Source organism: Lentzea sp. NPDC051213, assembly GCF_044455585.1.
Lineage (GTDB): Bacteria > Actinomycetota > Actinomycetes > Mycobacteriales > Pseudonocardiaceae > Lentzea.
On record NZ_JBITEX010000004.1, the window covers coordinates 773,542 to 831,212 of the forward strand.

Annotated in this window: 50 protein-coding genes, 3 tRNA genes and 1 other RNA gene (1 of these 54 running past the window's edge); 23 read left to right on the plus strand and 31 right to left on the minus strand. The window is 68.5% G+C overall.

What is annotated here, in order from left to right; genetic code table 11:
• The 5 genes from ACIA8G_RS21900 to ACIA8G_RS21920 form a co-directional block, all read left to right on the plus strand.
• A protein-coding gene (locus ACIA8G_RS21900) for a tyrosine-type recombinase/integrase (protein ID WP_396420468.1) crosses the window boundary here: on the plus strand, positions 1-338 show its 3' end. The gene continues 853 nt to the left of window position 1, outside the view; only the last 338 of its 1,191 coding nucleotides appear in the window; its start codon lies off the left edge, out of view; its stop codon occupies positions 336-338.
• 310 nt (positions 339-648) lie between these two features.
• Positions 649-3,234: a DEAD/DEAH box helicase family protein gene (locus ACIA8G_RS21905; RefSeq protein ID WP_396420469.1), complete on the plus strand. Its 2,586-nt coding sequence runs from the start codon at positions 649-651 to the stop codon at positions 3,232-3,234.
• A gap of 201 nt (positions 3,235-3,435) precedes the next feature.
• A complete protein-coding gene (locus ACIA8G_RS21910; RefSeq protein WP_396420470.1) occupies positions 3,436-4,491 on the plus strand; it encodes a hypothetical protein in 1,056 nt (351 codons plus the stop codon).
• On the plus strand, positions 4,488-5,144 hold the full coding sequence (locus ACIA8G_RS21915; RefSeq protein WP_396420471.1) for an ABC-three component system middle component 2: 657 nt from the start codon (positions 4,488-4,490) through the stop codon (positions 5,142-5,144). Before ACIA8G_RS21910 ends, ACIA8G_RS21915 begins: the two co-directional genes overlap by 4 nt.
• Complete coding sequence (locus ACIA8G_RS21920; RefSeq protein WP_396420472.1) at positions 5,141-7,261, plus strand: hypothetical protein; 2,121 nt, start codon at positions 5,141-5,143, stop codon at positions 7,259-7,261. The genes ACIA8G_RS21915 and ACIA8G_RS21920 overlap by 4 nt, the downstream gene beginning before the upstream one ends.
• A 531-nt stretch (positions 7,262-7,792) precedes the next feature.
• Here the strand turns inward: ACIA8G_RS21920 and ACIA8G_RS21925 are convergent.
• Positions 7,793-7,865 (minus strand) — tRNA-Ala (locus ACIA8G_RS21925).
• Positions 7,866-7,988: 123 nt separating this feature from the next.
• Between ACIA8G_RS21925 and ACIA8G_RS21930 the strand changes: the two genes are divergently transcribed.
• Positions 7,989-9,227: a phenylacetate--CoA ligase family protein gene (locus tag ACIA8G_RS21930; RefSeq protein WP_396420473.1), complete on the plus strand. Its 1,239-nt coding sequence runs from the start codon at positions 7,989-7,991 to the stop codon at positions 9,225-9,227.
• Here the strand turns inward: ACIA8G_RS21930 and ACIA8G_RS21935 are convergent.
• The 4 genes from ACIA8G_RS21935 to ACIA8G_RS21950 are packed head-to-tail and all read right to left on the minus strand — an operon-like array spanning position 9,220 to position 13,243.
• Entirely contained in the window at positions 9,220-10,008 is a 789-nt protein-coding gene (locus ACIA8G_RS21935) for a DsbA family protein (protein WP_396420474.1), read from the minus strand. The genes ACIA8G_RS21930 and ACIA8G_RS21935 overlap by 8 nt on opposite strands.
• Before the next feature lie 46 nt (positions 10,009-10,054).
• Positions 10,055-11,341 carry an MFS transporter gene (locus tag ACIA8G_RS21940; protein ID WP_396420475.1) on the minus strand — a complete coding sequence of 429 codons (1,287 nt, stop codon included), beginning with the start codon at positions 11,339-11,341 and terminating at the stop codon, positions 10,055-10,057.
• Between the two features lie 50 nt (positions 11,342-11,391).
• The gene (locus ACIA8G_RS21945; protein WP_396420476.1) at positions 11,392-12,201 is read right to left on the minus strand and encodes a GNAT family N-acetyltransferase; all 810 of its coding nucleotides are present in this window, start codon (positions 12,199-12,201) and stop codon (positions 11,392-11,394) included.
• Positions 12,194-13,243: a glycosyltransferase gene (locus ACIA8G_RS21950; protein WP_396420477.1), complete on the minus strand. Its 1,050-nt coding sequence runs from the start codon at positions 13,241-13,243 to the stop codon at positions 12,194-12,196. The genes ACIA8G_RS21945 and ACIA8G_RS21950 overlap by 8 nt, the downstream gene beginning before the upstream one ends.
• Positions 13,244-13,269: 26 nt before the next feature.
• On the opposite strand from ACIA8G_RS21950, the gene hrpB reads away from it, so the two are divergent.
• Genes hrpB through ACIA8G_RS21970 form a run of 4 tightly spaced genes read left to right on the plus strand, consistent with a single transcriptional unit; the run spans position 13,270 to position 18,824 of the window.
• Positions 13,270-15,549 carry an ATP-dependent helicase HrpB gene (gene hrpB / locus ACIA8G_RS21955; protein ID WP_396420478.1) on the plus strand — a complete coding sequence of 760 codons (2,280 nt, stop codon included), beginning with the start codon at positions 13,270-13,272 and terminating at the stop codon, positions 15,547-15,549.
• Positions 15,550-15,584: 35 nt separating this feature from the next.
• Positions 15,585-17,114 carry a GMC oxidoreductase gene (locus tag ACIA8G_RS21960; RefSeq protein ID WP_396420479.1) on the plus strand — a complete coding sequence of 510 codons (1,530 nt, stop codon included), beginning with the start codon at positions 15,585-15,587 and terminating at the stop codon, positions 17,112-17,114.
• Positions 17,115-17,139: 25 nt separating this feature from the next.
• Positions 17,140-18,222: a macrolide family glycosyltransferase gene (locus ACIA8G_RS21965; RefSeq protein ID WP_396420480.1), complete on the plus strand. Its 1,083-nt coding sequence runs from the start codon at positions 17,140-17,142 to the stop codon at positions 18,220-18,222.
• The gene (locus ACIA8G_RS21970) at positions 18,219-18,824 is read left to right on the plus strand and encodes a hypothetical protein (protein WP_396420481.1); all 606 of its coding nucleotides are present in this window, start codon (positions 18,219-18,221) and stop codon (positions 18,822-18,824) included. Before ACIA8G_RS21965 ends, ACIA8G_RS21970 begins: the two co-directional genes overlap by 4 nt.
• Positions 18,825-18,863: 39 nt before the next feature.
• On the opposite strand, the gene menC is transcribed toward ACIA8G_RS21970, so the two are convergent.
• The 4 genes from menC to ACIA8G_RS21990 are packed head-to-tail and all read right to left on the minus strand — an operon-like array spanning position 18,864 to position 23,031.
• The gene (gene menC / locus ACIA8G_RS21975) at positions 18,864-19,967 is read right to left on the minus strand and encodes an o-succinylbenzoate synthase (RefSeq protein WP_396420482.1); all 1,104 of its coding nucleotides are present in this window, start codon (positions 19,965-19,967) and stop codon (positions 18,864-18,866) included.
• Positions 19,964-20,686, minus strand: coding sequence for a hypothetical protein (locus ACIA8G_RS21980; RefSeq protein ID WP_396420483.1), 723 nt, complete (start codon positions 20,684-20,686; stop codon positions 19,964-19,966). The genes menC and ACIA8G_RS21980 overlap by 4 nt, the downstream gene beginning before the upstream one ends.
• On the minus strand, positions 20,664-22,076 hold the full coding sequence (locus tag ACIA8G_RS21985; protein WP_396420484.1) for an amino acid permease: 1,413 nt from the start codon (positions 22,074-22,076) through the stop codon (positions 20,664-20,666). Before ACIA8G_RS21985 ends, ACIA8G_RS21980 begins: the two co-directional genes overlap by 23 nt.
• Before the next feature lie 28 nt (positions 22,077-22,104).
• Positions 22,105-23,031, minus strand: a complete 927-nt coding sequence (locus ACIA8G_RS21990) for a helix-turn-helix domain-containing protein (RefSeq protein WP_396420485.1) — start codon at positions 23,029-23,031, stop codon at positions 22,105-22,107.
• 71 nt (positions 23,032-23,102) lie between these two features.
• Between ACIA8G_RS21990 and ACIA8G_RS21995 the strand changes: the two genes are divergently transcribed.
• Positions 23,103-24,020 carry a saccharopine dehydrogenase gene (locus ACIA8G_RS21995; RefSeq protein ID WP_396420486.1) on the plus strand — a complete coding sequence of 306 codons (918 nt, stop codon included), beginning with the start codon at positions 23,103-23,105 and terminating at the stop codon, positions 24,018-24,020.
• A gap of 46 nt (positions 24,021-24,066) precedes the next feature.
• Here ACIA8G_RS21995 and ACIA8G_RS22000 read toward each other — a convergent pair whose 3' ends face one another.
• Positions 24,067-24,690 carry a TetR/AcrR family transcriptional regulator gene (locus ACIA8G_RS22000; protein ID WP_396420487.1) on the minus strand — a complete coding sequence of 208 codons (624 nt, stop codon included), beginning with the start codon at positions 24,688-24,690 and terminating at the stop codon, positions 24,067-24,069.
• Positions 24,691-24,772: 82 nt separating this feature from the next.
• On the opposite strand from ACIA8G_RS22000, the gene ACIA8G_RS22005 reads away from it, so the two are divergent.
• A complete protein-coding gene (locus ACIA8G_RS22005) occupies positions 24,773-25,540 on the plus strand; it encodes an SDR family oxidoreductase (RefSeq protein ID WP_396420488.1) in 768 nt (255 codons plus the stop codon).
• A 27-nt stretch (positions 25,541-25,567) separates the two neighbouring features.
• Here ACIA8G_RS22005 and ACIA8G_RS22010 read toward each other — a convergent pair whose 3' ends face one another.
• From ACIA8G_RS22010 to ACIA8G_RS22050, 9 genes are all read right to left on the minus strand, one after another.
• On the minus strand, positions 25,568-26,722 hold the full coding sequence (locus ACIA8G_RS22010) for an MFS transporter (RefSeq protein WP_396420489.1): 1,155 nt from the start codon (positions 26,720-26,722) through the stop codon (positions 25,568-25,570).
• An 83-nt stretch (positions 26,723-26,805) separates the two neighbouring features.
• Positions 26,806-28,032, minus strand: coding sequence for a cytochrome P450 (locus ACIA8G_RS22015; protein WP_396420490.1), 1,227 nt, complete (start codon positions 28,030-28,032; stop codon positions 26,806-26,808).
• Positions 28,029-29,177: an acyltransferase family protein gene (locus ACIA8G_RS22020; protein WP_396420491.1), complete on the minus strand. Its 1,149-nt coding sequence runs from the start codon at positions 29,175-29,177 to the stop codon at positions 28,029-28,031. Before ACIA8G_RS22020 ends, ACIA8G_RS22015 begins: the two co-directional genes overlap by 4 nt.
• Positions 29,178-29,198: 21 nt before the next feature.
• The gene (locus tag ACIA8G_RS22025) at positions 29,199-30,800 is read right to left on the minus strand and encodes an FAD-binding oxidoreductase (protein ID WP_396420492.1); all 1,602 of its coding nucleotides are present in this window, start codon (positions 30,798-30,800) and stop codon (positions 29,199-29,201) included.
• A gap of 28 nt (positions 30,801-30,828) precedes the next feature.
• The gene (locus tag ACIA8G_RS22030) at positions 30,829-31,620 is read right to left on the minus strand and encodes an enoyl-CoA hydratase/isomerase family protein (RefSeq protein ID WP_396420493.1); all 792 of its coding nucleotides are present in this window, start codon (positions 31,618-31,620) and stop codon (positions 30,829-30,831) included.
• On the minus strand, positions 31,617-32,357 hold the full coding sequence (locus ACIA8G_RS22035) for an SDR family NAD(P)-dependent oxidoreductase (RefSeq protein ID WP_396420494.1): 741 nt from the start codon (positions 32,355-32,357) through the stop codon (positions 31,617-31,619). The genes ACIA8G_RS22030 and ACIA8G_RS22035 overlap by 4 nt, the downstream gene beginning before the upstream one ends.
• Positions 32,358-32,371: 14 nt before the next feature.
• Positions 32,372-33,358: a 3-oxoacyl-ACP synthase III family protein gene (locus tag ACIA8G_RS22040; RefSeq protein ID WP_396420495.1), complete on the minus strand. Its 987-nt coding sequence runs from the start codon at positions 33,356-33,358 to the stop codon at positions 32,372-32,374.
• Entirely contained in the window at positions 33,355-34,419 is a 1,065-nt protein-coding gene (locus ACIA8G_RS22045) for a ketoacyl-ACP synthase III family protein (protein ID WP_396420496.1), read from the minus strand. The genes ACIA8G_RS22040 and ACIA8G_RS22045 overlap by 4 nt, the downstream gene beginning before the upstream one ends.
• Positions 34,419-35,354: a VOC family protein gene (locus ACIA8G_RS22050; RefSeq protein WP_396420565.1), complete on the minus strand. Its 936-nt coding sequence runs from the start codon at positions 35,352-35,354 to the stop codon at positions 34,419-34,421. The genes ACIA8G_RS22045 and ACIA8G_RS22050 overlap by 1 nt, the downstream gene beginning before the upstream one ends.
• 622 nt (positions 35,355-35,976) lie before the next feature.
• Here ACIA8G_RS22050 and ACIA8G_RS22055 point away from each other — a divergent pair.
• Together ACIA8G_RS22055 and ACIA8G_RS22060 are read left to right on the plus strand one after the other, a co-directional pair.
• Positions 35,977-37,233 carry a sedoheptulose 7-phosphate cyclase gene (locus ACIA8G_RS22055; protein WP_396420497.1) on the plus strand — a complete coding sequence of 419 codons (1,257 nt, stop codon included), beginning with the start codon at positions 35,977-35,979 and terminating at the stop codon, positions 37,231-37,233.
• Positions 37,230-37,946: a cupin domain-containing protein gene (locus ACIA8G_RS22060; protein WP_396420498.1), complete on the plus strand. Its 717-nt coding sequence runs from the start codon at positions 37,230-37,232 to the stop codon at positions 37,944-37,946. Before ACIA8G_RS22055 ends, ACIA8G_RS22060 begins: the two co-directional genes overlap by 4 nt.
• Before the next feature lie 588 nt (positions 37,947-38,534).
• On the opposite strand, the gene ssrA is transcribed toward ACIA8G_RS22060, so the two are convergent.
• Positions 38,535-38,912: a transfer-messenger RNA gene (gene ssrA / locus ACIA8G_RS22065) on the minus strand.
• Between the two features lie 122 nt (positions 38,913-39,034).
• On the opposite strand from ssrA, the gene ACIA8G_RS22070 reads away from it, so the two are divergent.
• Both ACIA8G_RS22070 and ACIA8G_RS22075 read left to right on the plus strand, forming a co-directional pair.
• Positions 39,035-40,273 (plus strand): sensor histidine kinase, encoded by a 1,239-nt coding sequence (locus ACIA8G_RS22070; protein WP_396420499.1) that lies wholly within the window; start codon positions 39,035-39,037, stop codon positions 40,271-40,273.
• Entirely contained in the window at positions 40,261-40,902 is a 642-nt protein-coding gene (locus ACIA8G_RS22075; protein ID WP_396420500.1) for a response regulator, read from the plus strand. Before ACIA8G_RS22070 ends, ACIA8G_RS22075 begins: the two co-directional genes overlap by 13 nt.
• Here ACIA8G_RS22075 and ACIA8G_RS22080 read toward each other — a convergent pair.
• From ACIA8G_RS22080 to ACIA8G_RS22105, 6 genes are all read right to left on the minus strand, one after another.
• Entirely contained in the window at positions 40,887-41,714 is an 828-nt protein-coding gene (locus ACIA8G_RS22080) for an amidohydrolase family protein (RefSeq protein WP_396420501.1), read from the minus strand. The two genes, ACIA8G_RS22075 and ACIA8G_RS22080, sit on opposite strands and share 16 nt — an antisense overlap.
• The gene (gene smpB, locus ACIA8G_RS22085) at positions 41,714-42,190 is read right to left on the minus strand and encodes an SsrA-binding protein SmpB (protein ID WP_363765804.1); all 477 of its coding nucleotides are present in this window, start codon (positions 42,188-42,190) and stop codon (positions 41,714-41,716) included. The genes ACIA8G_RS22080 and smpB overlap by 1 nt, the downstream gene beginning before the upstream one ends.
• Before the next feature lie 197 nt (positions 42,191-42,387).
• The gene (gene ftsX / locus ACIA8G_RS22090; protein WP_396420502.1) at positions 42,388-43,290 is read right to left on the minus strand and encodes a permease-like cell division protein FtsX; all 903 of its coding nucleotides are present in this window, start codon (positions 43,288-43,290) and stop codon (positions 42,388-42,390) included.
• Positions 43,291-43,329: 39 nt separating this feature from the next.
• Entirely contained in the window at positions 43,330-44,019 is a 690-nt protein-coding gene (gene ftsE / locus ACIA8G_RS22095) for a cell division ATP-binding protein FtsE (RefSeq protein ID WP_086666930.1), read from the minus strand.
• Between the two features lie 179 nt (positions 44,020-44,198).
• Positions 44,199-45,299 carry a peptide chain release factor 2 gene (prfB, locus tag ACIA8G_RS22100; RefSeq protein ID WP_396420503.1) on the minus strand — a complete coding sequence of 367 codons (1,101 nt, stop codon included), beginning with the start codon at positions 45,297-45,299 and terminating at the stop codon, positions 44,199-44,201.
• A gap of 60 nt (positions 45,300-45,359) precedes the next feature.
• Positions 45,360-45,860 carry a PadR family transcriptional regulator gene (locus ACIA8G_RS22105; protein ID WP_086666928.1) on the minus strand — a complete coding sequence of 167 codons (501 nt, stop codon included), beginning with the start codon at positions 45,858-45,860 and terminating at the stop codon, positions 45,360-45,362.
• 388 nt (positions 45,861-46,248) lie between these two features.
• Here ACIA8G_RS22105 and ACIA8G_RS22110 point away from each other — a divergent pair, with 388 nt between their 5' ends.
• Positions 46,249-46,449: a hypothetical protein gene (locus ACIA8G_RS22110; protein WP_396420504.1), complete on the plus strand. Its 201-nt coding sequence runs from the start codon at positions 46,249-46,251 to the stop codon at positions 46,447-46,449.
• A gap of 70 nt (positions 46,450-46,519) precedes the next feature.
• Here ACIA8G_RS22110 and ACIA8G_RS22115 read toward each other — a convergent pair.
• From ACIA8G_RS22115 to ACIA8G_RS22125, 3 genes are all read right to left on the minus strand, one after another.
• Positions 46,520-46,593, minus strand: a tRNA-Met gene (locus ACIA8G_RS22115).
• A gap of 263 nt (positions 46,594-46,856) precedes the next feature.
• Positions 46,857-46,930, minus strand: a tRNA-Met gene (locus ACIA8G_RS22120).
• Between the two features lie 53 nt (positions 46,931-46,983).
• Entirely contained in the window at positions 46,984-49,986 is a 3,003-nt protein-coding gene (locus ACIA8G_RS22125; RefSeq protein ID WP_396420505.1) for a UPF0182 family protein, read from the minus strand.
• Between the two features lie 94 nt (positions 49,987-50,080).
• Here ACIA8G_RS22125 and ACIA8G_RS22130 point away from each other — a divergent pair, with 94 nt between their 5' ends.
• A complete protein-coding gene (locus ACIA8G_RS22130) occupies positions 50,081-50,620 on the plus strand; it encodes a PPA1309 family protein (protein ID WP_396420506.1) in 540 nt (179 codons plus the stop codon).
• A 114-nt stretch (positions 50,621-50,734) separates the two neighbouring features.
• Here the strand turns inward: ACIA8G_RS22130 and ACIA8G_RS22135 are convergent, their stop codons facing one another.
• Positions 50,735-51,814: a PDZ domain-containing protein gene (locus ACIA8G_RS22135; protein WP_396420507.1), complete on the minus strand. Its 1,080-nt coding sequence runs from the start codon at positions 51,812-51,814 to the stop codon at positions 50,735-50,737.
• A 44-nt stretch (positions 51,815-51,858) separates the two neighbouring features.
• Between ACIA8G_RS22135 and ACIA8G_RS22140 the strand changes: the two genes are divergently transcribed.
• Positions 51,859-53,151, plus strand: coding sequence for a zinc-dependent metalloprotease (locus ACIA8G_RS22140; protein ID WP_396420508.1), 1,293 nt, complete (start codon positions 51,859-51,861; stop codon positions 53,149-53,151).
• 643 nt (positions 53,152-53,794) lie between these two features.
• Here ACIA8G_RS22140 and ACIA8G_RS22145 read toward each other — a convergent pair.
• Positions 53,795-54,322, minus strand: a complete 528-nt coding sequence (locus ACIA8G_RS22145; protein ID WP_396420509.1) for a M48 family metallopeptidase — start codon at positions 54,320-54,322, stop codon at positions 53,795-53,797.
• A gap of 194 nt (positions 54,323-54,516) precedes the next feature.
• Here ACIA8G_RS22145 and ACIA8G_RS22150 point away from each other — a divergent pair, with 194 nt between their 5' ends.
• From ACIA8G_RS22150 to ACIA8G_RS22165, 4 genes are all read left to right on the plus strand, one after another.
• The gene (locus tag ACIA8G_RS22150) at positions 54,517-54,672 is read left to right on the plus strand and encodes a DUF5679 domain-containing protein (RefSeq protein ID WP_166056119.1); all 156 of its coding nucleotides are present in this window, start codon (positions 54,517-54,519) and stop codon (positions 54,670-54,672) included.
• 63 nt (positions 54,673-54,735) lie between these two features.
• Positions 54,736-55,521: a hypothetical protein gene (locus ACIA8G_RS22155; RefSeq protein WP_396420510.1), complete on the plus strand. Its 786-nt coding sequence runs from the start codon at positions 54,736-54,738 to the stop codon at positions 55,519-55,521.
• A complete protein-coding gene (locus ACIA8G_RS22160) occupies positions 55,518-56,828 on the plus strand; it encodes an ABC1 kinase family protein (RefSeq protein ID WP_396420511.1) in 1,311 nt (436 codons plus the stop codon). The genes ACIA8G_RS22155 and ACIA8G_RS22160 overlap by 4 nt, the downstream gene beginning before the upstream one ends.
• An 85-nt stretch (positions 56,829-56,913) precedes the next feature.
• Positions 56,914-57,456: a hypothetical protein gene (locus ACIA8G_RS22165; protein ID WP_396420512.1), complete on the plus strand. Its 543-nt coding sequence runs from the start codon at positions 56,914-56,916 to the stop codon at positions 57,454-57,456.
• Positions 57,457-57,671: the final 215 nt, after the last annotated feature.

Consider the following 57,671-nt stretch of genomic DNA (forward strand, 5'->3'; position numbering starts at 1 on the left):
TCCGGCGCAGCAACTTCGCCCGCCGCGCCCAGCGCCCCGCCGCCGACGGCAACCTCCACGTCGACAACCCCAGGATCCGGCTACACCCGGCCAAACCCGGCCTGACCTTCCACGGCACCCGCCACAGCCACAAGACCTGGATGATCGACGACGGCATCCCCGAAATCGCCCAGGCACTCCGCCTCGGACACGTCATGCCCGACAAAGTCCAAGAGACCTACTCCCACGTCGCCGCCGCCGTCGAAGCCCGCCTGCTTCAACACCTGCAGGAACGGTGGGACAAGGCCGTCATCAACGCACCTGTCGACGTCGACAGCAACTGGCGTGACGCCGCCTGACACGCTCCGTACGCCATTGGGGAGACCTCGCCGGAACCCGCCGGGGTGTCGTAGCCAACCCAGCGAGAATCCTCGCCGTGCGGTCGCAACGAGTCGCCGTGACACGCGAGGCAGCTCGCGTCCGGAGATGCATCGTTGGGTTGGTATGGCGTGGTCAACATCGAGATTCCCCTCCACCGACGGCCGTCATGACAGGCTGCATCGGGTCCACCGACTCGTGCCGTTCTCCGCAGTGCGGGAGCAGAAATAGCTCGGCGGGGTCTGCATCACTAACCGTAGAGTTCACACCTCACGGACGGAGGAGCGAACGGTGACACACCCGGCGGTACCCGACTTCGACCACCGCCTCACGGAGTTCCGGTCGGCGACGTTCACCGAGTTGCGGCCGGGGCAGCGCCAGGTCCTCGCCACGTATGCCACGCAGCACCTCGACACCGCAGACCTGGCCATCGAGATGCCGACCGGCGAAGGGAAAACCCTGCTGGCCCTGTTGATCGCCGACTACGCCCTCGACCGGGGTCAGTCGGTGGCCTACTTGACCGGCACGCGTCAGCTTGCTGAACGGGTCGAGAAGGAGGCCGACGCGCTGGGGCTGGATGTCGTCCGCTTCGCCGCAAGGGACTACGGCGGTGCCAAGCTCGACGACTACCACCAAGCTCGGGCCATCGGCGTGATGAACTACTGGGTCTACTTCAACAGCAGGCCCGTACCTCAACCAGCAGACCTGGTCATCTTCGACGACGCCCACCTCGCTGAGCAACCGCTCAGCGGCTTGCAGACCCTGCGCATCCCAGACAAACAAGGTGCCGCCCGCGAGCTCTACCGCGCCATCTGCGAACTCGCGGTCGCGCACACCGACGCCTACCCTGGCTTGCGCGCGATGCTGGACGGCACGGCCCGTCCAGGCACCCCGCCGGAACTGTTGTCGTTCAGCGACTGGGCGACGATTGCGACCCCGGTCCGCGACGCCGTCGAGGCGTCGCGGCTCGTCGCCGAGGACGAGATCCGGTACGTCTGGCCCACCATTCGCGACCACCTCGGCCAATGCGGAGTGCTCATCGGGCCGTCCGGTATCGAGATCCGCCCCTATCACCCGCCGACCGCGCTCAACACCTGGTACAGCCGGGCCAAGCAGCGGATCTACCTGTCCGCCACGCTCGGGTCGATGGACGACCTGCAGCGGCGCGTCGGCGGCGGCCCGGTCACCCGTCTGGTCACCGAACAACCGCTTCCCCTCGGCGCGACGGGCGAGCGGCTGCTGGTGCTCAACCCGAGCGCGGAGCAGCCCTTCGACTCCACCGTGCTCAGCTGGGCGCTGGGCCAGGTCCAGGTCGCAGGCGGACGAGCCGCTTGGTTGTGCGCCAGCCACGCCGAGGCCGACACCCTCCAGGAGATCCTCACCGCCAGCGGGCAGACGGTCTACCGGCTTCGGCCCGGCGACGATGCGATGGTCGACACCTGGAGCCAGGTGACGAACGGGCATCTGGTCACCGCGGGCCGCTACGACGGGCTCGACCTCGCAGGCGATGTCTGCAAGCTGGTCATCATCACCACGGTCCCACAGGCCAGCAGCGAGTTCGAGCGGTTCGTCGTCGCCTACCTCGGCGACGCCAGCTTCATGCGTCACCGCGTCGGACAGCGGGTCACTCAGGCCCTCGGCCGCGCCAACCGCGACGCCACCGACCGATCCCTCTACCTGGGGCTGGATCCCACGTTCGCGCAGATGCTCGCCGACCCGGCGGTCCGCAAGTCCATCCCCGCCGGCACCGAACCCACCATCCGGGCCGCGCTGGAACTTTACGACGAAGGCTGGGGCGGCACACTGCGCGCGTGCGGAGCCTTCTGGCAACAGGCCGAGATCACTCCGGTTTCGGTTGGCGCGGATGGACAAGCAACAACTCGACGCAAGGTGCGCCCCGGCCGCAACACCGGCGGAAGCAGCGACGTGTCCAGCGCCGACGACGAGGTGTCAGCGGCGACCGACCTCTGGATCGGCGACCACGCGGGAGCCGTGAAGAAGGCCCGCGACGCCGCGACCCAGCTCGCCTCCGCCGGAGAGACCGAGCACTCGGCGTTCTGGCGCTACGTAGAGGCCCACGCCCACTTCGACCGGGGACGCCCCCAGGACCTGGCCGCCGCGCGGGAGGCCCTGGAGGACGCCACCAACAACGGCCCGCGCACCACCTGGTTCCGCCGGCTGGCCCGCACCATCGCCGACCTCGAGGGCTACCAACGGACCGCCGACGACATCGACCGATTCTTCCTCGCCTGGGACGAGTGGCGCCGCGAAGCCGGTGCCCGCCTCGACCGCGCGCTCTCCGACGGCCGCACCCTGCTCACCGGCAGCCACGACCAGCAGTGCGAGGGCCTGAAGGTCCTCGCCCGCCTCGTCGGCGCAAGCGGGGAACGCCCACCCAAGTCCGAGCAGAGTGCCACGGACTGCCGCTGGACCTGGTCCACGGCCAAGCGCGCCGAGCGCCGCGTGTGGGAAGTCAAGACGGTGAAGGGCAGCGAGCCCAAGTCGCTCATCCGCGGCGACGTCAACCAACTCCTCGGGCAGATCGAGGTCGAGACCAGGCGCTCGGCAAAGACCCGCGTCTATGGCTGCCTGCTCACCCCGGCAACCACCGCCAAGATCGACGCCGCCGAAGCAGCCCACGACAAGATCGTATTGGTCAACCATGGCGCGGCCGTCCGGCTCTACGACGTGCTGGCCGACCGGCTCCGGCAGTACGACGCGCTGTGCGGCGACGGCAACGCCGAAGCACGCGGCGAAGCACGCACGAAGATCGAGTCCCTCCTGCCCCAGGACGGCTGGCTCGGCAAGCTGCTGGCCCCGACCCAAGGTCAGCTGATCACTGCCGACGACGTGGCCGCCATCTTCCCGTCGACCTGACCGAATCCTCGATGCGGCTCAAGCAGGGCTCCACCGCACTTGTGCGCCTTGAGCACGGTCGGGTCACCTGGCAGCTGCGAAGTGTTCGCTGGGTGTGATCGGCGGTAACGTACTGCATCGATCACTCGATGCGTTTGACGGAACGGCGCGACACCGGTCGAGTCGTCGGACTTCTACCGGACCGGTTGGAGGTGGTCGCCGATGACTCAGGACGCCGCCGTGGCAGCGGGGCTGCCAGCCGGAGTTCCCGTCGGCGAGGCACGCATCAACTTCGCGGCCCATCAGGCACGAGCCAACGCTCAAGGCGCCCGTCAAGACTTCGAGGAGATGATCGGCCAGCTGGTCCACGCGGTTCGCCCTGGGGTTGCCCGGATGGTCGCGGCGAACCCCGGAGACTGGGGTATCGACGTCTTCGTCGGCGACCTCGGCGGCGCGGTGACGGTGTGGCAGTCGAAGTACTTCATGCCGGAAGTCGCCGGCAAGACCCACCAGGCACAGATCCGTGAGTCGTTCGACTCGGTGGTCAAGAACGCCGCCGAGCAGGGCTTCACGGTGACGCAATGGATCCTCTGCGTTCCGTCGAGCATGGACGGCCCCATGTCGAAGTGGTGGGCCACATGGAAACGGAAGAAGGAGCGCGACTCCGGGGTGGTGATCGACCTGTGGGACGAGACCGAACTGCGCAGCCTGCTGATCTCCCCCGACGCGGAGTCGGTGCGTCGGCACTACTACGAGCCAGCCAGGGCGACACAGCCGGAAGCCGCGGTCGTCGGCCTTGCCGACGATGACGCCGACAGGCTGGAGACAGCCCTGTTCGTCCGCCAGTTGAGGGAAGCCGGACATGTCGAGGTCACGGCGTCCAAGCAGCAGTTCTTCAACGCCGAGCTCATGGCGCGGGAGGTCGTGGACAAGGGCGTCCCGGCCGAAGTCGCCGCGCTGTCGTCGGCAGACGCGGTCGTGCACAGCCTGTGGGAAGACCACTTCAACGAGGCGTGCCAAGCGCAAGAAGATGGGCGTCTTCCCGGCCTGCACAAGGCCGTCATGAGCGAGATCCGTGCCCAGTACGCGACTTTGGGTGCGGGTATCCCCGGCGGGCCCGTGCACACCTGCGGCCTGATGCACCGGGTGGTCGACAACCGCCGGGCAGGCTGGGTGCGCCACTGGCGTCAGGTCGCCGACGAGCACGCACAAGCCGACGATCCGCAGCCGCACAACACAACCGGCGAACTCAGCCCTCCCTCATCGAGCGCATCATGACTACCCCTCATGTTCTAGCGACGGGCGAGAACGACTCCTCGCCGGTCGTCGTGCCGGAGGACGACGTCATCTTCCGCCTCGCGCAACTGCTCCTGCTGCTCACGTCATTGCAGCGCCTGCGACAGCCTGGCATCTCGCTGGAGCGATTGGGCTGCTACGACTTTCTGGTCGCCAACCCGTTGCTCGTCGTCACCTACGAGGACGACGCGGACCGCAAGCGCCTGCTGATGGCGGGCTTCGACGGTCGTGCGTTGATCTACGCGAGCCCGGCGCACCGGTTCACCACCCGGCGGGAGCGTCTCCAGCACGACTTGGCCTTGCTGGTCGCCTACGGCTTGGTCGCGCCCACCGTCGACAAGAGCGTCCTGTACGCGGTCACTCCGTCCGGAGTCGACCTCGCCGGACGGTTTACCGCGGTCTACGCGAAGTCCTACCGCTTGTCGGCGGAGATCATCATCCGCCGCTTGGCACGCCTGAGCGACACGCGGCTACGTGAAGCGGTCCGCACATGGACCACCGTGGGGTACGACGCCCCACGGCCCGAGGCGCTCGACCTGCTCGACGCCGTGGACCTGCTGCACGATCACCAGGCGGCAGAGACCTGGACCGAGAACACCGTGGCCTCATCCCCTACTGACGGACAGCCCACATGAACACTCCGCCGGAGCACACAGCCGCTGACCTCCCCGATGCCGCGTCCGCGGGAACCGGAACCGGCTCACCCGCCGACGGCCAGCAGGAGCAGGGCTCGTGGCAGGGCGTCCGCGTGCTCCGACTCCGGCTGAAGGGCGTCGACCGGGACTACGAAGTCGACTTCCGGGACGGCGAGGATGACGGTCCCCGGTCGCTGTCGGTGGTGGCCGGGGCGTTCAGCACGGGCAAGTCCTCCGTGCTGGAGTTCATCGCCTACTGCCTGGGCGCGAGCAGCCACCCACAGCACCCAGAGATCATGCGCAAGGTCAGGTCGGCGCTGCTCGAAGTAGAGCTCGGCGGGCAGCCGCACGTGATCGAGCGGGCAGTCGGCGAGCCCTCGACCGCGGCGTTCGTCCGCCCAGGGCGTCTCGGCGAGATCGAAACCCCGCCGATGGAACGGCGCGTGATCAAGCCCGCGGGCGACCCTGCGAGCCTGTCCAGCCTGCTGCTGTCCTACTGCGGCCTGGAAGGGGTGGAGCTGCGGGAAGCACCGACACAAGCGGAGTCGGGCACCGACCCGCTCAGCATCCGCGACCTGCTGTGGCTGTGCTTCATGCCCAACGAACGCCTCGACGACAAGAACCTGTTGTTCGACGGCTCTCCGATGAAACGACTCAAGCTGCGCCAGGTCGTGGACGTCGTCTTCGGCGTCCACGACGACAAGGCAGTCGAACTCGGCCGGCGAGTCAAGGAGCTGGAGACCAGGCTCGGCCGCGCACGCACCGAGTACGCCACGACCCAGGCATTCCTCGACGAACAGGAACTCGGGTCCCGCATCCAGGTCGAACTCGCCCGCGACGAAGCCGACAGGGCATCGACGGAGGCGGATCGCGCACTGACCGACCTGGACAGCCAGATTCGCGCCGCGTCGACGTTCGCCACCGAACTGCGCAGCCGGCACCGCGACGCCGCGCGCCGCGCCCGACAAGCCGCTGCCGTGCTTCGTGACCGGGAGACACACCTGCGCAGGCTCATCCCCCTGCGCGCCCAGTACGCCGACGACATCACCAAGCTCACCATGCTCGCCGAAGCGCGGATGCTGTTCGACCCGCTTCAGGTGAAGGTGTGCCCGGCGTGCCTGACCACGCTCCGCGAAGCACCGCACATCGCCGACGGCCACTGCACCCTCTGCACCTCCGAGATATCCGAACACCACACCGGGCAGGCTGAAACCGACACCGCCCGGAACGGCTCCACCCCGGCGACCCATGCGGGCACCGACGGGCTCATGACCGAGCCGAAGTTCGACGTCTCCTCCGAGTTGAGGGCGACGAAGACCCGCCTGGCCGAAATCACCCAGTACGTCGAGGAACTCGATGGCGACCTGGGCCAGCTGCGAGCAGCCTCCGACGAAGCCGACACCCAGGAAGCCGAACTCGCGAATGCGGTCGACGCCGCCACCAACGAGGCCGTCAGTCCGTTCCTCAGCCAGCGCGACGACCTGATGCGCAGCAGGCAAACCGCTGCCGCGAACCTGGAACGGGCCCGCACCGCTATCAAGATGTTGGACAGCCTCGACCGACGCGCCACGACGGTCGGACGACTCGACACCGCGTTGAAGGCACTGCGCGGTGAGCTGGAACACGCCACCACACAGCCCGACCGCAACGACGTCATCCACCGCGTCAGCGAGCGGTACGCGGCGATCCTCACGGCGTGGCGATATCCAAAGCTCGAACAAGCGTTCGTCGACAACAACCTCGTCCCACACATGCGAGGCTCCACCTACACCCACGCCTCATCAGGCGGACGCACCCTGATCTCCCTGGCCTGGATCCTGGCCATCTTCGAGATCGCCTGGGAGACCGGCAGCGCCCACCCCGGCTTCCTCATGATCGACAGCCCGCAGAAGAACCTCGGCCAAGGCGGCGACCGCGACGCCGAGTTCGCCGACAGCATCGCCGTCGCAGACTTCTACAAACACCTGCACGACTGGCTGGCAGGTCCAGGTCACGGCGCACAGATCCTCGTCGTGGACAACGCCCCACCCGCCACAGTCGACGACGACGTCGTCGTCCGCTTCTCCCGACGAGCAGACCAGCCCCCGTACGGCTTGATCGAGGATGAGGTGTCCTGAATCCCAAGGACACACATCAAGAGCGCGATGCAGGGATATGAAGACTCGCCCGCTTCTCCTTCAGTGCGAGGGGGAGGTCTCCCGCAGCCACATGTCCGTCGAGCGTCCAGCGATGCCAAAGCCGAGCTAACCCATCCGCGCCGCACTCCGTCGTACTACTGCGACGTGTCCACTTGCCGCCCCGCTCCGGCCCGACATCGCACGTCCAGTTGGCCCCATCGTGACCGGACAACGCCCGGATTTGCCGCCCCGCGCGCCCGCTGCGCCAAGAACCAGGGCACCGTGGGCGCGTGGCACCGCCCGCCACCCCAGACGTGATCTGCGACGATCCCAAAGGTCCCGAGCAAACATCACCCAGACGGGCGGCATGCTCCTGGAGCAGATCCGTGACCCTATTTCGCGAGGTTCAGGGCCGTGCTCCAGTTTTGCTCCAGTTAGGGGTGCGACTGTCCACTTGGGACAGAAACACAAGATCGCCCGCCGACCCCATACTTGCAGGTCAACGGGCGATTCGCACAATCAATTCAATTGTGGAGCTGAGGGGACTCGAACCCCTGACCCTCACACTGCCAGTGTGATGCGCTACCAGCTGCGCCACAGCCCCTTGAAGGTCCACGTTCCCAGTAGGTTTCCCCGCCGTTCTCGTGTGGCAATACCGTACATCAACCACGCCACAGGATAAAAATCGGGGGTATCCAAACCCCATTCGGCCTGGTAGGACCGGGTGATGACCGCCCCAACACCGTTCGACCCGAAGATCGAGTGCATGGACCGCGAGGCCCGTCGCGAGCTGCAGGAACAACGCCTCCAAAGCCTCGTCGACCGGCTCCTCAGCACCGACAACTTCCAGGGCGCGCGACTCAGGGAAGCGGGCGTGACGCGCGGCACAGACGTCAGCCTCGACGAGATCCACCTGCTGCCGACGATCAGCAAGCAGGACCTGTGGGACCACTACCCGTTCGGGCTGCGGATCGCGCCGGAGGAAGACATCGTGTGCGTGCACGGGTCGTCCGGCACGGGTGGTCGGCCGACGCTCATCCCCTACACGGCGCACGACATCGGCATCTGGGCCGAGGTCATGGCCAGGGCGCTCAAAGGTGCCGGGGCGACGAAGAGCTCGATCGTCCACAACGCTTACGGCTACGGGCTTTTCACCGGCGGGCTCGGGGTTCATCACGGTGGGATGAGGCTCGGCGCCACGGTCATCCCCATGTCGGGTGGCATGACGGAGCGCCAGACGAGGCTCATCAAGGACCTGAAGCCGGACGTGCTGTGTTGCACTCCGTCGTACGCGCTGAGGCTGGCGGAGGAGTTGCAGGAGAACTCCATCCGGGTCGGTGTCTTCGGGGCTGAGCCGTGGACCGAGGAGATGCGGCAGCAGATCGAGCGGCAGCTCGGCATCAGGGCGCTGGACATCTACGGGCTGTCCGAGGTCATCGGGCCGGGCGTGGCGTGCGAATCCCTTGACTCCGAAGGGCTTCTCAACGTCGCTGAGGACCACTTCTACCCCGAAACCCAGGACGGCGAACTCATCTTCACCACGCTCACCAAGACAGGCATGCCGCTGTTGCGTTACCGCACGGGCGATGTGGCCACGCTGGAAGAACCAGCAGGCAGCAGAACGCTGAGGAGAATGAGCAAGCTCAAGGGGCGCAAGGACGACATGCTCATCATCCGCGGGGTGAACGTGTTCCCGACGGAGATCGAGGCGGTCGTGCTGAACCACGCGAGCCCGCACTACCTCATCGTCGAGGACCGGCGGACCACCACGGCACAGCTGCACGTCGCGGTCGAGTCCACAGAGGACGTCAAGAGCGCGCTGACCGCACAGCTCAAGGAACGGCTCGGCATCACGTGTCAGGTGCTCGTGCTGGAGCCGGGCAAGTTGCCGCGCACCGAGCAGGGGAAAGCACAACGCCTGGCCCGGTGGACCCAGGGCCAGGCGCCGATCGAGGGCCTTACTTAGTCAGGTCGGAGAGCCAGTTCTTGTTGTCCAGGTCGACGAGCTTGCCGCCGGAGGCCACGCTCGGCGTGCCGCGGAAGCGGCCCGTTTCGGCGTCGCGCAGGACAGGGTCGTTGCTGGTCTTGGACATCAGCTCGTCCAGCTGCGTCTTGTAGGTGTTGTTCTGCACGCAGGTCTCGAACGTCGCCGAGGTGACGCCGACGTCCTTGCCCAGCCTGGTCAGCTGGGCCTTGGTGTAGCCGGCCTCGCCTTCCTCGGGCTGGACGTTGAACAGCGCCGCGTGGAACGCGTTGAACTTGCCGTCGTCGGCCGCGCAGAGGGCGGCGTTGGCCGAGTCGGTCGAATAGCCCTCGGGATCCGACTTGCTGTTCAGCATCGGCAGGATGCTGTAGCGGATCTTGACCTTGCCGTCGTCCACGGCCTGCTTGATCGTGGTGCCGTAGGTCTTCTCGAAGGTGCCGCAGATCGGGCAGAGGAAGTCCTCGTACACGTCGACGGTCACGGTGGCGGTGTCCTTGCCCACCAGCACGGTGCTGCCATCGCGGACCGCGGGCGCCGAGATCACGTGGTCGGCGGGGGCCTGGGAGATGGCGGCGTCGGGGCCTGGGGCCGGGGACTGCCTCGACTGGAAGATGACGTAGCCGATGACGGCGATGGCGAGCACCGCCACGACGGCGATGCCGGCGATCACCTTGGTCCGGTCGGAGCCGCCTGAGCTCCTGGCCTGTGCCACCGCACGCGCGGCCTGCTTCTTCTTCCGCGCACTGCGCTCTGCTCCACCCACGGCGCCGAGGGTAGCGAGCCAAGCTAAAAGAATCCTGAGTACGCAATCACGCTTCCGGGTGGCGTGGCTTGCCGCCTACCCGCTCACCCGTCGGGATCTCGGCGCTCTCGTCGAGGCAGCCGCACTCCGGGGCGACGGCGGCCGCGTTGTGCTCCTCCTCGTGCGTGGGCAGGGTCTCGGGCGCGACGAACCAGAAGCCCACGGACAGCAGCAGCGCGGCTCCGGTGATGGCGAACGACGCTTCGAAACCGAACGAGTCGGCCAGCAGGCCCGCGCACATCGGGCCGATGATCGCGCCCAGGTCGGTGACCATCTGGAAGCCCGCGAGCACGGGGCCGCCCTTGCCGCGCGCGCCGATGATGTCCGCGACGACGGCGTTCTGCGGCGGGTTCAGCAGGCCGGCGCCCATGCCGGCGACCAGCGACGCGGCCATGAACGTCCACACGTCGCCGGTGAAGCCCATGCCGATCGTGGCGAGGCCGCTGACCAGCAGGCCGACGATGGCGACCGGCTTGCGGCCGCGGGTGTCCGCGATCCGGCCGGACAGGAACAGCATCGCGGCGTTGCCCGCGGCGAACACCGACATCGAAACGCCGGCCACGGCGGCGCTGTGGTGCAGGGCCTCGATGACGAACACCGGCACCAGCGAGATCCGCACGCCGAACACGGCCCAGCCGTTGGCGAACCCGGACGCCAGCGCGGCCCGGTACGCGCGGTGCCGCACCGCCTCACGCACCGACATGGGGATGTCGGTGTTGGTCCGGTCGAGCGCCGCCAACGTCGAACGCCGCAGGAAGAACCAGACGACGAACGCCGCGAGGCACAGCAGCAGGCCGTACGACACGAACGGCACCCACAACCCGAACGGCACGAGTCCGGCGCCGACGATCGGGCCCGCGATGTTGCCGACCAGGAAGCCCGCCGCCCACAGCCCGGACGCACGGCCGCGCATCGGCGCCGGCGTGATCCGGATGAGCAGGCCCAGCGCGGCCACCGTGAACATCGTCGAGCCGACGCCCGCCAGCGCGCGCCACGTCAGCATCTCGGCGTAGCTCGTCGAGAACCCGGACATCGCGGTGCCGAACGCCACGATGAGGATGCCCACGATGTAGACGCGGGGTTCGCCGAACCGGTTGACGAGCTTGCCGCTCATCGGCGCGAACGCCAGCCGGACGAACGCGAAAGCGCTGATCAGGGCCGCGACAGCGGTGTGGCCGACGCCGAACGACGACGCGAACACCGGCAGCACGGGCGCCACGATCCCGAACCCGATGGCGATGATGAAGCTCGCCGCGACCAGAACCCAGACCTCGACCGGTAACCGCTCGCGCACAAAGCCTCCCTTAGCCCTGCTAAGGATATGTCACGCGGCAACTAAATAACTCATTCGAGCAGCTCATCCACTCTGCGTACATATGCCGTCACGGGATAGGCCGCCACGAACCCGCACGACTCGGCGAACCGCTCCCCCGGACCCTCGTCCACCTGCGAAGCGATCAGCGTCGCCCCGCCGGAACGCATGGCCGCAGCAGCAGACACCACCAACGACCGCCCAACGCCACGACGCCGCCGCGCCGGACGCACGACGCACTGCTCGACCAGGCCGACACCGCGTTCGGCGAACCCCGACACGAACCCGCCGATCCGATCGCCGTCGTCCACCACCATCACCACACAGCGCGGGTCGTCGAGCCGATGCCCGAGCCACCGCGACAGCCGCGCCCGATTGCCGACCAGCTCGTCGGACAGCAGCTCGACGATGCCCGGCAGATCAAGATCACCGGCCAGGCGTACCTCCGGGGACACCGAAGCAGGCCCGCGATGAACCACGGTCAAGAGCTCCTCGACCGCGTACCAGCCGGAGTCGTCGGCGATGCCCTCGATCTCGTCCACGGTCGTCGGCGACGCGTACACCACCGCCTCCGCCCGCCCAGCGGCGGCGAACGTCTGCTCCAGCTCCAGCAAGCTCGACGCGACCTCGACCGACGACCCGTCCAGCGCGCAGCCGAAGTTGCCGGACGGCAGCGGGTTCTCCCGGTTGATCACCACCGCGGCGCAGCCGACCCGGCCGACCTTGCCGTACCTGACCGCGCCGGACGCGAGCCGCGCGCCCTCGACCAGGATCGCCAGTGAGCGCGCCTGGTAGGGATCGAGCAGCTCCGGGTCGTCCGGGTCGCGCAACGGGTCAACCAACGCGGCGGTCCTTCCACTCGGCACCTGGCCGCAGTGCGCAGTCCAGCAGGAACACCCCGATCGTCGCCCACGACAGCGGCGCCAGCACGGCCGAGACCTCCGGCCCACCGACGCGCCGCACGAACTCGCGATGCGCCACGGCCTGCGAGAACCACGCCAGCCACGACCACGGCGAACGCCACCGCAAGATCGGCACCAGCCCGTACGCCAGGTGCAACAGCCCGGCGACCACCAGCAACACGCGGCCCCACGGCCCGAACATCTCCCGCATCGACGGCTGGATGCTCTTGCGCAACGACCGCCAGCAGTCCCCGAACGTGTCGATCCCCGACGTCGTCAGCAGCGCGGTCGCGTCGAGGAACCGCACCACCCCACCGGCGTCCCTGATCAACGTCGCCAGCCCGACGTCGTCCGCGTGCGTCCCGGCGAGCGCCTCCCACCCTCCGGCGGCGACAAACGCGGAACGCCGCACCAGGATGCAGTGCCCGACCCCGAGCGCCGTGGTCCCGCGGCCGTCCGGCGGCGATCCCTCGAACACCAGCGTGTTGAACGCGGGCAGCAGGAACCACCAGCCCGGCCCGGTCCCCCGCGCCGACGACGACACCAGATCCGCTCCGAGCTCGGCGGCGGAGGCCACCAGCCGCCCCACCAGATCAGGTGTGCAGGTCACGTCCGCGTCCACGAACAGGAACCACTCTTCGTCCCGAGCGGACGAAACCCCGAGGTGCATCGCGTGCGTCTTGCCGGCCCATCCGGCAGCCGGACCGGCCGACTCGATCACCTCGGCCCCACAAGAACGAGCGACAGCAGCCGTCGCATCCCCGGAAGCGTCGTCCACCACCACAACGCGCACGCCCGGCTGACCGACCAGATCGGGCAACAGCCTGGCCAGGGTGGCCTCTTCATCACGAGCCGGCACGACAGCCAGCACCGACGCGGTCTTCGACGAGGCGGACACCTCGGCGACGTGCTGCCACTGCGTCATGGTTCGTGCAGACCGCAGTGTGGACAGCACGCCAGACACCACAGCAATCATCCCCATACCTCCACCCTGACACACTCAACGACGTGCACCTGCCTGATCTCCCGGTGAAGTCCGTTCTGGCCGAACTCCTGGACACGCTCCAGGAACACGGCTCTGCCGTACTGGTCGCACCACCGGGCACCGGCAAGACGACGCTCGTCCCCCTCGCCCTCCACGAGAGGTTCGAAGGCAAGGTCGTCGTCGCCGAACCACGCAGGATCGCCGCCCGAGCCGCCGCCGCACGCATGGCGAGCCTCCTCAACGAACCCGTGGGCCACACCGTCGGCTATTCGGTCCGCGGCGACCGCAAGACGAGCAAGCACACCCGCATCGAGGTCGTGACCAGCGGTCTTCTCGTCCGCAGGCTCCAGCACGACCAGGAACTCCGCGGCGTCGGCACCGTGCTGCTCGACGAGTGCCACGAACGGCACCTCGACGCCGACCTCCTCCTCGCGCTCCTCCTGGACGCCAAGGCGACCCTGCGCCCGGACCTCAAACTCCTGGCCACAAGTGCAACCGTTGCCGCACAACGACTCTCCGAACTCCTCCAAGCCCCGGTCCTGAACACCGAGGTCCGCACGTTCCCGTCAGAGATCACCTACGTCCCGCCCGCACGCAAAGAACACATCGAGCAGACCGTCGCCAGAGCCATCACCAAGGCACTGTCCGAAGTAGACGGCGACGTGCTCGCGTTCCTGCCGGGTGTCAAGGAGATCAACCGCACGGCGAGCCTGCTCAACGCGGAAACCGTGATCCTGCACGGCCAGCTCAAGGCCCAGACCCAGGACGCTGCGCTCCAGCCAGGCAAGAACCAGCGGGTGGTGCTCGCGACCAGCATCGCCGAGTCCAGCCTCACCGTCCCCGGCGTCCGGGCGGTCGTGGACGCCGGACTGGCCCGCGTTCCCAGGGTCGACCACCGCCGGGGTCTGGCGGGCCTCACCACGATCCGCGTCTCCCAGGCCGTCGCCGACCAGCGAGCGGGCCGCGCCGGACGTGAAGCGCCTGGCCGCGTCTACCGCTGCTGGCCGGAGCACGAGCACTCGACGCTCCCCCGCTACCCGGAGCCGGAGATCCGCACGGCCGACCTGACCAGGCTCGCCCTGGAGCTGGCGGTCTGGGGCACCCCGGACGGCAGCAGCCTGAACTGGTGGGACGCCCCGCCGGAGGGCGCCCTCAAAGCCGCCCAGGAAACCCTCAACGCCATCGGCGCGGACGACCCCGAACGCCGCGACCGCATCGCCAAAGTAGGCCTGCACCCACGCCTCGGCCGCGCCCTCATCGACGGCAGCGCGATAGCCGGCAACCGGACCGCCGCCGAAGTCGTGGCACTGCTCGACGACAGCTCGCACCCGAGCACGACCGACCTGGCCGACGCGCTGAAGGCCCCCGGCAAGTGGCGCCAGGAAGCCAAGAAACTCGAGAAGCTCGGCACCAACCCGGCGGGCAACGGCGACCCGGCGCTCGTCGTCGCGCTCGCCTACCCGGAACGACTGGCGAAACGCCGGTCCAAGAACAGCAACATCTACCTGATGGCCAACGGCACAGCCGTCGAGCACACCAACTCGCACGCCCAGTGGCTGGCGGTCGCGATCGCCGACCGCGAACCGGGCAGCAAGCACGGCCGCATCCGCCTCGCCGCCCCGGCCGACGAAGAACTCGCCGTCACCGCCGCGGAAGCCCTCGTGCACACCGTCGACGACATCCGGTGGAACGGCGACGTCATCGCGAACGAGGTCCGCAGGCTGGGCGCGATCACCCTCGACGAGCGCCCGCTCAACGACCTCGCCAAGTCACAGCAGGCGCTCCGCCTCGGCCTCGAAGCCGAAGGCCTGGGCCTGCTCAAGTGGACCGACGCTGCCAAACGCTTGCGCGAGCGCATGGCCTTCCTGCACCGCACCCGCGACTGGCCGAGCGTCAACGACGAGAACCTGATCCGCGCCATCGACCTGGGCAAGGCGAAGAAGCGCTCCGACCTGGCCAAGATCGACACGACGACCCTGCTGCGGAGCCTGCTGCCGTGGCCGGAGGGGGCGGAGTTCGACAAGCTCGCCCCGGAACGCATCGGCCAGGGCAAGGTCGACTACACGCAGGACCAGCCTGCCCTCCACGTCCGCATCCAGGACGCCATGAAGTGGGCAGACACGCCGCAGATCGCGGGAGTTCCGGTGGTCGTGCACCTGCTCTCCCCCGCGGGCCGTCCCACCGCCGTGACCAGCGATCTCAGGTCCTTCTGGCGCAACGGCTACCTGCGGGTGCGCAGTGAGCTGAAGGGCAGGTACCCCAAGCATCACTGGCCCGAACGGCCCTACAGTAAGGGCACATGAGGGGTTTTCAGGTATCGAGGCGCCGCTTTCTGGGGATGACGGCGCTGGCCATGACCGCGGCGGGCACCGCCAGGGCCGACACCGACCACGCCGAAGCCGTCGTCATCGGCACCGGCTACGGCGCGGCGGTCGCGGCACTCAGGCTGGGCCGGCAGGGCATCAAGACGACGATGCTCGAGATGGGCCAGCTCTGGGACCGGCCGGGACCCGACGGCAAGATCTTCTGCCCGATGCTCGACCCGGACCGCCGCGCGATGTGGTTCAAGGACTGCACCGAGGCACCGCTCGAAACCCTGCTCGGCCTGCCGATCGTGAACCGCCCGATCCAGCGCTACGCGGGCGTGCTCGACAAGGTGCACTTCGAGGAGATGGCGGTCTACCTCGGCCGCGGCGTCGGCGGCGGCTCGCTCGTCAACGGCGGCATGGCCGTCACCCCGAGGCGCGAGTACTTCGAGGAAGTCCTGCCGGACGTCGACGCCGACGAGATGTACGGGACGTTCTTCCCACTGGCCAACAAGACGCTCCGGGTCAACACGATCCGCAGCGCCTTCCTCGAGTCGACGAGCTGGTACCAGTACGCCCGCACGGCACGACGGCAGGCCGCCCGCGCCGGCTACGGCACGCAGGTCATCCCGAGCGTCTACGACTTCGCCCACATGGAAGGCGAAGCCCGTGGCACCGAACCGAAGTCCGCGCTGGCCGGCGAGGTCATCTACGGCAACAACCACGGCAAGATGAGCCTGGACAAGACCTATCTCGCCGACGCACTGGCCACCGGCAACGTCACGATCAAGCCGTTGCACCACGTCAAACGCATCCGGCAGCAACCGGACGGCACCTACCTGCTGACCGTCGAGCAGCGCGACGCGTTCGGAAAGCTCCTGCGCGCCAAGGAGATCGGCTGCCGCCACCTGTTCCTCGGCGCCGGCAGCCTCGGCACCACCGAACTGCTGCTGCGCGCCCGCGAGAACGGCGACCTGCCGGAACTCAGCGAGGAGATCGGCCGCGGCTGGGGTCCCAACGGCAACGTGATGACCGCCCGCACGATGATCGGCGGCTTCCAGCAGTCCGGCATGCCGGTGCTCGCCATCGACGCCTGGCAGGACCGGAAGGTGTTCGCCGAGATCGCCCCGATCCCGGCCGGCATCGAGACGCTCGCCTCGCTGTACCTGGCGATCACCCGCAACCCCGAGCGCGGCACGTTCCGCTACGACCGAGCGACCGACGGGATCACCCTCGACTGGCGGCGTGAACAGATGAAACCGTCGATCGGAGCGGTCAAGGGCGTGTTCGACGAGATCAACCGAACAAACCTCAGTACATATCGTCCCGACCTGTTCGGCATTGGGAAAGTCTTCTCGGATGACTTCACCTATCACCCGCTCGGCGGCTGCCTGCTCGGCCGCGCCACCGACGAGTATGGCCGGGTCAGGGGCCATCGCAACCTCTACGTCACGGACGGGTCGCTCATCGGGGGTTCGATCGGCGCGAACCCGTTCGTCACCATCACCGCACTCGCCGAACGTAACTTGAGCCGAATCATCGCCACCGATTTGAACCATTAGGAATCGAACAACGTTATTCTGGTCTATGGCGCACATCGCGATCTTCCTGATGCCCGAGCGCGGCCACGTTCTTCCGGCGCTCGGGATGATCGCTGAGCTCGTGCGCCGCGGCCACCGCGTGACCTGCCCGATCACCGACTCGTTCGCCGAGGCCGTGACGGGGTGCGGCGCGACCGTGATCCCTTACGAGACAACGCTTCCCGCCACGCTGCCGGAGTCGCTCTTCGTCGCGGCGCAGCTCGCGCTCACCGAAGCCGAGTCGGCCCTGCCGCAGCTGGCGGACGCGGTCCGCGACGACCCGCCCGACATCATCGTGTGGGACATCGCGGCGTGGACGGGCGGCCTCCTCGCCCGCCGGCTCGGCGTCCCGAACCTGGTCGTGGAGAGCCTGCTGACCAGCAACTCGCACTGGTCGCTCGGCACCTCCGTGGTGCCGGCGCGGACGTTCAACCCCGAAGCGATCCGGTTCTTCACCAAGGTGCACGAGTTCGTCGGCAGCTCGCTGCCGGAGTTCATCGCGGGCGCCCGCCGGCGGATCGCACTGTTCCCCCGGGAGTTCCAGCCGGAGGGCGACACGTTCGACGAGCGGTTCGCCTTCACGGGGCCGTGCCTGACCGAACGCGCGTTCCAGGGCGCGTGGGAGCCGCCCGGCGACAAGCCGGTGGTGCTCGCGACGACCGGCGCGCAGGTGTGCGCGAACGCGGCGCGCGGGATGCCGTGGCACCTCGTCACCAAAGGCGCCGTGCGGAACCCGGCACCGAACGTCGAGGCGCGCGCCGAGGTGCCTCAGCTCGCCGTGATGGCGCACGCGAGTGTGTTCATCACGCACGGCGGCATGGGCGGCGTGATGGAGGCGCTGCACCACGGCGTTCCCATGATCGTCGTGCCGCACATGACCGACCAGCGCGTCAACGGTCAGCGCGTCGAGGAGCTCGGGCTCGGGGTGCTGCTCGACAGCGTGACCGAGGAGGGCGTGCGGTCGTTGGTGGATCAGCTGATGTCGGATTCCGCGATTTCCGCGCGAACCAAGGACATGCAGCGGATGATTCACCGGGCGGGCGGCAGCGCGTTCGCCGCGGACGTCGTCGAGGAGGAGCTGGCGCGGTGAGACGGATCTGGGACGACGCGGTCCGCGCACTCGGGGGCGCACCCGACTCCGGCGATCTGATGGAGCGTTACGCCGAGCCTCATCGCAGCTACCACAACACCTTCCACGTCGCGGCCGTCGTCCGCGACTCGCTGGTGCTCGCGGACGCGTTCGCGTTCACCTCAGCCGAACGCGCGGTCCTCACGCTGGCCGCCTGCGCGCACGACGTGATCTACGACGGCAAGCCGGGCGAGGACGAACGGGCCAGCGCGGCGTGGGCCAGGGAGCGCCTGGCCGGCCTGGAGGAAGAGCACGTCGCGCGCGTGGAGTCGTTGGTGCTGGCCACGATCACGCACTCGTCCGACGACCCGCTCGCGCACGTGATGCTCGACGCCGACCTCGCCATCCTCGGCTCGGAACCGGCGCTCTACGAGCGCTACAGCGTCGCCGTCCGCCAGGAGTACTCGCGCTACGACGACGAGATCTGGCGCGCCGGCCGTGCCAAGGTGCTGAAGACCCTGCTCGACCGGCCGGACCTCTACGTGACCGAACCCGCGCGGGAGCTGTGGGACGCCGCCGCGCGGGCCAACCTCGCCCGCGAGCTTCAGTCGCTAATGCCATGAGGGTGACCTTCATGGACCTCAGGTCCATGAAGGTCACCCTCATGGCATTTCGTAGAGCACCCGCGTCGCGGTGGTGAAGCGCCGCACCGTCTCCTGGATCGGGTCGACGCCGATACCGGGCCCGGTGGGGACGTGCATGAACCCGTCCTTCAGCTCGAACGGTTCGGTGAGGTCCTCCGCGAAGTACCGGCGCGACGCCGAGACGTCGCCGGGCAGCACGAAACCGGGCAGCGCGGCCAGCGCGAGGTTCGGGCCGCGCCCGATGCCGGTCTCCAGCATGCCGCCGCACCACACGGGAATCCCGTGCGCCACCGCGACGTCGTGGATCCGGCGCGCCTCCAGGTAGCCGCCGACCCGTGCGGGCTTGACGTTGATCACCCGGCACGCGTCCAGCGCGATCGCGGTGGCCGCGTCCTTGGCCGAGGTGATCGACTCGTCCAGGCAGATCGGCGTGCTGATCCGTTGTGCCAGCAGGGCGTGCCCGCGGATGTCGTCCTCTTCCAGCGGTTGTTCCATCAGCAGCAGGCCGAACTCGTCGAGCCGGCGCAGGTGGTCCGCGTCGGCGAGCGTGTACGCGGTGTTCGCGTCGACCTGCAGCAGGATGTCGCCGAACCGGTCCCGCACCGCGCGCACCGGCTCGACGTCCCAGCCCGGTTCGATCTTGAGCTTGATCCGGGCGTAGCCCTCGGCGAGGTAGCCCTCGACGTCGCCGAGCAACTCGGGGATCGAGTTCTTGATGCCGACCGAGACCCCGGCGGGAACGCGCTCGGCCGTGGCACCGAGGAACGTGCCGATCGACATCCCGTACGACCGCAGCTCGGCGTCCAGGATCGCGGTCTCCAGCGCGGCCTTCGCGAGCTTGTGCCCCTTGATCGCGTGCGTCCTGGGCGCCACTTCCGCGGCCGTGATCTCAGGCGTCACCCGCGGCACCAGGTGATCGGCCAGCACCAGTTCCGCGGCACCGACGAACTCCGAGCAGTACAGCGGTTCCGGGTCTGCCGCGAACTCCGACCAGCCCTCCGCGGCGTCCGTCACCACCCGCAGCAGGAACGTGTCCTTGGTCGTCATCGTGCCGAACGACGTGCGGAACGGCGAGACCAGCGGAATCGCGACGTGCAGCAGCTCTACCCGTTCGATCTTCACTTCTGCCGCTCCAACTCGTACCAGCCCTCGCGCGACATCGACGTCGCCACATAACCCCGGTCGAAGGCGTCGACGAACACGCCGCGCACCGCCTTGCGCCACTCCAGAGCCAGTCCCGGGGACTCCTTGCGCACCTGCACGACGTCGCGCGGCACCCGGCACCAGATCCGCTCGCCGTCCGTGCGCGCCAGCGGTTCCCCGTCCGGCGCGTTCGCCGTGACCTCACCGGCCGGCTCCGACTCGTGCGCCTCACGGGACCCGGTGAGATCCCACCGCACGGTCAGCCGGTCGCTCTCGTCGCCGTCGTTCACGCCGTCGCGCATCGGCCCGTAGAAGTCCACTGTGTACTCGGTGACGACCGCGCCGAGCTTCACCAGGTTGAACCGCGCGTTGCGGGACACCAGCGGGTCGTACGTCCACCGCATGGAGCGAGCGCCGAGCCCGACCGCCCAGTCCTTCTGCGCGAGCTTCAACGGATGCCCGACACCGGGACGAGCCGCCGCGATCATCGAGTACACCGAGCCGTCCGGGCAGAAGAGCCCGGTCGTGGCGCCGACGAGCTCCTCACCGTCGAACGCCCCGATCGTCGCGCCGCCCGCGTGCCGGATGCAGTGCAACGTCTCCGACGACAGGACGTCCTCGGTCGTGTCCCACACCCTCGCGTAGTACCTGGCGACGCCGGCGATGCCGGGAACGTCACCGATCAGCTGGAACCGCAAGGCGCGCCTTCCTTACGCTGTAACCGAAGTAGATGATGAACCCGAGCGCCATCCACGCGAGGAACGCGATCCACGTGTCGAGGCCGAGGCTGAACATCATGTAGAGGCAGAACGCGAGCCCCAGGATCGGCGTGACCGGCGAGAACGGCACCCGGAAGCTGCGTTTGCGGTCCGGCTCGGTGCGCCGCAGGATGATCACCGCGATGTTGACCAGCCCGAACGCGAACAACGTGCCGATGCTCGTCGCGTCGGCCAGCGCACCCAACGGCACCAGCGCCGCGAGCACGGCGATGAACAGGCCGACGACGACCGTGTTCACGAAAGGCACACCGGTCTTCGGGCTGAGCCTCGCGAAGACCGACGGCACCAACCCGTCGCGCGACATGGCGTACAGGATGCGCGTCTGTCCGTAGAGGACGGTCAGCACCACGGACGTGGTCGCCACGACCGCGCCGATGGACAGCAGGATCGGCCAGATCGAGCCGCTGACGTTGTCGGTGAGCACCCGGCTGAGCGCCGCCTCGGTGCCCTCGAACGTCTGCCACGGCATGGCTCCGACGGCGGCCAGCGCGACCGCGCAGTACAGCGCGGTGATCACGACCAGCGAGATGATGATCGCGCGCGGCAGGTCGCGCTGCGGGTTCTTGGCCTCCTCACCGGCGGTCGACGCGGCGTCGAACCCGATGTAGGAGAAGAAGAGCGTGGCCGCGCCGGCGCTCATGCCGGCCAGGCCGAGCGGGAACAGCGGCTGCAGGTTGCCTGCCTTGAGCGCGGTGAACGCGACCGCGCAGAACATCAGCAGCGCGCCGATCTTCACGTAGACCAGGATCGTGTTGGTGCGCGCACTGCCCTTGGCGCCGCCGAGCAGCACCAGCATCGAGATGACCACGACCAGCACGGCCGGGATGTTGATGATCCCGCCGGCACCGGGCGGCTGGCTGAACGCGTCCGGGATCCGCAGCCCGGTGACCAGGTGCAGCAGCTCGTTGACGTACTGCCCCCACCCGACCGCGACGGCCGCGACCGAGACGCCGTACTCCAGCACGAGGCACCAGCCGCAGACCCACGCGACGATCTCGCCGAGCGTGGCGTAGGTGTAGGAGTACGAGGAACCCGACGCCGGGATGAGGCCCGCGAGCTCGGCGTAGGACAACGCGGAGAACAACGCGGTGATGCCCGCCAGCACGAACGACAGCACGATCGCCGGACCCGCCAGCGGCACCGCCTCGCCCAGCACCACGAAGATGCCCGTGCCGAGGGTGGCACCGATGCTGATCATGGTGAGGTGGCCGACGCCGAGAGTGCGGTGCATGCCGCTACCGGGATGAGTCAGCTGGTCGATCGGCTTGCGCCGCAACACCCGCGCCCCGATGCGCTGTTCGTTGCTCATCAGGTCAACTTAAACCCCGCGCCCGTACCTATCCGCCACCAACCGGGCGGAACGTGCGGCGGTACGTGTCCGGCGGCACACCGACCGTCCGGTGGAAGTGCCTGCGCAACGTCGTGGCCGTACCCATGCCCGACGCCTCGGCGATCAGGTCCACGCTGTCGTCCGTCATCTCCAGCAGCTCCTGCGCCCTGCGGATGCGCTGGGTGTGCAGCCACTGCAACGGAGTGGTTCCTGTCACGGCCTTGAAGAGGCGGTTGAGGTGGCGCGAGCTCATGTTCGCCTGGCGGGCCAGGTCCTCGACGGAGAGTGTCTGGCCGAGACGTGTCGACGCCCAGCCGAACAGCTCGGTCAGCGGGTGCCCCTCGTCGGACGGCACCGGCGCGAGCACGAACTGCGCCTGCCCACCGTCGCGATGCGGCGGCACGACCAGCCGCCGTGCCGCGGTGTTGGCCGTCGCCACGCCGTGATCACTGCGGATGAGATGCAGGCTCAGGTCGATCGCCGCCGCCTTGCCCGCCGACGTGAGCACCCGGCCGTTGTCGACGTAAAGCACGTCCGGGTCGACCTCGACCAGCGGATACCGCTGCGCCAGCACGTCGGTGTGGGCCCAGTGCGTCGTCGCCCTGAGCCCGTCGAGCAGCCCGGCCTCCGCCAGCACGAACGCTCCCGTGCACAGCGAGACGATCCGCGCACCCTCGTCGTGGGCCGCCCTGACCGCCGCCACGAGACCCGCGTCGATCGGTTCGTCCAGGTCCGCGATGGCGGGGACGATCACCGTGTCCGCACGGGTGAGCTGGTCGAGGGGCAGATCCGGCTCCAGCGTGAACCTGCCGACGCGCACCGGACCGTCGCCGCAGATGACCACGCGGTAGTCCATCTGCGGCGCGGTGAAGATCTCGTAGGTCGCGGTCAGCTCGAAGTGCAGCATCCCGCCGGTCACAGCGAACGCGAGCATGTCCGAAACTGTACGCATCATGTCGTTCCAGACACTAGCCCGTTCTCACTCCCGGCACTTGAATGGTCCACATGGGACACCAGATCGCGGTCTACGGCGCCTCCGGCCTCACCGGACGCTTTGTGTTGGCGGAGCTGGAAAAGCGCGGCTTCGAACCACTCCCGTCCGGTCGCGCCCAGGCCACGGCCGACGATCCCGGCGCGCTCGACCGGGCACTGGGGAACGCCGCCGCGGTGATCAACACCGCGGGCCCGTTCGCGGTGACGGCGGGACCGCTGATCTCCGCGGCCGAACGCGCCGGCATCCCCTACGTCGACGTGGCCGCCGAGATCGAGGCGAACGCCGACACGTTCGCCCGCGGTGCCACGATCCCGGTCGTGCCCGCGATGGCGTTCTTCGGCGGCCTGGCCGACCTCATGGTCACCGCCGCGATGGGCGACTGGACCTCAGCCGACGAGGCCCACATCGCGTACGGCCTGAGCGGCTGGCAGCCGAGCCCGGGCACGCTCACCGCAGGCGCTATCTCCCGCGAGCGGCGGGACGGCCGGCGCGTTCGCTTCCGCGACGGCGAGCTGCAGTACCACTCCGACACCCCACCGACCTCGGCCTGGGAGTTCCCCAGCGGCCCGCGCGAGGTGATCGGCGAGTTCTCGATGGCGGACATCGTCACGGTCCCCAGCCACCTCAACATCCCGTCGGTGACCTCGTACATGTCGGCCACCGCGGCACAGGGCCTCAACACTGCCGCCGAACGGCAGGAGCCCGAAACGTTCGAGGTGGACGTCCGCGTGCGCCGGGGCGGCGAGGAACGCCGGATGACCGTCTCCGGCCGTGACATCTACGCCGTGAGCGCGCCTCTGGCCGTCGAGGCTGTCGAACGCCTGCTCACCGGCCGTTCGAAGATCACCGGCGTTGCCTCGGCCGGCGCGATGTTCGACGCCCGCGACTTCCTGGACGCCCTCTCCGGGCACCTCAGAACACCAGCGTGACCTCGCCGTTCAGGCCGCCACGCGCTTCAAACCACGACAGTCGGCCTCAGACCGCGACCTGCCGCGCGTCCGAACTCTCCGGCCACGCGTGCATGGCGAGCTCGGCGACCCGCTCGAGATCGGTGGTCGAGGCGCCGTCGCGCGCCTGACCGGACATGCCCTGGATCGTCGCGGCGAAGAACACGGCCAGGCCGTGGGCATCCACGGTGGACGGGAGCACGCCCTCGTCGACGTCGTGCCGGATCTTGGCCTCGATGGCGTCGCGGCCGGCCTCGCGCAGCTCCCTGAGCTGGGCGACGACGTCACTGGACACCGCGGTCGGGTTGCTCGCCGCGCTGATCACCAAGCAGCCCTGGGGATGCGACGAGTCCGTGTAGGACACGGCCGCCTCGGCGAGCATCCGCTCGATCGCTCGGCGTGCCGTCGGCTCCTCGTCCAGGGCTCTGACCGTGAACGCGCCGTAGGTGCGCTGGTAGTAGCCGACCACCTGGCCGAACAGTGCGCGCTTGTCCCCGAAGGCCGCGTACATGCTCGGCGGGTTGACCCCGGTGATGCGGGTCAGATCGGACATGGAGGTCGAGTCGTACCCGCTCCGCCAGAAGGCGAGCGTGACCTGTTCGAGCACTTCGTCCTGGTCGAAGGCCCTTCGTCGTCCTCGCGTCGCTGCCACCACCCAATTCTAGAACGCTCGTTAAGTTTTGTGCTATGGTCTTATCTGTAAGGGTCGTTACAGAATTTGTGGAGGAACTCCAGTGGCAGACCTCACCGGTAAGACCGCGCTGGTCACGGGCGCGAGCAGGGGGATCGGGCGGGCCATCGCGGAACGTCTGGGCCGGGACGGGGCGCTCGTCGTCGTGCACTACGCCCAGGACGACGCCGCCGCCAAGGAGGTCGTCGCGACCATCACGAAGTCCGGGGGCAAGGCGTTCGCCGTGCGCTCGGAGCTGGGGGTGGACGGCGATGTCGACCTGCTGTTCGACGGCATCGAGTCCGGCCTGGCCGAGCTCGGCGCCGAGAACGCCCTCGACATCCTGGTGAACAACGCGGGCATCGGGCTCCCGGCTCCCATCGAGAACGTCGACCAGGCGGGCTTCGACCGGGTGTTCGCGGTCAACGTGCGTGCTCCGTTCTTCATCACGCAGCGGGCGCTGCCGCTGCTGCGCGACGGTGGCCGGATCATCAACATCTCCTCTGGCGTGACCAGGGTCGCGTTCCCGGACGGCATCGCCTACGCGCTGACCAAGGGTGCGCTCGACACGTTCACCCGCACGCTGGCCAAGCCGCTCGGCGAGCGGGGCATCACCGTGAACTCGGTGGCACCCGGCGTGATCGACACCGACGTCAACGCGGGCTGGCTGCGGGGCAACGACGAGGCGATCGCCTCGGTGTCCTCGTCCGCGGCGCTCGGCCGGGTCGGCCAGCCGGAGGACATCGGTGACGTCGTGACGTTCCTGGCGTCCGAGGACGCGCGGTGGATCACCGCGTCGTTCCTCGACGCCACCGGTGGCGCCTTCCTCTGATCGGCACCACGCGACCCTCGTGAGCAGTCAGCTGCTCACGAGGGTCTTCTTGTGCTTGTGCAGTTCCCGGTAGCTCAACACACCGCCGAGCGCGGTCACGACCGCCCCGGCGATGACGACGGCCCGCGTCCCGAACCCGGCGTCGATCACCCAACCGCCGAACCACCCGCCGAAGGCGATGGCGATCTGCACCGACGAGACGCTCACCGCGATGGCGAGCGTCGGGGCCCCGGTGGACGCCAGGCCGATGATCCTGGCCCCCATCAACGGGTTCAGCGCGAAGAAGACCACACCGAACGTGAACACCAGGACTCCGCTGAGCCAGGCGGACGACGCCACGCCGGCGAACACGAGCAACACCAGCACGAGCACGCCCAGCACCGCCGTGGTGGCGGGCATCAGGGCGCGGTCCGCGAGCTTGCCCCCGACCCAGCCGCCGACGCACGACCCGATGCCGAAGATCACCAGCATGAGGCTGATCGCGTTGGCGTCCAGTCCTGTCACCTCGGTGAACAACGGGGTCAGGTAGGTGAAGGCGGTGAACGCCCCCGCCATGCCCAGTCCGGTGACGACCAGCGCCGCCTGCACCCTGCGGTCGCCGAGCACCCGCAGCTCCGACGCCGCGCTTCCCCCGGCCGGCACGTCCTTGACGGTCAGCACCGCCGCCAGCGTGGCCACCGCGCTCAGCACCGCGACGCACCAGAAGGTCGCGCGCCAGTCCAGCCGGTCGGCGATGAGAACACCGAGCGGCACACCGAGAACAGTCGCGAGGTTCACGCCGATGAGCACCTTGGCCACCGCCGAACCGGACTGCTCCTTCGGCACCAGCGAGGTCGCCATGATCAACGCGAGTGCGAACAGCGTGCAGTGGGTGAGCGCCGACAACACCCGCGCCACCAGCAGGACGCGGTAGTCCGGCGCGAGCGCGGCGAGCACGTTGCCGGCCGCGAACAACGCCGTGAGGCCGATCAGCAGGGGCTTGCGGGGGACGCGGCTCGTCACCAGCGTCAGGACCGGCCCGGCGAAGACCACGGTGAGCGCGTACGCGGTGACCAGCAGACCGGCCTGCGGGACCGACACCTGCAGATCGGCCGACAGCACCGGCAGCAGGCCCGCGATGATGGATTCGGCCGTGCCGAGGCTGAAGACGGCGAGCACAAGCGCGACAAGGGGAAAAGCCATGACGGAGTGTCCTTTCCAGACAGAGCGCACGACGATGCGGCGGTGCACCTGGTGCACCGCCGCTCGTGCCGTGACGCTCGCGGTTATCCGGCGACGACCGGCAGGGTGTGGACGCCGCGGATGAGCAGGCCCTCGCGCCAGCGCAGCTCCTCCGCCGGCACGGCCAGCCGCAGGTCGGTGAACCGGGCGAGCAGGCTCCCGATCGCGATCTGACCTTCCATCCGCGCCAGCGCCGCACCGATGCAGTAGTGCGGCCCGTGCCCGAAAGCGAGGTGGCCCTGGGCGTCGCGGGTGACGTCCAGTTCGTCGGGGTTCTCGTACTTCTCCGGATCCCGGTCGGCGGCGGCCAGCGACACGAGGACCGGTGCACCCTCAGGAATCGGGTCACCGCCGTAGTCGTCGATGGGCTCCAGCGCGTACCGCCAGGTGCCCGCCGCGACGGAACCCTCCCAGCGCAGCACCTCCTCGATCACGCCGGGCACGAGGCCGGGATCGGCGCGCACGGCCGCGAGCTGGCCGGGGTGGGTCAGCAACGCCAGCACCGCGTTGGAGATCAGGTGCACGGTCGTCTCGTGCCCGCCGACCAGCAGCAGGAACGCCATGGACGTCAGCTCGTCCTGGGACAACCGCTGGTCGTCGTCCCTGGCCTCGATCCACGCCGTGAGCAGGTCGTCGTCCGGCTCACGTTCCTTGCGGGCGACCAGCAGCCGCAGGTACTCGGAGAGTTCCTTGGCCGCGACGACGACGCGTTGCTGCCCTTCCTCGTCGGCCACCAGCGTGGAGAGCGTGTTGGACCACCGCTGGAACGTGTCGCGTTCGTCCAGCGGGATGCCCAGCAGTTCGCAGATCACCGTGATGGGCAACTGGAACGCGAACTCGGCCAGCAGGTCGACCGGGCCGTCCACCGCGGCGACGTCGTCGAGCAGGCCGTCGGTGATGGCCTGGATGCGCCCGCGGATCGCCTCCATCCGCCGTGATGTGAACGCCTTCAGCACCAGCTTCCGCAGCCGGGTGTGGTCCGGCGGATCGAGGTTGAGCAGGTGCCGCACGAGCGCCATGTCCTCGCCGTCGGTCGGCTGGGCCGCGACGGCCGCCCACCGTGCGCCGACGCTGGCGGGAGACTTGCTCAGCCGCGGGTCCGACATGGCCGCACGGGCCTCGGCGTAGCGGGTGATGAACCAGATCTCGGCACCGTCCGGTGTCTCGACCCGGTGGACGGCCTGCTCCTCGCGCATGGCCGCGAAAGCGGTGTAGGGGTTGGCGAGTCCCTCGGTCCGCAGGACCTTCGGCGCCGTGTGCTGCGCTGTCATTTCTCTCCTTGCAGGGCCGGAACGGGTGTGATGGCCTGCTTGCGCGGCGAGCTGAACAGGCGCATCGCCGGCTTCTCCACGACCGTGTAGAGCAGCCAGGCCGCCGCCACCGTCGCGATCAGGTTCGCCACGATCACCAGGAACGCCACCGGGCCGGAGAACAGCGACGTGGCACCGAAAAGCGGCCGCGCGCCGATCATGACCAGCACGTGCACCAGGTAGAAGGCGAACGACACCTCACCGAGGAACACCGCGGTTCTCCCCCGCAGCCACGACTTCTGGCCGTTCACGTCGGCCAGCGCCGCCGCGGGCACGAGCAGCGCGATCGGGACGATCGTGACCGCGTTCAGGCCGAACAGGTACGGCACCTCTGGCGAGAGGACGTACACGACCACGAACAGGACGGCCGCCGGAGCGAGCCGAAGACCGACCCATTTGCCGTTGAGCACCAGCAGACCGATCAGCATGCCCAGCAGGAAGTCCAGCGCCCGCACCGGAGGCAGCACGTAGACGAGCCAGAACTGGGTCATGCTCACGGGTTGCCCGTCCGGCATGATCGGCGTGCCCGGCACCACGGCGCCGACCACCACGGCGACCCCGACGATCGCGACCAGCACACCGCCCACCCAGTACCACAGGTGGTCCGGGTCGATCTTCCTGATCAACCGCAGCAGGAACGGGAACGCGAGGTAGAACAGCACCTCGCAGGACAGCGACCAGCTCGGCGGGTCGACGCTGAAGATCACGCCGTAGTCCGGCACCCACGCCTGCACCAGGAACAGGTTGGCCAGGAGCCCGGTCGAGCCCGCCCCGGCGATCACGAACAACGCCAGGAAGAACGTGACCAGGTGGTTGGGGTAGATCTTGAAGAACCGGCGCCGGTAGAACCGCCCGAGACCGTCGTTGTCCCGTGCCGACACGGTGAGGATGAACCCGCTCAGCACGAAGAAGAACGACACCCCCACGTGGCCCGCGTTGATGAAGTACTTGCGGTAGACCTCGGCGGTGCCGGGGTCGGAGAACACGTTCAGCCAGATGACGTGGTGGAAGAACACGAGCACAGCGGCGATGAACCGCATTCCGGTCAGCGATGGCAGGCGCGCTCCCTTGTGGACCACGCCTCTGGCCACCAGTGCGTCAAACACGATCACACCTCCGGGTGTCGGCTAGGGGAGACGGACGGACAGGGCGTGGCGGAAGGTGTCGCGCGGGTCCCAGCGCGCCTTCACCTGCTGCAGCCGGCGGTAGTTGTCCTTGAAGTACAGGTAGGTCCAGTCCACGCCGGACTGGTTGAGCACCGGATCGGCCGGGTCGACGTCGGCGTAGTTGATGAACATGCCGTCGTTGACCTCGTTGGGCACCGGCACTCCCCCGGTGTCGGCGTAGATGTCCCGGAAGATCTCCCGGACCCAGGCGAGGTGACGCGCGTCGTCGTCACCGTTGGTCCACAGCGCGGCCGTCTGCACCTTCAGGATCGAGTCGCGCTGGGCGACCGCGGTCGCCGTCGGGGACACGCTGGAGACCGCGCCGCCGTAGCCGCTGATGAGCAGCAACGCGGCGGGGTTGCTGTAGTCGGTGCGGGTCAGGTGCTTGTACATCGCCGAGATCTGCGTCGGCGTGAAGTTCTTGCGCTGGTACGCGGGTTTGCCCTTGAACCGGAGTGTCGGGTCGGGTCCGGTGAACCCCGACCACTTGGTGGCGTGCAGCCACGGGATCCGGCGGCGCTCGGCCACCGCGAACGGGAAGCCGACGCCCGCGTTGATCGCGTTGAGGTAGTCGTCCAGCAGCTTGTCCGCGTTGGACACCGTGCCGTCCACCTGGGTCGTCAGGCTGACCGCGCCCGCGGCCACGTGCGCGGGCTTCAGCTCGCTGAAGAGCCTGGTGTACGGCGAGGTCGGCGAGCTGTTGAGCTCGTACCACCGGCCGAAGTTCGACATCAGCCGGGCGAACGAGGTCGCGTTGAGGCTGCTCCAGGCCCAGGACACGTTGCTGATCAGCAGTTCCGACGGCGGACGCGGCAGCTGCTTGGCCGGATCGGCCGAGACGGCGCCCGGCGTGCGGAACCAGAACTTGGTGACCACGCCGAAGTTGCCGCCACCGCCACCGGTGTGCGCCCACCACAGGTCGCGGTTGGGGTCGGTCGGCGCGCACGTGGCGACCACCGACCGCGCCGTGCCGGCCGCGTCGACCACCACGATCTCGATGGCCTCGAGGTAGTCCACCGACAGCCCGAACATCCTGGACAGCGCGCCGTAGCCACCGCCGGTGATGTGCCCGCCGACGCCGACGGTCGGGCACGCGCCCGCGGGAATCGTGACGCCCCAGCCCTTGTAGAGCGCGTCGTAGATCTCGCCGAGCGTGGCACCCGCTTCCACCGCGAACGCCTTGCGAGCCGGGTCGAACTTCACCGAACGCATCGGGGAGAGGTCGATGACGGCCTTCACGGCCTGGTCGGCGACGAAGTTCTCGTAGCAGTGCCCGCCACTGCGCACCGCGAGGCGCTTGCCCGCCCGCACGGCCGCCTGGACCGCGGCGACCACCTGAGCGGTGTTGGAGACCAGGTGGACGGTGTCGGGCGTGCCGGTGAACCGGAGGTTGGTGCCCCGCACCAGGTCCGAGTACTGCGGGCTGCCGGGCGTCACGGTGATGTACGCGCTGTCCAAGGCCTCCGTGTCGGCACTGGCGCTGCGCGTGCCGACGAGAGCTGCCGTCCCCAGTGCGGCGGAGCCCGCGAAGAGGCGCCGGCGCGATAACCCTGTTGTTGTCATGTGGTTCTTTCCCCCTGATGGTGAATGCTCAGCGGCCGGTGAAGGAGGCCTTGCCCGGCCCGCTGGTGACGAATGTGGTCATGCCGGCGGCGCGGTCCTGCGTGCCGAAGAGGCCGGCGAACAGCGCCCGTTCGATCTGCAGCCCGGAGCGCAGGTCGGTGCCCGCGCCGAGGTCGATCGCCTGCTTGGCCGCGCGCAACGCCAGCGCGGGCCCGCCGACGAACTGCCGCGCCCACACCGTGGCCGCGGGCAGCACGTCCTCGGCGGGGAGGACCTCGTCGACCAGTCCGATGTCCAGGGCCTCCTCCGCGCCGAGGGCGCGGCCGGTGAAGATCAGGTTCTTGGCCCGGCCGGTGCCCACGAGCCGCGCCAGCCGCTGCGTGCCACCCGCACCGGGGATCACGCCGAGCTGGATCTCCGGCAGGCCGATCCTGGTGTCCCGCCCGCAGACCCGGTGGTCCGCGGTCAGGGCGAGCTCGCAGCCACCGCCGAGCGCGAAACCGTTGATGGCGGCCACGACCGGCTTGGGAATGTCCGCGACGGCGGTGAACGCGGCCTGCAGCCGCTCGGAGTGGACGAGCATCTCGGAGTGGCTCATGCCGGCCATCTCCCGGATGTCCGCGCCCGCCGAGAACTTGTCTTCACCTCCGTGCAGGACAACGGCTTCGACATCCGCCCGAGTGGCCGCCTCGACGGCCGCGCGATGCAGGTCCGCCTGTGCCTCGACGTCCAGTGCGTTGACAGGACGGCGATCCAGGCGGATCACGCCGATCCCGTCGGCCACCTCCAGCCGCACCGCGAGCAGCCGCTCCGCCGTCACGCCCACAGCAAACCCCCGTTGACCTCGAGCACGTGCCCGTTGATGTAGGAACTCTCGTCGCTGGCAAGGAAGAGCGCGCCGTCCGCGGCCTCGCTCAACCGGCCGGCCCTGCCCAGTGAGAAGCGCGGGCTGTAGGCGTCCCAGGCCTTCTTGTTGCCGGCCAGTTCCTCGCCCATACCGCCGTCGAGCACGCCCGGTGCGAGGCAGTTCACCTGAACTCCCTTGCGCCCCAGCTCGATCGCGGCGGTCTTGGTGAACATCTCCACCGCGGCCTTCGTCGCCGCGTACCCGGCCGCGCCGATCGCGACCCGCGACGACATGCAGGACGAGACGGTGATGATCCGGCCGCTGCCGTTCGCGGCCATGTGCCTCGCCGCGGCCTGGGTGCTGTAGAAGACACCGTTGAGATTGGTGTCCACCATCGCCGTCCAGTCGGCGGCGGCCAGCCGCTCGACCTTGCCGTCGCGGTTGACACCCGCGTTGGCCACGAACACGTCCAGCCCGCCGAACCGCTCGACGGCCGCCTCCACCAGGCGGTCGACGCTCGCCGGATCCGTGACGTCCACCGGGTGGAACGCCACCCGGTCCGGCATCTCGCCGACGAGCAGGTCGATGTCGTGCGGTGACCGGGCCGCGCACAGCACGCTCGCGCCCTCGTCGAGAAAGCGCGTCGCGATGGCCCGGCCGAGCCCCTTCGTGCCGCCCGTGACGATGGCGACCTTTCCTTTGAGGCGCATGGCGCTTCTCCCCTTCAGTGCCAGATGAGAACGGACGCGCCTGCGGTCATGCCGCCACCGACGGCGGCGAGCAGCACGCGTTCCCCGCGCTCGAACGGGCGTTGCGCGGCGGCGCGGTGCATGGTGATCGGGATGGAGGCGGCACCGGTGTTGCCGTACTCGACGGCGGTCAGCGGCACGCGGTCCATCGGCACGCCGACCTCGGCCGCCAGCGACGCGACCAGTTTGGGGTTGCCCTGGTGCATGATCACCCGGTCGATGTCGCCGACCGACAGCCCTGCCGCGGCCAGCGTCTCGTCGATCACCTTGGGAACAGCGCGAAGCGCGTACTCCCGCACCCCTCGTCCGTCCATTGCGAACCGATCGCGGCGAGCGTCGACCGCGGCCTGCGTGACGCGTTCCCGCGTTCCGCCGGCGACGACCTCCACCAGTTCCCGGTAGTCGCCGTGGGTCGCGAGGCGGGTGGCGCGAATGCCGTACCCGTCGGGGACCGGCCCGAGCAGCACCGCCCCGGCACCATCGCCGAACAGGCTCACCGTCTTGCGGTCGGACCGGTTCATGATGCTGGAGTAGATGTCGGCTCCGACCACGACACCGGTGCGGGCGCCCATCGAGCCGGTCAGCATCGCCTCCGCGGTGGCCAGGGCGTAGACGAACCCCGAGCACACGGCGTTGACGTCGAACGACGGGACCGCGGTCAGGCCGAGCTTGTGCTGCAGGATCGCCGCCGTCGCCGGTTGCGGCTGATCGGGCGTCGACGTTGCCAGCACGATCAGGTCGACCCGCTCGCGCAATGCGGGATCGTCGCCGAAGAGGTCCTCCACGGCCGCCTGCGCGAGATCCGAGGTGAGCGTTCCCTTGCGGGCGTAGCGCCGGGTCTCGATCCCCGTCCGCTCGATCACCCACTCCGGCGACGCGCCGGTCCACTGGCTGATCTGCTCGTTGAGAACCACCTCGTCGGGCACGTGCGCCCCGATGCCGAGAATCCCCACCGCGGTCATGGCTCTCTCCTCGTCAGGTCGTGGCCCGCGCCCCACTGCTGGGGTTCCAGGACTTCGATCACCGCGCCGGACCAGCTGAAGCCACCGCCGACGCCGAACACGAACACGCGCTGGCCGGGAGTCAGCGCACCCGTCTCGGACAGGTGGTTGAGGCCGGCGAACTGGTCACCGGGGCCGAGGTGACCGACCTGCCGCGCGAACTGGAACGTGGTGCGCTCCAGGTCCGCGCCGCCCATGGGTTCCAGGCACTGCTTGGTGATGAGGTTGCGGCCGAAGTGCGGCACCACGATGTGGTCGATGTCGGCGAGGGAGACGTTCGCCTCCTGCAGCGCCTGGTCGGCCACGCTCCTGGCGCCGGCCTGCACCCGTTGCCAGACCACGTCCTTGTCCGCCACGGTCTCGAGGAACTCCTCGTGCCTGCGGTGCAGGTCGATGGGCTGCTCGGCGCTGAACTGGGCCGGTCCCCACGGCAGCTTGCCGCGGTGCATCGCCTCCAGCGACGGGTCGGTCGCGTTCGCCAGCGACACCAGCCGCGCGAAGCCGCCCTGCCGGGAAAGCGCGACAGCGGCCGCACCGTCGCCGTAGAGGATGCGGTCGGCACGCCAGCGGTCGAAGTACGGCTCTGACCACAGGTCGCCCGCGGTGAGCACGGCGGTCTGCGCGTCCGGGTGTGCCACGAGGTAGGAGGCCGCGACCTCCAGCGCCACCATCCCGCCGTTGGAGCCCGCGCGGACCTCGGCCGCGAAGCTGCCGGCCTGCGAGACTCCCTGCTGGATGTAGGAGGCCGCGTTCCAGACGTCGATGCCCGCGTGGAAGACCACCGAGTAGAAGACCGCGTCGACGTCGGCCGGACCGGCACCGGCCCTGGCCGCCGCCTGACGTGCCGCCGCCACCGCCATGTCGGCCACGTTGTCCTCAGGTGCGGCGACGGTGACGGAGACGTGGTCGGTGTAGGAGGCGCTCTCCTCGTCGTAACGGCCCTCGGCGATGGCGTCCTCGACCGAGACCGTCTTGGGCAGGAAGGCGCCCACACCGGAGATGTAGATGTCGTTCCACTGCATCAGCTGTCCTCAGTGGTGGGAGACGGGAACCAGTCGCGCACGGTCGCGCGGCGGTGTTGCGTCGTGCGTTCGTAAGGGAGGGATCCGTCCGGCATGTTCAGGACTTCCATCTGGATCCCGATGGGAGTCCGGAAGTAGACCCAGCGGTCGCCGGCGATGGGACCGTCGGGAACGGTCTCCGGCGTGCCCATCACTTCCACTCCCGGCACCTCGGCCAGGTACCGCGCCGCGGCGTCGACGTCCTCGGCGTAGAACGCGAGGTGGTGCCCGCCGACATCGCTGTTGCGCGGGGGCGTAGTGCGCATCCCCTCGACCCGGTGCTCGACCAGTTCGACGTGAGCGACGGGCCCGAGCCGCAGCACCGCGCGAGCGACCTGGCCCTCCGGATCCACTGTGGACACCAGCGCGGGCCCGTCCTCCGCACAGCGGCGGAAGTCGTTGCGCGACACCAGTTCCGCACCGAGCACGGACACGAAGAACTTCACCGAGGCAGCGAGGTCCGCCACGGTGTAGCAGAACAGGTCGGGCGAGTCCCGCAGTTCCACCCGGCCCAGCGGGGTCTCCACCAGCGTCTCGAAGTCGCTCGTGCCCGCCCAGGCGCGCACGGCGGCCGCGGCGTCACCGGTGGCCCGCAGCACCAGGTGGTGCGCCCCCACGTCCCAGGGACGCGGCGGGGTCGTGCTCTGGTCAGGCGCCCGATAGCCGAACAGCTCGAGGTTGGTGACCGGGCCGAACCGCAGCAGTGCGATGTCGGCACTGGCCCTCGGATGAACCCCCAGCTTGCGGGCCATCCAGTCGCTGCCGGGGTGCTCGATCGGCCCCTGCCGGTAGCACAGCCCACCGCCCAGAACGCCCTCGACGAACGCGACCGCCTCATCGAGGTCCGCGACCGTCCAGGCCACGTGATCCACCGCCCTGGCCGTGGGCACATTCATCACAGATTCAAGATGTGCGTCTACTGCTCTCACGGTTGCACACTCATCCCCCCGGATGTCATATCCGCCTTTTAGCGCAAAGCAACTCACGGCATCACCCGTCCGTGATGCCGTTCAAGAAATGCGGTAGATGACCACGTCGCCGATGACGTGACAGATGTCCCCTGTAGCCGGCGCGCCATTCAACCCCAGAACGCGCGCCAGTCTTCCCCCAAGCGCTGATAGCCAGCACGGCTACTATAACGACCATTACGTTTGTCGTGCAACCCTGCTTTTAACTGCCTGCTCAACACCGTCTGTACAGGCATTATGACGACAGGTAGCGGTGCGATCACCCATTGTTGAGACTTGCGTGCTTTAGCGGAAACCTGACCGCAACACAGCGCTATTCAACGTTCAACTATTTCCCTCGGGAACCGAGGCAATGACGGGACCAGCACCGTTCGAATGCGATGTGCCGTAGCTCACCATCTCCGGGAGAGTGCGCCTGACGGCGATCCGGTCGTGTATTAGTGGTGACGTAGCCGCCGACAGGACGCCGTTCCGTTTCCGTCGCAGCCTTCCTTCCCATTCCTCGCGTTGATGGATCGCGCACGCACAGGAACAGCGAGAGGAAACTTCGGTGCAGCAGCACGAACTTGACACGGTGGAGACCGCGGACGGTCTTGTGACGCTCGGAAACCCCGTCACGCACTGGGCAGTCAGGGCGACGAAGCCCGTCAGCTACGAGATCAGGGTGAGCGACGACCTGTTCGCCCTCGACAACACGACGCTTCTGGAAGACGTGGTCCCCGGCACCGGCAGCCCGCGCAGGGTCGTCGTGATCGACGCCGTCGTCGACGAGTTGTACGGCCGGCGGATCAGGAAGTACCTCGACCACCACGGCGTGATCCACCGGATCTGCACGCTCGACAGCGGCGAGACGGCCAAGGACCTCTCGAACGCGCTGCGCGTCGTGGACACACTCGACGAGTTCGGCATCGACCGCAGACGTGAACCGGTGATCGCGATCGGCGGCGGCGTGCTGATGGACATGGTCGGCTTCGTCTGCAGCGCGTACCGCAGAGCGACGCCGTACATCCGTGTCCCCACCACGCTCATCGGCCTCGTGGACGCGGGCGTCGGGGTGAAGACCGGCCTGAACAACAACGGGCACAAGAACCGGCTCGGCAGCTACTTCCCCGCCGCCCGCACGCTGCTCGACCGGACGTTCCTGACCACTCTGGACACCCGGCACATCAGCAACGGCCTGGCCGAGATCCTCAAGATCGGCCTGATCAAGGACGTCGCGCTGTTCGAGCTGCTCGAGGAGCACGCCGAGACGTTGCTGACCGGCAAGCTGCAACGGTCGGCAGGAGCCGCGGACGACGTGCTCGGCCAGACCACGGTCGAGCACCGGCTCTCACTCGGCCACCAGGACCTCGAGCCGGCGACCGAGGTCCTGGAACGCGCCATCAGCGGCATGCTGGAGGAACTGCAGCCCAACCTCTGGGAGGAAGTGCTGGAGCGCGTGGTGGACTACGGCCACACCTTCAGCCCGACGGTCGAGATGCACGCCCTGCCCGCGTTGCTCCACGGCGAGGCAGTCGCGGTAGACATGGCCCTGACAACCGTGCTGGCCCAGCGCCGCGGCCTGGTCGACATCACGCAGCAACGCCGAATCCTGCGCCTGATGGAAAGGCTCAACCTGCCCACCTGGCACGAGCTGCTGACGCCGGAGGTCCTGGTCCCGGCCCTGCAGGACACCGTCCGTCACCGCGACGGCCAGCAGCGACTCCCCCTGCCCATCGGCATCGGCGCGGCCGTGTTCGTCAACAACGTCAGCGAAGCCGAACTGATCGAAGCCGCGTCGGCCCTGGCCGCGGAGGCCACCCGATGACGACCACGCTGGAACAGGGACCGACCGTGGGCACCACAGCCCAGTCCGCCGAGGTCCACGGCGTGCACGGCGCAGCCGGCGTGACGAGGTGGACGTGCTTCGCGGGCAGGCGTCAGCTGCAGTCGCCCAGCGAGGCGGTCGAGTGGGCGTCGATCCCGCCGGGAGGCATGAGCGGCGAGCATCTGCACAGCAGGACGGAGGAGATCTACCTCATCCTGACCGGCTCTGGTGAGTTCCTGCTCAACGGCGAAGCCCACCCGGTCGAACCAGGCACCCTGGCCCTGACCGGCGTGGGCAACGTCCACGGCCTCCGCAACACCGGAACCACCGACCTGGACTGGCTGGTAATCGAGACGTTGGCGCCACCCACCAGGAGCGTCCTGGCCGGCCAACGCCCAACACACGGAGGGGCTCCAGTGAGCAAGGCAGTGCTGTTCGACCTGTTCGCCGACAAACACGTGGACACGACAGGCGTCTTCAGCGGCCCGCTGAAGCGAGTAGAGGTGGTGGACGTCCAAGCAGGCACCGCGACCACCCTGGGCCAACTCACCGCCGAGCTGGCGATCTACGTCTACGCCGGAACAGGCACGACCAGCACAGGCGTACAGGTGTCACCAGGAACGTGCGTGCTACTCCCCTCCGCAACAACAACAGACTTCACCGCCACCAACGACCTACGCCTGCTGGTCACAACCCTGTCGGTGACTCCATGATCATCTCCACCACAGCAGCAGGCGGCACAACACAACTAGCCGGCCAACAAGCCACCTGGCAGTCCCTGGTACGCCGCGGAATGCTCTTCAGCGAATGCGAGAGCATCGAACACTGGCACCTGCCCCCAGGCACGACCCTGCCCCTGAACCCGGCCCACGGCGTAGAAGAGGCAGTGATCGTCCTGGCAGGCACGATCCACCACGAGGACCACCAGGCAGCCAAAGGCGACTGCCTCCTGCTCCCACACGGCACAACAGGCGTCCTGCAAGCGGGCCCAGAGGGCGCAGAAGCCCTGACAATCCGAGCCCTGCCAGCCGAAGTAAGCCGCCGCCTACCCCCAAGAATCCCAGAACTGACACCTCAGAACTGACCCACACACACACACACACACACACACACACACACACGTGCCCCCGTGCCCCCCAATGCCCCCAAGATGAACGCCCGCCAAGTTGCGAAGCAACGAGGCGGGCGGGGGGTCCGGGGGCGTGCCCCCGGCTGGGGGTCTGGGGGCTCGGCCCCCAGAAAACACCCGGAACGAGTGACGGCGAGTGGAAGCAAAGCATCCACGAGCAAGCATCACCCACGAGTGGAGGTGCCGGGAATCGAACCCGGGTCCTATGGCGGCTCATCAGGGCTTCTCCGTGCGCAGTCCGCTATGCCTCTACTTGACCCCACCTGTCACGCGAACGAGCAGGTGTGACGGGCCCAGTCGCTGTGAGTTTCCCGGGCAGTCACCGCGACCGTGACTGCTGGTAAGCCCTCTAGCTGATGCCGGGAACTAGGCCGAAGGCACTCCTAGGCCGACAACCGCTAGCTCCGCTGTCAGGCAGCGAGAGCGTACGCGGTGCGCTTGTCGTTAGACGTGGCGCTTATTGGTTTGCGATGACGCTTAACGGTGGTCTCTCGCCTGCACCGACACGCTTCCCCTGAATCAACGTCCACAGTCGAAACCGTTCACCCCCTTGTAGTGGTACGCCTAGCATAACGACCGGGGCCAACGACTTCTTCCCGAGGCACGGTAGGGCTGTCCCCACCTCCAGCTGGCTAGCTGGCCAGATGGTCCCTGACCAGCAGGAACGACACCATGGACGGCATGAGGAAACCGAACGCGCTCGCAGCCGGGTTCTACCTGCTGTCCAACCTGGTGACCGGCATCTTCTGGTTCACCCTCGCTTTCGTGCTCACCGTCGTCGGCCTGGCGACGTCCATCATCTGGGTCGGTCTGCCGATCCTGTGGCTCGCGATGAACGTCATCCGGGGTGGCGCGTCGATGGAGCGGGCGTGGGTCAGGGTGGCGTTGCGCACGGACATCCCCAGGCCGTATCGCGAGAAGCCGGCAGGCACGCGGTGGCAGCGGTGGAAACACCAGTTCACCGACCCCGCGACCTGGCGTGACTTCGGCTACCTGTGCCTGCTGCTGCCGGTGGGCATCGCGGAGTTCGCGGCCGTCATCACGATGTGGTCGGTCGTGGCCGCGTTCATCGCCGTGCCGTTCTGGATCGTCGACGCGCCGTTCGCGGTGATCGTCGGCGACACGTGGACCATCGACTCGTTCGTCTCGGCGCTGCCGGTGTCGGCGATCGGGCTGGCGCTCATCCCGTTCGCGCTGCTCGGGACGAGGTGGCTGGGCACGGTGCACGGCAGGTTCGCCCGCGGCATGCTCGGTCCGACGCGGGCCGACACGCTGGCGATCGAGGCGGAGCGGCTGTCGTCGAGCCGGGCTCGCGGCGTCGAGGCGGCCGAGGCGGAGCGCCGGCGCATCGAGCGCGATCTGCACGACGGCGCGCAGCAGCGGCTGGTGGCGGTGGCCATGGGGCTCGGCCGGGCGAAGTCCAAAATGGACTCCGATCCGGCGGGGGCCGCGGAGCTCATCGCCGAGGCGCACGCGGACGCGAAGCTGGCCATCAAGGAACTGCGCGACCTGGCGCGGGGCATCTACCCGTCCGTGCTCGGTGACCGCGGCCTGGACGCGGCGCTGTCCGCGCTGGCCGCGCGGGTTCCGATCGAGGTCCAGCTGCACGTCGACGTGGAACCGCGACCACCGACAGCGGTGGAGAGCGCCGCGTACTTCACCGTCGGCGAGGCGCTCACGAACATCACCAAGCACTCCAACGCGACCAGGGCGACCGTCAAGGTCAACCGGGTCGACACCGGGGTGCTGGTCGAGGTCACCGACAACGGTCAGGGCGGCGCCGAGGTGAAGCCGGGTGGCGGTCTCGCCGGCCTGGCGGACCGGGCTGCCACGATCGACGGTGTGGTTGTCGTCGTCAGCCCCGTTGGTGGGCCGACCGTGATTCGAGCGGAGTTGCCGTGCGCGTGGTGATCGCTGAGGACTCAGTGCTGCTGAGGGAGGGCGTGCAGCGGTTGCTGGCGGATGCGGGCATCGAGACCGTTGCCGCCGTGGAAAACGGCGATCTGCTGCTGGACGCCGTCATCGAGCACAAGCCGGACCTGTGCGTGGTGGACGTGCGGATGCCGCCGACATTCACCGACGAGGGCCTGCGGGCGGCCATCGAGGCCCGCCGGCGCTTCCCCGGCCTGCCCGTGCTGGTGCTGTCGCAGTACGTGGAGGAGCGCTACGCCGTGGAGCTCCTCGCGGGCGGTGCCAGCGGCGTCGGCTACCTGCTCAAGGAGAGGGTGGCGGACGTGTCCGAGTTCGTCGACGCGGTGCGGCGGGTCGCCGACGGCGGCACGAGCATCGACCACGAGGTGATCACCCAGCTCATGGTGCGCAGCAAGAAGAGCCCCGTCGACTCGTTGACGCCCCGCGAACGCGAGGTGCTCGGGCTGATGGCGCAGGGACTGTCCAACACGGCCATCGCCGCGACGCTCGTGGTGTCCGACGGCGCCGTGGAAAAGCACGTCGGCAACATCTTCGCCAAGCTCGGCCTGGAGCCCAGCAACTCGGAGCACCGCCGCGTGCGCGCCGTGCTGGCCTACCTGGACAGCTGAAGCAGGCGGACGCCGTTGTCGTGCAGGATCGCCTGCTCAGCGGCGGCGTCCAGGCCCCACGACCGGATCGCGTCGAGCTGCACCTCGTACGGGTACGGGATGTTCGGGAAGTCGCTGCCCAGCACGACCCGGTCCGCGAGCCCCGCGATCCGGGAACGCCAGTCCGGCGGCAGCGCCGCCATCCGCTCGCTGAACGGGACACCCACCATCGTGGTGTCGATGTGCACGTTCGGGTAGCGCTCGACGAGGTCCAGTGCGCCCAGGTAGTCAGGCATCCCGGCGTGCGCGATGACCGCGGTGAGCCTCGGATGCCGGGCGAGCACCTCTTCGAAGATGCCGAGCCCGGTGAACGCACCGGGCTGCGGCCCGTCACCGCAGTGCGCGACCACCGGCACCCCGGCCTCGGCCAGCTGACCCCAGACCCCGTCCAGCAGGTCGTCACGCGGGTCGTAGCCGCCGACCTGGACGTGCGACTTGAAGCACCGTGCACCGGCCTCCAACGCCTTGCGCACGTACGCCTCAGCACCCGGTTCCGCGTAGAACGTGCCCGTCGGCACCGCCTCGGACACGCGGAGAGCGAAGTCGGCGGCCCACTCGTTCAGCCACTCCGCCATACCTGGCCGGTGCGGGTAGACCAGCGGTGCGAACGCGACGACGCCCAGCTCCCGCAGTGCGGTGAGCCGGGCGTTCTCGTCAGTGCGGTACTGGATGAACCAGTCGACCCCGGCCGCGCGGATCCGGTCGAAGTAGCCCCAGACCTTGTCCAGGACGTTCTGCGGCATGAAGTGGACGTGGATGTCCACCACTGCCATCAGTAGCGGCCCTTCAGAGCCCGGCCGTGCGCCTTGGCGATCTCGCGGTTCGCGTCGCGCTTGGCGATGTCCTGGCGCTTGTCGTAGGCCTTCTTGCCCTTCGCGAGGGCGATCTCGACCTTGACGTAGCCGTCCTTGAAGTACATCTGCAGCGGCACGAGCGACAGACCGGACTCCTTGGTCTTGCCGATCAACCGCTCGATCTCCGCCTTGTGCAGCAAGAGCTTCCGCTTGCGCCGGACCTCGTGGTTCGTCCACGTCCCCGCGACGTACTCCGGAATGTGCAGCGCGTGCAACCAGATCTCACCGTCGTCGACCTGGGCGAAGGCGTCCACGAGGGACGCCCGTCCCATGCGCAGGCTCTTCACCTCGGTGCCGACGAGCTGAATGCCGGCCTCGTAGGTGTCCAGAATGGTCCAGTCGTGCCGAGCCTTGCGGTTCGACGCGATGACCTTCTGCCCGCGTTCCTTGACCATGGCGACAACTCTACGTGGTCGGTAAAACCGCAAGGCACTGCTTTATGGGTCTCGTTCGATGAGAGTCGCGGCTGAGGTGGTTCCTGGTGGTGCGGGCGGCCGACCTGCGTACCGGTGTTGTACGTGGGTCGGCCGCCCGTGCCGCCAGGGGCCGCCTCAGCCTCGGCTATCGCGGACACGGACCCGTAAAGCAGTGCCTAGAGGCGCACGTAGAGACGCAGCGTGACGTAGCCGGTCGTGGCCGCGATCACGATCGCGGTGAGGAACAGCCACGGCGACACGATCAGGATGTCGAGGTAGCCGACCGGCGGGATGATGCCCGACTCGGTCAGGTTCCTGGTGATCCGGTCGATGAAGAACGCCTTGCCCAGCACCAGCAGACCCACCGCGGAAACGGCACCGATGATGCCCGCGACGACCGCCTCGATGAGGAACGGCAGCTGCGTGTACCACCGGGTCGCGCCGACCAGGCGCATGATGCCGACCTCGACGCGGCGGGTGAACGCCGACACCTGGATGGTGTTCGAGATCAGCAGCAACGCGGCGAACGCCTGGATGAGCGCGAGGATCAGGACGACGTCACGCAGGCCGTTGAGCCCCTCGAAGAACCTGTCGAGGAACTTGCCCTGGTCGTCGACGCCCTTGACGCCCGGCTTGCCTTCGAAGGCCTGCTTGATGACGTCGGTGCGCTCCGGGTCCTCCAGCTTGACGCGGAATGTCGCCGGGATCGCCTCGGGCCTCGCGAGCTTGAGCAGCTCCGGCTGTGCCTCGAAGATCCGCTTGAAGCGCTCGAAGCCCTCGTCGCGGTTCTGGAACACCACGGTCTCGACGCCGGAGGTCTGCTCCAGCTGGGACCGCAGGCCGGCGCACGGCTGCTGGGTGCAGTCCTTGTCGTTGGCGCTGACGTCGTTGGTCAGCAGCACCGAGACCTCGAGCTTGCCCGCGTAGTTGGCCTGCATCTTGTCGACCATGCGGACGACGAGCAGACCACCACCGAGCAGCGCGAGCGAGATGGCGGTCGTGAGGATCATCGCGATCGTCATCGTGACGTTCCGGCGAAGTCCGGTGACGACCTCGCTGAACACGAAGCTGGTACGCATCGGGGGCGGGGTTCCTTGGGGGTCGGGGGTTAGGAGCGCTTAACGGCCAACGCCGTATACGCCGCGCGCGTCATCACGGACGACCTTGCCGTACGCCAGTTCCACGACGCGGCGGCGCATCGAGTCGACGATGCCGTGGTCGTGGGTGGCCATGATGACGGTCGTGCCGGTGCGGTTGATCCGCTCCAGCAGCAACATGATGTCCTGGCTCGTGTCGGGGTCCAGGTTTCCGGTCGGCTCGTCCGCGATCAGCACCAGCGGGCGGTTCACGAACGCACGGGCGATCGCGACGCGCTGCTGCTCACCACCGGACAACTCGGTCGGGAACCGGTCCTCCTTGCCGTCGAGGCCGACCAGCTGCAGCACCTCCGGCACCACCTTGACGATGGTGTTGCGGGGCTTGCCGATCACCTCCAGCGCGAAGGCGACGTTCTCCGCGACCGTCTTCGTGGGCAGAAGACGGAAGTCCTGGAAGACACAGCCGATGGACTGACGCAGGCGGGGGACCCTGCGGCGCGACATCTTGGCGACGTCGAAGTTGGACACGTAGACGCGTCCCCTGGTCGGCACCTCTTCGCGCAGCAGCAAGCGCAGGAACGTCGACTTGCCGGACCCGGAAGGCCCGATCAGGAAGACGAACTCGCCCTTCTCCATCTCGACGGACACGTCGTCGAGCGCAGGACGCGTGGAGGTCTTGTAGACCTTGGAAACGTGTTCGAGACGAATCACGAGGCGCGAGTCTACCCATGGCCGCGGTAAAGCCCCCGTTCCGGTTAACTTCCGGCCCCGGAAAGGCGGTCCCGACGCTCCACACGGCGTGGCCGATCCGGCACAGCCGGTCGACAAAAGAGCACGTTCGGCCCTGTGAATGGCCCGAACGTGCTCTTCGCCTCAGATCAGCGCCAGGACTACGCCTGCGACTGTTTGCGCCACCGGATGCCGGCCTCGAGGAAGTCGTCGATCTCCCCGTCCAGCACCGCGGACGGGTTGCCGACCTCGTGGTTGTTCCGCAGGTCCTTGACCATCTGGTACGGGTGCAGCACGTAGGAGCGCATCTGGTTGCCCCAGCTGGAGCCGGAGTCCTTCAGCGCGTCCATCTTGGCCTGCTCCTCCTGCCGGCGGCGCTCGAGCAGCTTCGCCTGCAGGACGTTCATGGCCGTGGCCTTGTTCTGCAGCTGCGAGCGCTCGTTCTGGCAGGACACCACGATGCCGGTCGGGATGTGCGTGAGGCGCACCGCCGAGTCGGTCGTGTTGACGCCCTGGCCACCGGGGCCGGACGAGCGGTAGACGTCGACGCGCAGGTCCTTCTCGTCGATCTCGACGTGGTCGGTCTGCTCGACGACGGGCACGACCTCGACGCCGGCGAACGACGTCTGGCGGCGGCCCTGGTTGTCGAACGGCGAAATGCGCACCAGGCGGTGCGTGCCCTGCTCGACGCTCAGCGTGCCGTAGGCGTACGGCGCGGTGATGCGGAAGGTGGCCGACTTGATGCCGGCTTCTTCGGCGTAGGACGTGTCGAAGACCTCGACGGGGTAGTGGTGGCGCTCGGCCCAGCGCGAGTACATGCGCAGCAGCATCTCGGCGAAGTCGGCGGCGTCGACGCCACCGGCCTCCGCGCGGATGGTGATGAGCGCGTTGCGCTCGTCGTACTCGCCGGACAGCAGCGTGCGGACTTCGAGGCCGGCGATCTCGCTGCGCAGCTTCGCGCGGTCGTTGTCGGCGTCGGCCGCGGCGTCCGCGTCCTCCGCCTCCTCGGCGAGCTCGTAGAGCAGCGGGAGGTCGTCCAGGCGCTCGCGCAGGCCGGTGACGCGGCGCAGCTCACCCTGCTTGTGGGAGAGCTGGCTGGTGACCTTCTGCGCCTTCTCCTGGTCGTTCCAGAGGTCGGGGCGCGCTGCCTGCTCCTCGAGGTCCGCGACCTGGGCGCGCAGGCCATCGAGGTCCATCACCGCCTCGATGCTGGAAAGCGTGGCGGAGAGGTCCTTGATGTCTGCTTCGACGTCCGGGTTCACGGCAAAAGATTACGCCAGCACCGGTCACAGTTCGCGACCGGTGCTCGCTGGCGGTCTCTGCTAAGCGGTCGGGATCGCGTCGAGCAGCTTGAGAACGGCCTTCGCGTGGGCCAGGCCGAACTCGGCCACCGCCTTGGCGTAGGGGTCCTCCGCCGTCTTGGCCGCGCTCTTCGCGCTCTCCTGCTCCTGGCCGTACGCCGAGCGTGCGGTCGTGATCAGGGATTCGCGCTGCTTCGCGGTCAGCGAACCGGCGTGCACCAGACGCAGGATGAGCGGGCTGCGCAGGTGGTCCGGGCCGGGTTCGGACAGCAGCCAGTTCTTGAAGGCCTTCTTGCCCGCCGCGGTGAGCACGTACTGCTGGCTTGACCGCGGTCCTTGCTTGCCGAGTCGCAGCAGGCCCTGGTCGGCCAACGCGGGCAGCTCGCGGTACACCTGGCTGCGGGTCACGCTGAAGAACGCGCCGAAGCGGTCTCCTGCCTCCGCCACCAACTGGCCACCGGTCTTGGGTCCGTCGTGCAGCAGCCCGAGCAGGGCGGCTGCGGTCGCATTCAGGTCTGACACAACGACAACGTTCCCACGTCCGGGGGATGCTGTCCACAATGGTCAGCCGTTCTGTCCACAGTGGCTGATCACCGGGCTAGCCTGTTGGGCCATGCGGAGCAACGAAAAGTTCCGCTGAGTCACCGGCAGTTTTCACACCTCACGCGTTTGGCCGCTTGACCGTCCGTGTCCATCCCGGATGGAAAAGTCCTTTCGCAGAAACGAAAGTCACCCGATCTCACCCGATCGGCGGCACGACTCTCACCGGCCGGAGCCACCCGAATGGACGGACGTGAGTCTCCGTCGCACAACCTGGTGATGTCCGCCCGCACCTCTTTCGCCAGGCCGCACGGCTGGGAAGATGATCATTGTCAGGGCAGGGCGGGCGACACCACGGAGGTCGGGGACGATGAACATCAAGTGGCTGGACCACAAGAAGATGGCGGCGCACACGGTGGCCTGGATGACGGGCGGCATCCCGGAGCAGGCAGGCAAGGACGAATGCATGGTGTGCGGCAAACAGATCCGCAAGCACCGCACCGTCAACGGCGAGGGCAGGATCTGCTCGAGCATGCTGTGCGCCCAGTACTGGGCGGAGAACATGACCTGAAACACCCCAGCCACACCGACCAGGAATAAGCAGAAGGCCGGAACCCGATAGGTTCCGGCCTTCTGCGTAGTAGCGGGGACAGGATTTGAACCTGCGACCTCTGGGTTATGAGCCCAGCGAGCTACCGAGCTGCTCCACCCCGCGCCGCTTCTTGCTGTTCTGTTGTCTTGCTAAGGAGAACTATACACCCTCCACAAACGCCTTTTCACCACCCCCCACTAACCCACATCAACGCAGGTCAGCCCCAAGATGACCATCCGAACCGGATGGGGGCCCACGATGCCGAAGGCGAGCGGCCGGGGGTCCGGGGGCTTCGCCCCCGGGGTGGGGTTTGGGGGCTTCGCCCCCAATGTAAATGCGAAAAAGTCCTGTCTGCGATCTCCGCAGACAGGACTTTCCCAACTTTGTAGCGGGGACAGGATTTGAACCTGCGACCTCTGGGTTATGAGCCCAGCGAGCTACCGAGCTGCTCCACCCCGCGTCGGTATGAATAGAACCCTACGCGGGGCGGAGCGGGAAAAGCAAATCGAGCGGTCAGCCCGATGGTGTGGGGCTGGGCACAACCGACGACTGCTGCGTCGGCGGCGGCGCCACGGCCGCGGTGTTGTACTGCTTGAAGCGCTTCGACGCGTCCTCCAGGCGCTGGTACGCCGTGCCGAGCGCGGCGAAGTCACCGTTCTGCTGGGCCTTCTTGATGTCGGCCAGCGCCGCGTCGATGTCGTTGACCGCCTTCTGCAGGTCAGGACTCAACGTCCCGTTGCCCGGTGTGGTCGTCGACGGCGGCGTCGAGGTCTGGCCGTTGCCGGTGTTGTCGCTCGGCGGCGGCACGACCGCGCCGGCACCGCTGAGCACCTGGTCCAGCGCCTCGTTCAACGTGGACGCGTACCCGACCCGGTCGCCGTACCAGACGAGCACCTTGGACAGCTGCGGATACGAGGTGTTGTTGGACGCTCGCTCGATGTAGACGGGTTCGACGTAGAGCAGCGCGCCGCCCACCGGGAGGGTGAGCAGGTTGCCGTAGACGACCGTCGTCTTCTGCTGTGTCAGCAGGTTGAGCTCGCGGCTGACGTTGTCCGAGGTGAGGAACTGCGTCTGGATCTGCTGCGGGCCCTTGGCGTCCTGACTCAGCTGGAGCACGCTGATCTTGCCGTAGTTGTCCGGATCGGATCCGACCGAGACGTAGGCCGCCATGAACTCCCGGTTCTCCCGCACGAGCGGGCTGGTCAGCTGGAAGCGGACCTTGCTCGCGTCGCTCGGGTCACCGGCGAGGACGTAGAACGGCGGCTGGGCGTCCCTGCGCTTGCTCGCCGCGTCGCGCTGGGCGTCCGCCGTGGTCACGTTGTCGATCGTCGGGTCCTGCGCCGCCGCCCAGTAGCCCACGCCGGAGTAGAAGTCCGACGGGGACGAGACGTGGTACTTCGACAGGATCTGCCGCTGCACCTTGAACAGGTCCTCGGGGTAGCGGAAGTGCTGACGCAGCTCGTTCGAGATCTCGCTGCCCGGCTTGACCGTGTTCGGGAAGACTCCCATCCACGCCTTGAGGACCGGGTCCTTGTCGTCGATCTGGTACAGGTTCACCGTGCCGTCGTAGGCGTCCACAGTGGCCTTGACCGAGTTGCGGATGTAGTTGACGGGCTTGTTGACCTGCGAGATGACCACGCCGTCCGCGGTGAGCGAGTCGTTCGTCGCGTCACCCAGCTGCGTGCGCTGCGCGTACGGGTAGTTCTCGAGCGTGGTGTATCCATCGACGATCCACGTGATGCGGCCGTTCACGACGGCCGGGTACGGGTCGCTGTCCACGGTCAGCCACGGCGCGACGGCCTGCACGCGGTCCCGCGGCACGCGCTTGAACAGGATCTTCGACTCGTCCGCGATCGACTGGTTGAAGAGGATGTTCCGCTCGCCGTAGTAGGCCGCGAACGCCAGCTTGTTGAACAGGCTGCCGATCGGGACACCACCGGTGCCGGTGTAGGTGTAGGCCTTGGAGTCCGTGTCGTACTCGGCCGCGGAACCCTGCGGCCTGCCGCCGACGATCGAGTAGTCGTTCGCGCCGAACAGCTCGCCGTAGTAGGCGCGCGGCTGCTCGACCTTGATGCCGTTCGCCTCGTTGCCGACGTCGCCGTTCGACTTGACCTCACCGGTCTTGAACTCGGGGTAGCCGCCGTTGGTCTGGTCGGCGACCGCGTTCACCTTGTTCGCCTCGGCGTAGACGAAGCCGTTGCCGTGCGTGTAGATGAGGTGCTGGTTGATCCAGTCGCGCTGGCCCTGCGGCAGGCTGTCGAGCTTCAGCTCGCGGACCGCGACGATGTAGTCGCGCAGCTTTCCGTCCACTGTGTACCGGTCGACGTCGAGCTTGTTCGGGAACCCGTAGAACGGCCGCAGCTGCGTGAACTGCGTGAAGGTCCGCGAGAGCACGGCCGGGTCGAGCAGGCGGATGTTGCCCAGGGTGGCCGCGTCGTTGGTCTTGATCTGGTCGTTGCTGACGGTCTGCTTGCCCTCGTAGGGCTTCGTCTCGACCTTGTCCTCCGTCAGCCCGAACGACTGCCTTGTCGCCGCGATGTTGCGGGTGATCGACTCGGCTTCCTTCTGGATGGCGTTCGGCTTGACCGAGAACTGCTCCAGCACGGCGGGCCACGCAGCGCCGACGAGCACGCTCGACAGGACCAGCAGGACGGTCGCGATGGCGGGCAGCTGCACGTTGCGCATGAACGCGCCCGCGAAGAACGCGACCGCGCAGAACACCGCGATGCACAGCAGGATCAGCTTGGCCGGCAGCACCGCGTTGAGGTCGGTGTAGCTCGCGCCGACGAACTTCTCGTTCTCGTGCAGCAGCAGCGTGTACCGGTCGAAGAAGTACGCGACGGCCTTCAGCAGCACGAACGTGCCGGCGACGAGCGCCAGGTGCAGCCGGGCGGGGCCGGACAGCTGGCCGCCGCGACCGGCGAGCCGGATGCCGCCGAACAGGTAGTGCGCGATCACCGCGCCGATGAACGACACCGCGGTCGTGATGAACAGCCACGACAGCAGCCACTCGTAGAACGGCAGCTGGAAGGCGTAGAAGCCGATGTCGTGCCCGAACTGCGGGTCGGTCACCCCGAACGGCTGGCCGTTGAGGAACAGCTGCAGCAGCTGCCAGTCGTCCTGCGCCGACGCACCGGCGATGAGCCCGACGAAGACGGGGATGCCGATCGCGAACAACCGCATCCGGCGCATCACGACCGTGCGGTAGCGGGCTACCGGGTCATCGGGTCCCGAGACCGGCACGAAGACCGGCCGCGCCCGGTACGCGAGCCAGAGGTTCAGCGCGACGATGCCGCCGACCACGACCCCGGCGGCCACGAACAGGCTCAGCCGGGAGAGCAGCACTGTGCTGTAGACGTTGCGGAATTTCACCTCGCCGAACCACAGCCAGTTCACGTAGGTGTCGAGCAGCCGCGATCCCGTGATGAGACCGAACAGGAGCACGACACCGACGATGAGCAGGATTCGGCTGCGTCGGGACAATTTCGGCAGTCCGACTGGAGGCCGTGTGGCCACGAGGCACGCTCCTGGATCGCGGTATTTCGATACGTACGTTTAGTCCAACTCTACGGACGACGCCCTGGGTTCCCGTCCAGAGCGCCGTCTTACCATGACACGCGTGTCAGCGAGTGAAACTCCAGCGGTCATCCTCCCGACGGTCGCGCGCGAGGTAGAGCAGTTCGTAGCGGCAGGCGGCTGGGAGCAGCCTCCGCAACTGTTCGCCCTCGTGTCCACCACAGACCTGATCGAGCAGCAGCCCGAACTGCGCACCCAACTGGACGCGGAAGCGTCCCCGTTGACCCCGATCGCGCAGGACGCCCTGGACGGCGACCTGGGCGAGGCACTGGCGGGCATCGAGTGGCCGCCGGCCGTCACCGGGTGCGCCCTGGCCCAGGAGATCGTCGTCCTGCCGCCGGAGGCGGAGACCGAGCTGCACCACGGCGAGCTGGACGACGAGGCCGCCCGCCGGTTCGCCGCCGAGCACCCGTCACGCCGCGAGGCCCGCCTGGTCGCCGCGGTCCTGCGCGACGGCAGCGTCTCGTGCGTGCTGCGGCTGCGCGGCACGGTGGAGGTGCCCGAGGAGTTCGTCGAGCACCCCGAGCTGGCGCCGAACCTCACCGACGCCCTGCTCGCCACGCTGCGGCCCTAGTCGTCACCAGTCCAGGCTGGCACAACCCGGCCCGAAGCTCGCGCAGGGGTCCCCTCCAGGGGGTCCCCTGCTTTTATTCTCCCAGACACCACCGACAAAAAGCGTCGTGCCAGGTCAGCAGCCCGGCGTCGGCTTGCCCGCGTTCAGCGCCTCCAGCGACGACACCGCGTCCTTGAGGTTCTCGACCTTGATCAGCTGCAGGCCGTCCGGCGCCTGCTGCTTCGCGTCCGTGCAGTTGGCCGCGGGCACGAGGAACGCCGTCGCGCCGGCCTCCTGCGCGGCGACCATCTTGAACGCGATGCCGCCGATCGGCTTCACCGTGCCGTCGCCCGCGATCTCGCCGGTGCCCGCGATCGACTTGCCGCCGTTGAGCTCGCCGGGCGTCAGCTTGTCCACGATGGCCAGCGCGAAGATCAGGCCGGCCGAGGGCCCGCCGACATCGGACAGGCTGATCTTGATCTTGAACGGCACGTCGGCCCGGTCGACCGGCGAGATGCCGATGAAGCCGGCGGGGCGGCCGTCGTCGCGGGTGCCGAGGGTGAGCTGCGTCGACTTCGAGGTGCCGTCCTTCTCGAAGGCCACCTCGATGCGGTCACCCGGCTTGGTGTTCTCCAGGGCGGAGCTCACGTCGGCGGCGCTCTGCACCTGCTTGCCGTTGACCGAGATGATGCGGGCGCCGAGCGGGATGACGTTCTCCGCGGGGCTGCCCTTGGTCACCTGGTTCGCGATCACCTTGCCCGGATAGCCGAGGTAGTTCAGCGCGGCGACCTCCGCGGAGGTCTGGGACTCGCTGAACGCGAGCTCGTTGTTGCGCTGCACCTCCTCCTCCGACTCACCGGGCTTGAAGAACTCCTCGCGCGGCGCGAGGGCGTAGCGGCCGGACAGCCAGAGGCCGAGCGCTCCGAACAACGACACGTCATCGGTGAGCGAGACCGTCGTCATGCGCAGGTTCCCCTTGGTGGGGAAAGTGTTCTGGCCGTCCACCGCGACAACGTCGGTGTCCTTGACCTGGCCGAGCACGTCGTATGTCGGGCCGGGGCCCAGAGCGACGTACGGGACTCTGGCGAAACCGCCGAGCAGTCCGAGTGCCGCCACCACGAGGAAGCTGACGATCAGCGTCCACGTCCGGCGGGTCAGTCCGCGTTCCCTCGGCGGGGGCGCGGGTGGGGGTGCGGTCGTGACGGTTTCACTCACGGCTGAACAGCGTACGACCATGTGGATCCGCGTACGGTAGAGGCATGAGTGACGTGCCGTTCGGGTTCAGCCCGCACGACCCCGACGACAAGAGCGGGAAGCCGGGAGACAACCCGTTCGACTTCAGCCAGCTGGGCAACATGCTGAGCCAGCTGGGCTCGATGCTGAGCAGCGCGGGGTCGTCGAGCGGGCCGGTGAACTACGACCTCGCGAAGCAGATCGCGTTCCAGCAGCTGTCCTCCTCGACGACGACCATCGGGTTCGCCGCCGACCAGTCGAGCACGGTCACCGACGCCGTGCACCTGGCCGAGATGTGGCTGGACCCGGTCACCTCGCTGCCCGCCGGCACCCGCACGACGCAGGCGTGGACGGCGCGCGACTGGATCGAGCGCACCATCCCCACCTGGCAGCGCCTGTGCGACCCGGTCGCGCAGCGCATGTCCGGCGCGTGGGTCGAGGCGATGCCCGCCGAGGCGAAGCAGGCCGCCGGCCCGCTGCTCGCGATGCTCGGCCAGATGGGCGGCATGGCGTTCGGCTCCCAGCTCGGCAACGCCCTGGCCCAGCTCGGCTCCGAGGTGCTCACCTCGACCGACGTCGGCCTGCCGCTCGGCCCCGAGGGCACCGCGGCGCTGCTGCCGGCGAACATCGAGAAGTTCACCGAGGGCCTGGAGCGCCCCGCCTCCGAGGTGATGGTCTTCCTCGCCGCCCGCGAGGCCGCCCACCAGCGCCTCTTCACGCACGTGCCGTGGCTGCGCCAGCGCCTGCTCGACACCGTCGAGGAGTTCGCCAAGGGCATCAAGGTCGACACCTCCGCCCTGGAGCAGCTCGCCGGCCAGATCGACCCGTCGAACCCCGCCTCCATCGAGGAGGCCATGGGCTCCGGCCTGCTCGAGCCGCAGACCACCCCGGAGCAGAAGGCGGCGCTGACCCGCCTGGAGACGCTGCTGGCCCTGGTCGAGGGCTGGGTGGACGTCGTGGTCGACGCCGCCGTGGCAGACCGCCTGCCCGGCGCCCCCGCCCTGCGCGAGACCCTGCGCCGCCGCCGCGCCTCCGGAGGCCCGGCCGAGCAGACCTTCGCCACCCTCGTAGGCCTCGAACTGCGCCCGCGCCGCCTGCGCGCCGCCTCGGCCCTGTGGAAGCTCATCGGCGACCAGCACGGCGTCGAGGTCCGCGACAGCGTCTGGGACCACGCGGAGCTGATCCCGACCGCCGAGGAACTGGAAGACCCGCTGGAGTTCGCCGAGCGCCTGGCCAACACCCGCAAGGCCCTCGACGACCCGATGGCCGAGCTGGAGCGCACCATGCGCGAGGACGGCGGCAAGCCCGAAGAAGGCTGATCCGAGCTGTTTCGGCGGGGCCGGGCACGAACTGCGTGCCCGGCCCTCGCCATGTCCGCAGTGCGCCGGGCAGGCCTCGCGAGGGCTCCTGGCCACCACCGGGCATGCCACGCGACACGTCCAGCGACGGCGCTCAGCGAGCAGACGAGTGCCGGTCGACTCCCGCAGCACGTCCGGTGACGGCACTCAGCAAGCAGGCGAGTGCCAGTCGACGCCCGCAGCACGTCCGGTGACGGCACTCAACGAGCAGACGAGTGCCAGTCGACGCCCGCGGCACGCCCGGTGACAGCGCTCAGCGAGCAGACGAGTGCTGGCCCTGACCCCCGGCGGCACGACCGGCGATGGCACTCAGCAAGCAGGCGAGCGCCGGTCGATGCCTGCGGCACGTCCGGTAATGCACTCAGCGAGCAGATGCGCGCCGGTCTGACGCCCCCGGCACGGCCTACTCGTTGCCGACCCGACGCCCGAAAGGGTGAATTGGGCCTGCCAACGCCGAAGGCGAGGCGGCCGGGGGTCCGGGGGCGGAGCCCCCGGCGTGGGTCTGGGGGCTCGGCCCCCAGAAGACACTGAGGGGCGAGCTAGGCGAGCGCTCTCCGCGAGCACACCTCTCCCCTCGCCCCCACACCCCTCCCCCCATCGCCCCTCAATCCTCAGTGATTCCGAGCCCGGCCGCGGCCGAAAGGCCCTCCAGATAGCCCATGGCCCGCTCGGTCTTGCCGTAGCGATGCACCCACTCCCAGAAGTCTTTGCCGTGACCTGGCACCAGCAGGTGCGCGAGTTCGTGCACCAGGACGTAGTCGAGCACCCAGGGCGGCACCTCGCGCAGGCGCTCAGAGACCCTGATCGTGCCCTCGGACGGCGTGCATGACGCCCAACGCGTGCGCATGGGCGGCACCCAGCGAACGCTCACCGGGTCGGCAAGAGAGTCCAGGTAGCGCGCCGACAGTTCGGCACAGCGCGCCATCAAAGCCTCGTCCGACGTTCGCGCAGGGGATCTCCTGCGCGTCTCGCTGCGCTGGAGGCGGCTCAACATCTCCGCCACCCAGTGCTTCTCTTCCCCCTTGGTCATCCGTGCCGGCAGAAGGACGACCACTGTGTCGCCCTCCCGGTACGCGCTGACCATGCGGCGGCGCCGGGGGCTCCGCCGCACCTCCACCCGCGGTTCGGCCATGCAGTCACCGTAATCGGCGGCACCGACAATTTTCGGCCCCCAACCGGCCCCATGCCCGCAGCCGGTGGGTGAAGTTCCACCGAACGGCGGCTGGACACGCGCGGATGAACCTGCGCGGATTCGCCGCCTCGCCCAGGTACCGTCGCGCCAAGGTCCCCGAGTGTGTCCGCACTCACAACTGCAAGGGAGGGGCTGTGGCCGAGACTTACAACGGCTACTGCGTCAAGTGCCGCGAGAAGCGCGACTTCGACGGCAAGGTCGAGGAAACCAACGGTCGGCGCATGGCGAAGGGCACCTGCCCTGTCTGCGGTACGAAGATGACGCGGATCCTCGGCAAGGCCAAGGTCTGACGTTTCCGCTGGCAGGGGGCCCCGCCCCCTGCCAGTCTTTCTTTTGTGGACACGAGACCGCGCGTGCGTGCAGGACTCGCCGTGGTGCGCCGCGGCCCCGGTGTCGTGCAGGTCGGCACCGACCCGAAGCACGCGGTGGTGATCGACGAGCTGTCCGAGGCTCTGGTCGACCAGCTGCTCACCCTCGACGGCCGCCACACCGTCACTGAACTGGGTGAAAGGCTCAAACAACGCGGCGAAGACCCCACCCAGCTGACCGACGTGCTCAAGTCGCTCGAGGAAGCGGGTCTCCTCGAGGAGAGCACCCCGCGGATCAAGGGCGCGACAGCCGCCGTCCACGGTGGCGGGCACCTTGCGCTGGCAATTACTTCGCTTCTAGCTGAATCGGGCGTCCGGCTCGCCCACCACGCCGATCTGGCCGTGCTCGCCGCGACGCTCGTCCCCGATCCGACTCTCGTCAGCGCGCTGATGGCCGCCCGCACGCCGCATCTCGCCGTGCGCGTGCGTGAGGGCATCGGCATCGTTGGGCCGCTCGTCCTGCCAGGCCGCACGAGCTGCCTCAACTGCGCGGACCTGCACCGCACCGACCACGACCCGGCCTGGCCGGCCATCGCGGCCCAGCTCGTCGGCAAACCGGCTTCCTCCGACGTGCTGTTCGCGTCGGGAACCGCGGCGCTGGCCGTGGTCCAGATCCTGGAGTCGTTGATCTACGTCCGCGGCCACGAGCTGGCCCCTCCGCCCGTGTTGAGCGCCACTGTGGAGCTGGACCTGGTGACCGGTGTTGCTGAGAGGCGAAGCTGGTATCCGCACCCTGACTGTCAGTGCTCCGCACATAACATGGCCGAGTGACCGAGATTCCGCGCAAGGCCGTGCAGCGCACCGCCAAGCTGGCGAGCCTCCCGCTCGGGGTGGCCGGCCGGGTTGTCGGTGGCTGGGGAAAGCGACTGACCGGACGCGCGGCCGACGAGGTCAACGCCGAGGTGACGGCCAAGACGGCCGAACAGGTCTTCGCGGTGCTCGGCCAGCTCAAGGGCGGAGCGATGAAGTTCGGCCAGGCGCTGAGCGTCTTCGAGGCAGCGGTCCCGGACGAGCTCGCGGCCCCGTACCGCGAGGCGCTCACCAAACTGCAGACCGCGGCCCCGCCGATGCCCGCCCGCACCACGCACCGCGTGCTCGCCGAGCAGCTCGGTGCGTCCTGGGTGAAGCGCTTCCAGGAGTTCGACGACGACCCGGCCGCATCGGCGTCCATCGGCCAGGTGCACCGCGCGGTGTGGCACGACGGCCGCGACGTCGCGGTGAAGGTCCAGTACCCCGGCGCGGACGAAGCCCTGCGCGCGGACCTCAAGCAGCTGCTGCGGTTCTCCCGGCTGCTGCAGGCGATCATGCCCGGCACCGACGTGCGCCCGCTGCTGGAGGAGCTGCGCGACCGGTACCTGGAGGAGCTCGACTACCGCGACGAGGCCGCGAACCAGCGCACGTTCGCAAAGGCCTTCGAGAACGACCCGCACGTCGTGGTGCCGCGCGTCATCGCGTCGTCGCCCAAGGTCATGGTGACCGAGTGGACGTCGGGCACGCCCCTGTCGAAGATCATCCGCGAGGGTTCCGTCGAAGAGCGCGACCTGGCAGGCCAGTTGCTCGCCGAGTTCCACTTTTCGGCACCGTCGCGCTCCGGCCTCCTGCACGCCGACCCGCACCCAGGCAACTTCATGCTGGGCGACGACGACCGCCTGCGCGTGATCGACTTCGGCGCCGTCGCGCGCCTGCCGGACGGCCTGCCGAAGACGCTGGGCCGGATGACCAGGCTGGCCCTCGAAGGCCGCTCCGTCGACCTGGTCGACCTGCTGCGCGCCGAGAACTTCATCCGCGAGGGCATGTCGCTGCACGGCGAGGACGTGCTCGGCTACCTGGCGCCCTTCGTCGAGCCGCTGCGCGCCGAGTCGTTCCACTTCACCCGCCGCTGGCTGCAGTCGCAGGCGGAACGGGTGGGCGACCTGCGCAGCCCGGACTCACAAACGGGCCGTTCGCTGAACCTGCCACCGCAGTACCTGCTGATTCATCGCGTGACAATGGGCGCCACCGGCATTCTCTGCCAGTTGGACGCCCACGTGACCGCACGGGAAATCGTCGCGCGCTGGCAGCCGGGATTCGATGACTAACTCGTCCGAGTGAACCCCGGCGAAGTTATCCACAGGTTGGCGCCGAGCCCCTTTTGCCGGTGTCCGAGTACGCCACGATGGACCCATGGCACCCATCGCAACCACCGCTGAACTGCACAAATCCGGCTACTCGACGCGAGAGATCCACCGTCACTGCTCACCGGCCGGGCCGTGGCAACAGCTGCTGCCCGGCGTGGTCCTGAAGAAGCCCTCACCGCCGACCCGGCTGGATCGGCTTCGCGCTGTCCTCTCTTATGCGGGCCAGGATTCAGTGATCACGGGAGCGGACTCATTGGCCCGGCAGGGCGCGGTGCTTCCTCTCCCCCGGCACATTCACGTACTCGCGGGGAAGAACGCGCGAAGAGCGCATCCCTGGATTCTTCTCGAACGCACGAGCCGGCCGCCGGCCGTGGTGAACCGCGACGGGCTGCGGCTGGCCGGCCCGGCACGGGCGGCTCTGGACCTGGCTCGGAGGGAGCCGAACCCGCGGGCGGTCGTGGAGATCCTCGACGCTGTGGTGGATGCCGGGTTGTGCTCGCCTGCGGATTTGCACGTTGAGCTGAGGCAGGCTTGCCGACGGGGATCGGCGCTGGTCAGGCAGGCCTTATGCCACCTGTACCCGGTCTGATCAGCCGGGTGCAGACGCTCGGATCCAGCGCGCTCGACACCGTCGTGAAGGCCCGGCTGCGCTCACCCGCTGGCCGTGGTGGACGACGGGCGGCGCTCGCCCGCGACCTGCACGCTGAGCCGACACGCCTACCGACGCAGATCAGCCCAGGTCAGACAGGCCTTACTCACCTGTCCCCGGTCTGATCAGCCAGGCATCCGACCCGGCGCGCGACG

Bases quoted from the DNA above. Each gene is read 5' to 3' on its own strand.
- ACIA8G_RS21910 (WP_396420470.1), top strand. From the start codon at position 3,436: ATGACTCAGGACGCCGCCGTGGCAGCGGGGCTGCCAGCCGGAGTTCCC.
- ACIA8G_RS21990 (WP_396420485.1), bottom strand. From the start codon at position 23,031: ATGCTCGCGTTCGCTGTGACCGGCGGGATGCTGCACTTCGAGCTGACC.
- ACIA8G_RS22025 (WP_396420492.1), bottom strand. From the start codon at position 30,800: ATGACAACAACAGGGTTATCGCGCCGGCGCCTCTTCGCGGGCTCCGCC.
- ACIA8G_RS22110 (WP_396420504.1), top strand. From the start codon at position 46,249: ATGAACATCAAGTGGCTGGACCACAAGAAGATGGCGGCGCACACGGTG.
- ACIA8G_RS22060 (WP_396420498.1), top strand. From the start codon at position 37,230: ATGACGACCACGCTGGAACAGGGACCGACCGTGGGCACCACAGCCCAG.
- ACIA8G_RS21985 (WP_396420484.1), bottom strand. From the start codon at position 22,076: ATGAGCAACGAACAGCGCATCGGGGCGCGGGTGTTGCGGCGCAAGCCG.
- ACIA8G_RS22045 (WP_396420496.1), bottom strand. From the start codon at position 34,419: ATGCAGTGGAACGACATCTACATCTCCGGTGTGGGCGCCTTCCTGCCC.
- ftsX (WP_396420502.1), bottom strand. From the start codon at position 43,290: ATGCGTACCAGCTTCGTGTTCAGCGAGGTCGTCACCGGACTTCGCCGG.
- ACIA8G_RS22040 (WP_396420495.1), bottom strand. From the start codon at position 33,358: ATGACCGCGGTGGGGATTCTCGGCATCGGGGCGCACGTGCCCGACGAG.
- ACIA8G_RS21965 (WP_396420480.1), top strand. From the start codon at position 17,140: ATGGCGCACATCGCGATCTTCCTGATGCCCGAGCGCGGCCACGTTCTT.
- ACIA8G_RS22035 (WP_396420494.1), bottom strand. From the start codon at position 32,357: ATGCGCCTCAAAGGAAAGGTCGCCATCGTCACGGGCGGCACGAAGGGG.
- ACIA8G_RS21995 (WP_396420486.1), top strand. From the start codon at position 23,103: ATGGGACACCAGATCGCGGTCTACGGCGCCTCCGGCCTCACCGGACGC.
- smpB (WP_363765804.1), bottom strand. From the start codon at position 42,190: ATGGTCAAGGAACGCGGGCAGAAGGTCATCGCGTCGAACCGCAAGGCT.
- ACIA8G_RS22015 (WP_396420490.1), bottom strand. From the start codon at position 28,032: ATGACAGCGCAGCACACGGCGCCGAAGGTCCTGCGGACCGAGGGACTC.
- ACIA8G_RS22070 (WP_396420499.1), top strand. From the start codon at position 39,035: ATGGACGGCATGAGGAAACCGAACGCGCTCGCAGCCGGGTTCTACCTG.
- ACIA8G_RS22010 (WP_396420489.1), bottom strand. From the start codon at position 26,722: ATGGCTTTTCCCCTTGTCGCGCTTGTGCTCGCCGTCTTCAGCCTCGGC.
- ACIA8G_RS22145 (WP_396420509.1), bottom strand. From the start codon at position 54,322: ATGGCCGAACCGCGGGTGGAGGTGCGGCGGAGCCCCCGGCGCCGCCGC.
- ACIA8G_RS22050 (WP_396420565.1), bottom strand. From the start codon at position 35,354: ATGAATGTGCCCACGGCCAGGGCGGTGGATCACGTGGCCTGGACGGTC.
- ACIA8G_RS21915 (WP_396420471.1), top strand. From the start codon at position 4,488: ATGACTACCCCTCATGTTCTAGCGACGGGCGAGAACGACTCCTCGCCG.
- ACIA8G_RS21930 (WP_396420473.1), top strand. From the start codon at position 7,989: ATGACCGCCCCAACACCGTTCGACCCGAAGATCGAGTGCATGGACCGC.
- ACIA8G_RS21960 (WP_396420479.1), top strand. From the start codon at position 15,585: ATGACGGCGCTGGCCATGACCGCGGCGGGCACCGCCAGGGCCGACACC.
- ACIA8G_RS22165 (WP_396420512.1), top strand. From the start codon at position 56,914: ATGGCACCCATCGCAACCACCGCTGAACTGCACAAATCCGGCTACTCG.
- ACIA8G_RS22080 (WP_396420501.1), bottom strand. From the start codon at position 41,714: ATGGCAGTGGTGGACATCCACGTCCACTTCATGCCGCAGAACGTCCTG.
- ACIA8G_RS22130 (WP_396420506.1), top strand. From the start codon at position 50,081: ATGACACGCGTGTCAGCGAGTGAAACTCCAGCGGTCATCCTCCCGACG.
- ACIA8G_RS21920 (WP_396420472.1), top strand. From the start codon at position 5,141: ATGAACACTCCGCCGGAGCACACAGCCGCTGACCTCCCCGATGCCGCG.
- ACIA8G_RS21950 (WP_396420477.1), bottom strand. From the start codon at position 13,243: ATGGGGATGATTGCTGTGGTGTCTGGCGTGCTGTCCACACTGCGGTCT.
- ACIA8G_RS22140 (WP_396420508.1), top strand. From the start codon at position 51,859: ATGAGTGACGTGCCGTTCGGGTTCAGCCCGCACGACCCCGACGACAAG.